Genomic DNA, 57,671 nt, shown 5'->3' on the forward strand with positions numbered 1-57,671 from the left:
GGAGATATTTTAACTCCACTATTCTCTCCACTGAATAAATCCTCTACAGTACCCTGAATATTTGTATCACTGTTTTTTTCTAATGTTACTTTACTTGTATCTACTATAGGATTGGTAGATACTATACTCTCTAGGCTTTTTGCATCTTCACTTTGACCTAAATTTTTCTGAATATAATCTAGGTCAGCAATATCTACCTTTCCATCTCTATTTAAATCATATTCACTTTTATTTGAATCTATATTTTTTAATACATCCTCATAATCACTCTTATCCACTTTTCCATCATTATTTACATCCCCCATCAAGAATAGTTCATAGTTTAAAGGTTGATTTTTATCATCTACACTTGCTCTATTGCTTAATAAAACTCTTTGTGAATAACTTGATATATCAATATTTTTAATTTCTTTACTCTTAAATCCACTTCCAGAGACTTCTACATTGTATTTTCCAACAGGTAAATTATTAAATACAATATTATAATATGATATATTTTCATCTTTATTTTTTATTTCACTTCTACTTGCAGATAGTTTTTTTATAGTATATTCTATGTTATCTGCTCCAATATTTAATGTTCCTGAATCTTTTTCTCCAAGCTTTATTATTCCGCTATTATTACTATCATCTTTTAGTTCCAATTGTGTATTAGTTATACTTTCTGATTCATTATTTTTTATTGGAAGTGAAAAATTTAAATCTACTTCAAGATTCCCCTTTAACTTCTCTGTAACTGATTTTTCAACTGCCCTTAACTTCCCCTCTAATATAGGTTCTGCAAAAACGTTTAGTGGTGCACTACACATTGATACTGCTAGCACACAAGATATTGCTTTTTTCATGAAACAACAATCCTCCCTCAATAAATTTCTAATCTCTCATGAATTTAAATACTATAGTTTCAGACAATAAAAAAAGACACTCAAAGAGAATCTTAATTATAAAATAAAAAGACTTTACTCTTTTTAGCAACTGGCTGATATGGCTTTAAAAGCTTTAACCCCTATAGTTTTGCGTCATTAGGTTTCCCTAATTTTGCCATTTAATTTTCACTACTTTCTTACCCATTTTATACTATATTTAAACTTTTTGATACAATTTTTTTCACTAAATTTTAAAAAAATAACATTTATACTATTGTATTAATATAAATGTTATTTTCCATTATAATTTTATTATTTATATATTATTTTCTCACAGCTATCATTTTGTGTGTAGTTACATTTTGTAAGATACCTAAATTATAACAAATATTTATTCTTTATATCTTCCATAAAACTCATGTGTTGCGTATATAGTCTTATCTCCCGTTATGGCTATTCCAAATCCCATTATTTCATATCCTTTATGTAGCATATTGGTACCTTCTTCAGGATTTGTCTTCCACTCATTAAAAATAAAATTTCCTATATCATCTGCATCTCTATTTGTGTAAACAGGTTTATCTGGAATTTTATATTTAATTATATTTTCACCCTGAACTGCAACATACCCAGGCTTAATCGCGCTCCAGTCTAAGTACTTTAAAAAAGTAGAATATGAATTTTTCCCATTTATTGTATGAGATAAAGTCTTCTTATTTGCCATTAAATTAGACCAGTCATTTGCTAGTCCCTCTAATCTACTTGCTACAGATAACTCTTTTACTCCATTCTCTTTTCTGTATTGTTTTGTAAGAGCATATACTTTTCCCTTTATTCTGTCCTTAAACGCTCTATCATTTGGATTATAGTATAATCCTTGTTGATTTGGAGAAGCTTGATTTATACACTGTTTGATTATATTCTGATTTATTCCTCCAAGTACTGTAAGTTTGTCTGCTCCACTTAAAATACTTTTATTGCTACCATTTTCCACTAAGACTACAGGAGCATTTTTTGCTATTGTAGAAGCGGCTAATGCATCTGTTAATTGTAGACCCTTGCTTAAGTAAAACTCTTTACTGTTTTTATAAAACTCTTGTATAACTCTCTTATTGGTGTCAAATCTATCTGTTCCACCTAACCTAACGGAATTTGTACTTTTGACCAATTCATCACTTATTATTTCACTAGTACCAAGTGCATAACTCTTTAATCCTGTAGTATCAAATCCTACACTATTTCCATCTGTAAGTATTATAGGAACTCCATCTCTTGCCGCTACTGATGATGCACTTATCGCATCTGCTTCTCCTGTAATTCCATTAGCTATAATTACTTTATCAATAGGCTTGATTTCTTTGATTTTCTCAGCTATTTTTACGCTCGTATCAAATCTATTCTCACCAAATATTCTTTGTACAGCCTTCTTTTTAGAAAGTAATTGATTTTCAATATTTTTACTTATTGTCGATTCTGAACCTATTATATATACAGTGTTTGCTTTGTTCAGTCTTTCCATAGTAGTACTTGGAATTTGATTTTGTTTTGTCATTAAAATAGGCGCATTTAAGGCTCCAGCTAAACCACTTGCACTAAGACCATCTGCCAAGCTATTATCTGAATTAATTAGTATTGCTGTATTATAGCTTTGTTTATCCGCTATTTTTGCCGCTGTTTCATACCTATCATTACCTTTTATTTGTTCAACTGATGTCAACGCATTTACTATAGGAGTATTTACCATTACTAAAGATAGTGTAAGTCCTATAGCTAATATCTTTCTACTATTCTTCATATTATTATTTACCCCCAATATATTTTTCATATTTTTTTATCAATACTTTTATCTATTCTCAATAAAAAGTTACAGTTTTGTTACCATATTTTATATATAATACCATAGTTATCCATATAACTCAAACACTATAATTAAAGTTTTTATTCTCCATAAATTCAAAACATTATAACTTATTTTATTTAATTAAGTAATAAATTCAAAATAATATATGTTAATAAGGTGTTTAATCATTATAAACAATATCATTTATAATAATTTTTTTATAATATTATAATCAAAAAATAAGAAAATAAGGTACCTCAAATCAATTCTAAATGAGATACCTTATTTTTATTATTTTTATTTCATTATTTGTATATATTTTATATTGTAGACATCATATCTTATCTAAGCATCTTGTATAATTTTATATTATAGACATTATATCTTATCTAAACACCTTGTATAATTTTATATTATCTAAACAAGCTTATAACATCAAATCTTATATATTATTGGTTCTTAGTAAATAAGTTTATTTTTTCAGCTATTTTTTCAATAGCATTTTTAGCTATTCCTTCACCTATTTGTACTAACTTAGTAGCATTTTTAAGTCTTAACTCAACTACTTCTTCTTGTGACTTAGAAAGTTCTTCTGTAGTTAATACTATTGGTGCTTTTGAACTAGCTGCAAGTGGTGCTGCTGTAAGTGCATCAACTAATTGTCCGTTTCCACCTACATAACCATCCTTTGCAACATATGCTTTAGTTGCTCCTGCATAGTACTTGTTGATTACTTTAGCATTAGTATCTTTTCTGTTTTCTCCTGCTAATCTTTCAACTTTGTTGTTTAAATCTATTTCAACTAATTTATCTTCAACTTCTTTTGATACAGAATTCTCTCCACCAACGATTTCTAATTCTTTTCCTTTTAATAATTTTTCAGCACTTGCATCTAATTCGTTACCTGTAACTATTATTGGAGCTCCAAATTGAGCAGCTCTAGCAGATATACTCATAGCATCTGCTTCTCCATTTCCACCTACTACAAATGCAGTTTTAAATGTATCTTTTAATTGTTTTGCTATTTCTAAAGAAGTTTCAAATCTATCATCTCCAGAAACTCTCTCAACTTTACTTACACCCAATTTAGAAAGTTTTTCTTCTGTTTCTTTTGATATTTTAGATTCTCCACCTACTATATATATTTTCTTAGAAGATAAGTTACTTCCAAGCACTCTTAATATCTCAGCTTCTATTTCTGATGGTAATGAATCTTTTTTAGATAATAGTATTGGTGCATTTTTTTGAGATGCAAGTGGTGCTGATGCTAATCCATCAACTATAGCATCTTCTCCAACTAAAATTATTGAATCTGCTTCTCCATCTTTAAATCTTTCCTTACTAACTTCTACTGCTGTTGTAAATCTTGAATCTCCAGATAAAACTTCTACTTTTAATTCTTTTCCATCTTTTACATCAGTTAGCACTTTGTGTAAATCTCTAACTAATTTATGGTTTTTACTTGATACACTTATTGTTTCTGGCTTTTCATTTGTCTTACTTAAAATCATGTCAAAGCTTGATTTTTCTGGCTTATCTTTATCATCACTATCTTCTTGTTCTTGAGTAAGTATTGCTTCATTATCAAATGTTAAAGTATATCCATTTTTAACTTTATTAACTATTTCTCTACCTAATGTAGTTAATCTAACTCCATCAAATAAATCTTCTGCTGATATGTCTTGTAAATCTGCATTTTTAACTGTTATTGTATGTAATTCTTTTGATTCTATATCGCTATAACTCTTTTCATAGCCTTCAAAAGTACCTTCTTCTGATGTTACTGCCTTTGCAAAGTCTAAATGTTGGTCTCCTACATTTACTGTGATTGTATTTTTTGAATCTTTTGCTCTTTTTACTTCAACTGTGCTAGTAGATTTTATAGTTGCTGTTAGCTTGCTATCAGAATCTTCTGCTAAAGTTGCATTAAAAGCATTAACTGCATCTACTATTTCTTGAGCTGTTTTGTAGTTTTCAATTTTATAGTCAACTACTTTTCCACCTATAGTTTGATGACCTTTATCTTGTATAGTAACTTTTAAACTTTGTCCTTCTACTAATGAGTTTATCTTGTTTTGTAATTGAGTTGCATTAGTTAAGTTTACATTATCTACTTTTATATCGTAAACTCTATCATTTACATTTGCTCCTGCTTTTGTCTCTTCAAACTTAATTTCTAATGCTTTTCTAACCTCTTCGATTAGTTTAGTAGAATCTTTTGCACTTACTGTGTAATTTTTATCAACATTTTCTGACACAGTGTTGTCTGCGAATATTGGTGCTGCTACACTCATAACTGTAGCTCCTGCCATTACTATTGCCATACTTCTCTTTTTGTTACTTAACATATTTATGTCCTCCGAATATTTTTTTAATTTTTTATATTCGTATTTCCCACATATAAATAATATTATATATAATATTATTTATCAATACATTTTATAAGTTTACATAATTTACTAATACATATATTAGAAATATAAGAATAAAAAGTTAGATTTTGAATACATAAAAAATTAAATACTAACAAGTCAAACCTTATTTTATATAAATATATTAAGCATTTTATATGGAGACAAAAAAATAAAAAAGGATACCCCATCATGATAAAAGAACCATTTTGAGATACCCTCTTACAAACAACTAAATCAATACTTTTCTATCTTTCACACTCTTGATTTGCAACTGTACAAGAAGTCTTACAAGCTGATTGACAAGAAGTTTGACACTCTCCACATCCACCTTTTGCAGCACTTTGCTTTAAAGTAGCTTGAGATAAAGTTTTTACATGTTTATTTTCCATTTTCAACGCCTCCATTTCTAATTGTTTCCTATTGATTATATCACAAAACCAGCTTAATATAAACTCTATTTAAAGTTGACACCCAATACGCCTCCAATACCTCCTGCTGCTGATATAAGCAATAACTTATAAATCATTCCTACTTCAAATACGAAGCTCTCTTGTGCTAAAAACACAGTCAAAAAAATACACACTATGTACAAAAGTCCAACTAAAAGCCCATACATAAGTCCCTTTTCTTGCATGTGTTTTGAAGTGTAAAAACCACCTATAGCTGCAGAAATAGTAGTTATAAATGATGCAACCATAGTTATATTATCTCCACCAATATCTGTAAATGTCAAAAATAAGTTATACACTAATAAAACAGCCAAAGTTATTATATATGCATATCCCAAACCTTTAAAAATATAATTAGATTTTCCCATAAAAAAAACCTCCTCTCAAATTAATATATATTCGAGAAAAGGCTTTTAAATTACTATTTTACTGTTCTTCTATTTCTTCTTTTCTAGATTGAACTGTACCTATAGCCCATTTTTCAAATGGAACTTTAGTTCTATTTGGTCCTAATTCTAATATTACAACATCATCTTCAACTTTAGCTACATTAGCTACTATTCCACCTATTGTAATGACTTTGTCTCCTACACCTAGGCTACTTCTCATTTCTTTTAATTGTTTGTCTTTTTTCTTTTGAGGTCTAATCATTAGGAAATAAAAGATTGCTATTACTACTATCCATAGACCTACACTCATCATTATTTGTTGCTGTGGCATTAATTTTTCACTCCTTTGTAAATTATACTCTTTTGTAAATCATAATAAATGTTTATATAACAATTTACTTTCTTTAGCTTTGAGTACTATTGAATATTATATATTAAAATGATTATAATTAATAGTGCAAAACCTATATTTCATACCCATATTTTGCAAAAAATTCATTTCTAAAATCAAGTAATCTATCTTCCATTATCGCTTGTCTTATTTGTTTCATTAAATTTAGTAAAAAGTGAAGATTATGAGTAGTTATCAATCTTGCACCCAATATTTCATTTGCTTTTACAAGATGTCTTATATAAGCTCTTGAATAATTTTTGCAAGCGTAACAGTCACATTCAGGGTCAAGTGGAGTAAAGTCTTCAGCATAAGTTGCATTTCTAACCACTACTTTACCTTGACTAGTCATTGCAGTTCCATTTCTAGCTATACGAGTAGGTAAAACGCAGTCAAACATATCTACTCCTCTTATAACACCTTCTACCAAATCATCTGGACTACCAACTCCCATTAAGTATCTTGGTTTGTCCTTTGGCATAAATGGAGTTGTGTGTTCTAGTACATTGTACATAAGTGGTTTTGGTTCTCCAACACTAAGTCCACCAATTGCATATCCAGGTAAATCAATACTTGTTATTTCTTTTGCTGATTGCTCTCTTAAATCTTTATACATTCCACCTTGTATTATACCAAATAAAGCTTGCTTGTCTGTATTATTATGGGCATCTTTACATCTTTTTAACCATCTTGTTGTTCTTTCTAATGAATTCTTTACATACTCTCTATCTGCTGGGTATGGTGTACATTCATCAAATGCCATCATTATGTCTGAGCCTAACGCATTTTGTATTTCCATAGCTTTTTCTGGAGTTAAAAAATGTTTTGAACCATCTAGATGTGACCTAAATTCTACGCCTTCTTCTTTTATCTTTCTTAAAGGCCCTAAGCTAAATACTTGAAATCCTCCACTATCTGTAAGTATTGGCTTATCCCAGTTCATAAACTTATGAAGTCCACCAGCTTTTTTTATAAGTTCATGTCCTGGTCTCATATATAGATGATAAGTGTTGCTAAGTATTATTTGTGAACCAATCTCTTTTAATTCTTCTGGTGTCATAGATTTTACTGTTGCTTGAGTCCCAACAGGCATAAATATTGGTGTTTCTATAATTCCATGTGGTGTGTGTAATCTTCCAAGCCTTGCACCACTTTGTTTACAAGTTTTTATCAGTTCGTATCTTACTGCGTACATAAATTTCTCCTTAATAATTTTTATTTCTAGTTATTCCATAATATATATTTTTACTAATCTAAATATCTAATATATTTTCTAAATAGATTTATCTTTATCTTCTTTGCTTTGTTGTTCTTTGATTGCTTCTTCATCATGGATACTCGTTATATTAAGAGCACTCTTGTCTTTTGTTACTAAAAACTTTTTTATAGCAAATAGTCCTGCAATAGCTATAACTCCAATTAAAACATCTATCATCCCTTCATTTTTAGGAAGTAATAACATTTTTCTGGCTATAGCATATAGTAGTGCCTCAATAAATGCTCCTGGTATGTGAAGTGATAGCATTACTACAAGCTCAACACCTATTACTAAAAGTAATATTTGTGCTAAGAAATCATTAAGCTGACTGTATTGTACTGGATTTTGAAAATCAACTATATATGCTCCCCACATAAGTCTTAATACATCTATTGTACCTAAAAATACTGCTATCAGAACTACTACTGCTAATACACGTTCAAATATAAAAGCAATCTTTAATATAGGGTTATTCTTTTTTTGTTTTTGTAAACTATGCATCTATTACCTCCCTACTTTATAATCATAGCATCTCCAAAACTGAAGAATCTATATCTTTCTTTTACTGCTTCATTATATGCATTTAATACATTATCTTTTCCACAAATAGCACTTACTAACATGATTAAGGTAGACTCTGGTAGATGGAAATTAGTTATAAGTCTATCCAAAACCTTAAATTTATAACTTGGATATATAAATATGTCTGTCCAACCACTAGTTTCTTTCATCTTGCCATTTTCATCACAAGCTGATTCTATAGTCCTACAACTAGTAGTTCCAACACATACTACATTGTTCCCACTTTCTTTTGCTCTGTTTATTTTGTCAGCTGCCTCTTGACTGACCATATAATATTCTGAATGCATCTTATGATTTAAAACATCATCTACTTTTACTGGTCTAAAAGTACCTAAACCAACGTGTAAAGTTATAAATGCTATATCTACACCTTTTTCTTTTATTTCATTTAATAATTCTTCTGTAAAGTGTAGACCTGCTGTAGGTGCCGCTGCTGAGCCATTATGTTTTGAATAAACAGTTTGGTATCTTTCTTTTTCCTCTAATCTAGCAGTTATATATGGAGGAAGTGGCATATTTCCAAGCTCATCTAAAATCTCCTCGAAAATTCCATCATAATGAAACTTTATAATTCTTGAACCTTCATCTGATAAATCTACAACTTCTCCAATCAATTTTCCATTTCCAAAGGAAAACTTAGTTCCTACTTTTGCTCTTTTACCTGGTTTTACTAAAGCTTGCCAAGTATCTTCTTCTGTTCTTTTTAATAATAAAAATTCAATTTTTCCACCAGTCTCAAGTTTTTCCCCTATTAATCTAGCAGGTATAACTCTAGTGTTATTTAAAACTAAACAGTCTCCTGGATTTAAATATTCTATTATGTCTCTAAATACTTTATGCTCAATTTCTCCTGTTTCTTTATCTAATACCATCAATCTTGAACTAGCTCTGTCTTCTATAGGAACTTGAGCTATAAGTTCCTGTGGTAAATCAAATTTAAAATCACTTGTTTTCAATGTCAAACTTCCTCTCTTAAAATTTCTCTAGCTACAATAATATCAAAAAAACAACTTATTTTCTACAATATTACCAGAATATATCAATAAATCCCTCTTTTTAACATACAGTATATCCACAATATATAGATATTTTTCCACGATATGCACGTCTTATCCACAATATATAGATAAAGTACACACATTTTTCCTTGTATTTATCCACAGTATCTACAGATATAATTACCATTTTGTGGATATGTTTGAATTTTTACCCATTTTAGAAATATTTTAATTTAATGATTATTTGTTTAATTAATACCTCTTTTTGTATTTTTATCTATCACTAGGATAAGGTATTTTTAAATGTTCATAGGCTAGGGGCATGGCTACTCTACCTCTAGGTCCTCTATTTATAAACCCTAGTTGAAGCAAATATGGCTCATACACATCTTCTATTGTATTTCTATCTTCACCAATTGAAGCTGCTAATGTATCAAGACCTACCGGGCCACCCCTAAATTTTTCTATTATAGTCATAAGAAGCTTTTCATCCACAAAATCAAGACCTAAATTATCAACTCCCAAAAGTTCAAGAGCATCCTTTGCAACTTCATCAGTTATCCTTCCATCAGCTCTAACCTGTGCAAAATCTCTAACTCTTTTTAGTAATCTATTTGCTATTCTTGGAGTCCCTCTTGAACGTTTTGCAAGCTCTAAAGCTCCTTGAGATTGTATTTCTGCATCTAAAATATTTGATGACCTAAGCACTATTTTTGAAAGTTCATCAACTGTATAATAATCTAATTTACAAATAACACCAAATCTATCTCTAAGTGGATTTGTAAGCATACCAGCTCTTGTAGTAGCTCCAATAAGTGTAAACTTAGGAAGGTCAAGCCTTATACTTCTTGCAGATGGTCCTTTTCCAATTATTATATCTAAACAAAAATCTTCCATTGCTGGATACAAGACTTCTTCAACACTCCTATTGATTCTATGTATCTCATCTATAAATAAAACATCATTTTCATTCAAATTTGTAAGTATAGCTGCTAAGTCCCCTGCTCTTTCTATTGCGGGTCCTGATGTAATCCTCAAATTTACTCCCATCTCATTAGCTATTATACTCGCTAGCGTAGTTTTTCCAAGCCCTGGTGGTCCATATAAAAGTACATGGTCTAACTGCTCATTTCTTGATTTTGCTGCCTCTATAAATATACTAAGTTGCTCTTTGGATTTTTCTTGACCTAAATAATCTTCTAGTGTCTTTGGTCTTAAACTATTTTCTATATCTATATCTTCCATCTTCATGGTAGATGTTATTATCCTATTTTCATCTTCAAAATCTTGCATCTATACCCCTCCTTCCATAATTTTGGAAATCTACTTTATTTTAAATATTATTTTACATTTACAAATTAAATGCTACTTCATAGATTTACTCATTATATATGTAAGTGCTTTTTTTATAATGTCTTCTGTATTCATACCATCTTTTTTACATTTTTGAACTGCCTCTTTTGATTCTGCTAAGGTATATCCCAAAGCTACAAGTGCATCTATAGATTCATCTTGAGATATTAAAGTAGGTTTTTGTGATAATAATGTTGGTTCAAATTCTATATTATTTTTATCCACTTTATCCTTAAGTTCTAAAACAATTCTCTCTGCTGTCTTTTTACCAACGCCTGGAGCCTTAGATAGTTTCCCAACATCTTCGCTCAAAATATAAGCTCCTAGTTGTGATGGTGATGCAAATGATAGTATTGAAAGCCCCACCTTAGGTCCTATTTTTGACACAGATGTAAGCAATTCAAACATCTTTAATTCTTCCCTACTTGCAAAACCACAAAGACTCATATCATCTTCTCTTACTATTAGTTTAGTATATATTTTTGCAGTATTTCCTATTTGCAAATTCATTATTGTATTGGATGACACATTTATCTTATATCCTATATCATTGTTTTCAACAACTATACTGTCTATATATATCTCTTCTACTGTACCTTTTATATAACTATACATACTTCCCACCTATATTCTTTAGAGTTTTTTCAAGTTTATTTGAATGAGCATGGCAAATAGCCACAGCTAGAGCATCTGCAACATCATCTGGTTTTGGAACTTTTTTTAAACTTAAAAATGAGGTTACCATCTGTTGAACTTGTGCTTTATCTGCTCTACCATATCCAACTACACCTTGTTTTACTTGAAGTGGAGTGTATTCATATACTGGTTTACCATTATGTGCACAAGCAAGCATAGTAACTCCTCTAGCCTGTGCTACTGTTATAGCAGTTTTTACATTCTTGTTAAAGAATAGTTCTTCCATTCCAACTTCATCTATATTGTAATTCTTTACTATTGTATCAATTCCTTTATATACGAGTTCTAACCTCTTAGAGATATCCATATGCGCAGGTGTTGTTACTGCTCCATAATCTATTACTTTAAATTTACTATTTTTATATTCAATTATACCATATCCAACTATGGCTATACCTGGGTCAATCCCCAATATCATCATTTTAAAAAATTCCTCCTAAAAATAAAAGAAATACCAAAATGTATTTCTCATAAAAACTTATGTTCTAAATCATTATACCATAAATAATATTAACAAATCATAAAATGGTTTATGTTAAATATAAAATCAAATAAAAAAGTTATATCAAAGCAAACTTCTCACTTCAATATAACTTTTATATTTAGTACAAATAAATTATTGTATTTTAATAGGCATTAAATATAGTTTGAATCTTAATATTAACTTGCAAAATCTTCTAATCTTGAATAAGCATCTTCCTCTGTATCCATAACTACACCTTTTTTAAGTTCATCTTGAACAGTCTTAGGAAGTGAATCTACTCTTATTTTTGTTTTTTCTACTAATGTTTTATTTCCACTATCATCGTATTTATACAATGCTATATTTCCATTATCATTTTCAATTGTATATTTACCTTTTATAGTAGTGTTCATTGCTTGTACATCTTTATTATCACTGTTTTTAGATTCTACCAATATGATTTCATTTTTATCCATACTCTTTATTTTTTTAGTTGGATATTCTTGTTTAAAATATGATACTATTTCTGATTTTGTCTTATCTAATAATGACTCTGGAACTACTCCAGCCATTGTAAGTACTCTCTTATAGTTAGTTTCGTTTTCGCCTTCGCCTTGAAGCCAAACTTCGCAGTTTTTATTTAATCCAAAAGCTTCTTTTGATTCTTCACTCATATTCGCACTAGTACTTACAACTTTACCAGTTTGAACTCCATTGTTTTTTAATTTTGTTCCTATATAAACTCCGCTACTTAATACAAAAACTCCTACTAGTACTAATGCAGATATTTTCCAAGGAAATAATTCTTTTTTCTTCTTTTCAAACATTGATTACGCCTCCTTTTTCTATTATTTTCTCCAAGCTGTAAGTTTTTATACAATTTAGGTAAATTTTAGAAGAAAATATATCTGTATTTCAAATTAGTCTAAAAATAGATATTTTCTAAAAGGAAGTTTTCTCTTAAATGTTATATTCTTGCAATTATATGGACATAATTTATAATAAATAATAGTTTAGGAGGTAATAACTTTGGAAAGAATCAATTGTAATGTAACTAACTGCTCACATAATAACAGCCATATATGTTATGCAGATAAAATTTTTATAAATGGTGAACAAGCTCATAATGATAGACATACTTGCTGTAGTTCGTTTTTAGATGAGTCTATTTATAGTAATCTATCTAACAATGTTAACAATAGAAACTGTGAAGAATTAGTTTGTAGTGTCAAGACTTGTAAGTACAATAAAGATGGTAGCTTATGTAATCTTGATAATATATTAGTCGCTCCTGAAACTGATAGAGTAAATCTTTACACTGAAACATGTTGTTCTAGTTTTAAATGTAAATAAGTAAAATATAAATAATATAAAGGTGTCAAAGTTAATCAAAGCAATATACTGTAGAGTATCTACAGGTATTAGTTCGATTATACTTGACACCCTTATTTATTTTAAATAAAATCTCATTGCTATGGTTTTGCATATAATATTATAATTGTAATTAAATTTGATAAATTTCTATAAATTGGTATAATCAATATGTAAATTAAGTTTAAGGTAATATAGTTAATTATGAAAGAAAATATCAGATATATAGTATTATATAATGTTATATTAACTAGAAATGAGGTGCTTATGAGTACATTTTATATTCAATTTCTTTATTTTGTAATTTATAGCTTTATAGGATGGTGTTGTGAGACTACATATTGTTCTGTTTTGCAAAAACAATTTGTAAATAGAGGTTTTTTAAATGGACCCTTTTGTCCTATATATGGATTTGGGGCACTAGCAATAGTAGCTACACTGACTCCTTTTGTTCATAATATTCCCTTATTATTTGTATTTAGTATAATTATAACCAGCATAATGGAGTATTTTACAAGTTTTGTATTAGAAAAACTATTTAATATGAAGTGGTGGGATTATTCCAATCACAAGTTCAACATTCACGGAAGAGTTTGCTTAGAAAATTCACTTATGTTTGGTGTATTATCATTAATTGTAATGCTGATAATACATCCTATTGTAGTTGATTTCATAGATTATATTCCTAAGAATATACTATTTATTCTTGGTATATCTATAGAAATTTATTTTGTTTTAGATTTAATAATTACAGTACACACAATTTTACAATTAAATGGCAAATTAAAACAAATCCATCTTATAATTAAGGAATTAAAAGATAAAAAAGAATACTACAAAGTTATCACACAAGAAACTATTGAAAGTAAGCTTGAATCTTTAGTTGAAAATAGACTTGAGACTTTAGAAGATAGATTTGAGATATTAAAAGAAAGAGAAAATTATCGTTATGCTAAAAACAGAATTGAAGAACTTAAAAACAAACTTAATACTCTACTATCTAGCCACAAATTGCTTCATAGACGTATTATTAAAGCGTTCCCTAATATAAGCTCTAATAAGCATAAAGATATTTTAAATAAAATCAAAGAAGATATTAAATCAATCAAAAAAAATAAATAATCTAAATTATATGCCATATTGTAATATAAATATTTATAAATACAAATAAGAGGCTGTCTCAAAATAGAGATAAGCCTCTTTTTCATTGTTGAAATGATGAAATAAAAGATTTTCTTCTAACCCATTAATACTTCAACAGCTTCTCTAAGTGTGCTAACTTCTCCAACATTGCCAGGGAAAATTATATATGGCATATTAGGAAATTTACTTTCTTCTCCTGTCATCCATACTGGTATACCAGGTTTTATTTGACCCATTACAGTAGCTTTTTTTACTTTTAGTGCCTTAGTTCCAACATCACTAGATGTAATTCCACCTTTTGCTATAATAAAATTTGGTCTTACATTAAGCATACCAACTATACTAGTCACAGCATCTGAAATTTCTACAGAAACAATAAGTTGTTTATCTTTATCATTCGTATCTAAATCAAAACGCTCACGTCTAGTATACACAGCAACAGTTTTTCCATTAGTTATTTTCTCTTCTACAACTTGTATAACTCTTTTTACTTCATTTTTCAATCCATCTTCCTGCAAAACTAAATGTTGATTAAACTCTATAAATTCTATAGGATGCTTACAATTTTTAAGTTCTTCTAGTTGCTGAGTAGTTTTATTTACATGTGAACCAACAAGTATAATACCTCCATTAGTATTATCTTTTGATACTAATTCCTCTTTAGTAAGTAATTCCTTATCACTTACCCCACCAAGTACCTTTGTTATAGCAGCAGCACTTCTAAATATAAATTCTTTACCACTATTTACTGCACGTATAAACGCAATTGTAAATACCTTTACATCTACATAATCTATTGCATTTACAATGATTTTATTGAAGTTCTTAGCCATTTTAAGCTTTTCTGTTATACTATCAATATTTAGACTTCTAAGTTCCTCTAATGAAACGTATATCATATCACTAGATTTATATTCTCCATTTGTTTTTTCTTCACACCATTCTCCTATATCAGAAGATTTATAACCAAAGGATTTATCTTTTGCAAATTCAGTCATTCCCGCTGGTACAAGCATCTCTCCTTCTTTTACATAATGTACATTGTCTATGGTAAATCTTCCACCTTCTTTGAAAAATGGCATTATTATTTCACCATCAAATAGTTTCCCTGATAATTTTTCCACCTCATTTTTCAACAGATTAGTTTCAAGAGGATAATGTCCCCTCATTGTTGAATCACTTCGGCTTATAATAATAAAATCTTGATTAACTTTTTGAGAAATATCCACAATATTTTTTGAAATTTCCTTATGCACTTCTGTTGTTTGAGCAACTGTAAATCCCCTTGAGTTAGTAAGTATAAAAAACATACTATTTTCTTCATCAAAGCCTTGTTCTATGCTACTCTCATCCCAATCAGTATATACAGAAACATCATGAACTGTTTGTACTCCAGTTGGGTCATCATCTAATACAATAATCTTTCTATTTAAATTTTTAAGTTCATTTACAAGTAATTTATTTAATTTATCTTCATCTACGGTCTTAAAAGTATCAAGTATATCTATGTTAATTGAATTGACTTCTCTCACTAAAAATCCCCCTTTATGTAATTTATTATAGTATGCTTATGTTTAGTATTTATATTTTTTATAAACCTGGAAGTGGTACAATACCGTTTATAACACTAAGTAATAAAACCATTATAAATGCTGTAACACCAGCAATGGTACCTCCTATTGTCCATGAATTTAAAGTATCCTTAACTGACAAGCCACTAAATCTTGAAAGTACCCAGAATCCCGAATCGTTTGGAAGAGAGAAACCAACACCACCAGCACATATAGCAAGCCCTACTAAAACTGGTGACATACCAGTTGCTAAAATAGTAGGCCCTAAAATTGATGATGTAGTCACTAGTGCTACAGTAGCAGAACCTTGAGAAATTCTAAGCAATGCACTTAATAAGAATCCAAGTACCACAACTGATATACTAAGTCCAGACATAGTGTCAACTAAGAAGTTTCCTATTCCACTAGCATTTATAACACTACCAAATGCTCCTCCTGAGCCTGTTATTAATAATATCAATCCTGCTGAATCAGCAGCTTCAATAACAACATCTCCCATAGGCTTACTTATGTACCTCTTCAAAAATACTATTGCTACCAATATTCCAAGCAATATTGCTATATTCTTATCTCCTATAAATGCAAGTATTCCACTCATTTTAGAACCTTTTTCTAAAAACATACTAAATACGTTTGATACAAGTATAAGAAGTATTGGAAATAATAAAGAAAACATAGAAACTCCAAAACCTGGCACTTTATCAGAGTTATCATTTTCAAGTTCAATACTCTCTTTTCCTTGTTCTAAATTTTTTTCTTTATTATTTTCGTCAATTGCATAAGCCGGATACTTTTCAAAACGTTTTCCATAAATCCATCCTCCTAAAAGAGCTGCTGGAAATGCAACAATTATGGAATAAAGTATAAAACTGCCTACATTTGCATTTACATTTGCTGCAACAGCTAAAGGCCCTGGTGTTGGTATTACAAGTGCATGACCTACTATTGTACCAACTCCTAATGCACACACAAAAACCATAAGAGATTTCTTGGTTACTCTTGAAACATATTTAATTATAGGCATCATTATAACAAATGCTGCATCCATAAACACTGGAATTGAAATTAAAAATCCTGCTGTAGTTATAGCTAATGCACTATTTTTTTCTCCAGTTCTAGCCAGCAATCCCTTTGCAATAGATTCTGTTGCTCTTGATTCTGAAAGTATATTTCCAAATATTATTCCAAGCCCAATTACAATACCAATACTACCTAATGTACTTCCAAATCCAGCTGATATTGTAGTTGAAATTTCATTTATAGGCATCTTAACCATAAAGCCTGTAATTATAGATGTTATAAGCAATGCCAAAAATGGATTTACTTTAAACTTAATAATCGACACAAGCAAAATTCCTATAGATATAATAAATGCTATCAAAAGTCCATATCCTGTAATCATAATCTTTTCCCCTTTATAATTTACTTTATTATCTCTTAACCTTATTTTTTCTTTTATTATGATACTGTAACTCTATTGTCTTTGTATAATATAATCTAAATCTAATTTTAATAATACATACCTACTATCTCATCAATATATTTGCCATTAGTTATTGTGTTTTTTTATTTCAATACCTGCTAATTTTTCAAAATATTGAGCTATTCCACCATGGTCATCTTCTAAATGTCCATGTACTTTTAATGTTTGCATAATTTCTAATAGCTGACTTGTCATAGGTAGCGGCACATCCAAATTGTGTGCTGTCTTCATTACATTTTTTATATCTTTTAGATTGATAGATATTTTTCCACCTGGTTTAAAATCACGATTCATAATCATTGGTATTTTTGCATCCAATATTGTGCTGCCAGCTAGACCTCCCCTTATTGCTTTGTACACTTTTTCTGGGTCTGCTCCTGCTTTGGCTGCAAGTACAAATGCTTCAGATACTGCTGCTATTGTAAGATTAACTATTACTTGATTTGTAAGTTTTGTAACACTTCCACTGCCATTATCTCCAATTAAAATAGATGAACTTCCCATTATATTAAAAAATGGCTCTACTTTTTTATATACTTCTTCTTTACCACCAGCCATAAAAGCAAGTGTTCCATCAATTGCTTTTGGTTCACCTCCACTTACTGGTGAATCTATAAATTCTAAGTTCATTTGCTTTAATTTTTCTGCACATGACATAGATTCTGTAGGAGTAACTGAACTCATATCTACAATTATACTGCCCTCTTTTAAAGTGTTTGTTAAACCATCAGCTCCAAATAATATATCTTGAACAATGGCTCCATTTGGAAGTATTGTAAATACAATTTCACACTCTTCACCTATTTCTGAAAGACTTGCATATTTTGCACCATATGATACAAGCTCATCTACAGCAGATTTATTAATATCATATACTAAAAGATTGCATCCACCTTTTATTAAATTCTTAGCCATTGGTTTTCCCATTATTCCTAATCCAATAAATCCTAACTTCATTATATACCCCTCCATATTTTCACATTTTTGAAAACGTTTTTTATGATTTAAAGTATACTACACACCAGTATACCGGTCAATATAAAATATGAAAGTATTTATTTTAACAATAAAACATTCTTTTTAGCCTTCTATAATAGAATTCAACTCTTATTACCATATTTAATACACACTATTTATGTTAAATAATACACACTATTTCCATATTATATTTAATCATACTTTATATTAATTATTTTTCTTTATATTAATTATTTTTATCAATAATTAAGTATCATTCAACTAAACATTTATTTATATAGTCCAATATATAATTTAAATTTCAAAGGATTGACCTTAATTTTACTATGTTGTATTCTTAACATTATATAAGTTTTTGTATTTTCACATTGTTTAGGGGGTATAAAATATGGCTACATTTAAAAGATTACAAGAACAAGCATATGACTATTTAAAAGAATTAATACTATCTGGTGAAATAATAGAAAATGAAATATATTCTGAAACAAAGCTTGCGAGTGAAATAGGTATCTCAAGAACACCTATAAGAGATGCTCTTCAAAGACTCAGCCAAGATGGTTTTATAGATATAATTCCAAGTAAGGGTTTTAAAATTCATCAAATCACAGCTAATGAAATTGTAGAGATATTTCAAATACGCTCTGCAATAGAAGGGTTTTGCACTTTTTTAATTACGAGTCAATACAAAGAACCTAGAGCAATTGAAACTATAGATAAATTAAAGTATCTTTTAGATAAACAAAAAGACATTGTATCAAGTGATAAGAATTTAAATACATTTGCAGAATACGATACTTTATTTCACACAACAATCGTTTCATATGCTCAAAATACTGAATTTGATAAGATGTTCAACAGCTATATGTACAGAATAAAAAAATTAGCTCTTGATTCACTATCTCATGAGGGAAGACTAGAAACAACATTAAAAGAACATACAGATATTTTTAATAATATATCTAACGGATGTACTGAAGATATTTATAAAACAACACTTATACATATGGAAACTCCTAAATACATCAATTTAGAAGATTTTTGTAATAATAAATTATTTTAATAATCTATTTATATTTACTAAAATTTTATTTATCTTAAATCAATTTCTTATTTATAAAAAATACTCTATAATTATAGTGTAACTACTATTATTTTAAGGAGTGATTTTTTTGAACAAAGATACTGTAACTAATGAAACTATCGACAAGGATTATGCTATTGAAGAAGTTCGTATGGCCTGTAAACACTTTGGTGATTTATATTTTTATTTTACCAAAGTATTAGTTGAGGAATTTGGAAATGAAAAAACTGCTGAAATATTGAAAAAAGTTTTGTTTGAAAGATCAGAAGAAAGAGCTATTGCTATGAGAGAAAGAGCCAATGAAAATGGAGATGAATTGATTGCTGACAATATTGTTAGTATAACTGATGTCCCATTTTTAGGTTGGGTTCCTGAATTTGAAGAGTTACACTGTCCTTATGGAGCTTCCTGGCTTTCACGCTTTGAAGAAAATCCTTGGTTTAAGGAATTTGCATCCCTTTATTGTGATGTTACTGATACCACTGTTGCTGAAGTATTTACAGGGGATACATCACATAAAATAACAAAAAATATTCTATGGGGAGATAAAATTTGTGAGAGAATATATTTTCATGATGATAATATATCTCAAGGTAAATATACTTATGGAACCAGAAACTGCAAGTAAATAATTTAATTTTTCTATATTTTTATACTATATTTTGTACTTTTTCATATAAATATTATAACTAGTCTTTTATTTTACTTTTGTTTAACTTAAAGATAATTTACTTTTAACTTCTATGAATTATTATATAAGTAATAAAAAATTTATCTTTATAAAATTATAGTCTTTAGGCTTATAATTTACATAATATTTATGCTCTTTATAAAACTTTTTAGAAGCTTCTATTGTTATACTATAAAACTATCTTGAGAAAGGCTGATTAAATGTTTAATAAAATATATGAAAAAAAAGAATTTATAGTTTTTCAAGTTAAAAACGGTTATGTAGTTTATAATACTAGAAAGAATTTTGAAGAAGGTCATACACATTTAAAACATTTTGAAGCAGCAAAAACAGCTATTGACTTAGCTATAAACAAAAAAATTCCTCGAAGTAAAGACGGATATTATCTAACTAGTTTAATTCGCATAAGTGACGATTGTTATTACATCAATAAGTTAAGTGAGTTATTATATGTCAGAGAACAAAAAGGTAAAAAAGAAAAATACTGCAATTCTAGTTATCAGATATAACAAGATTAGTTGTCAAATATAAATATTTTAAGCTTAAAGCTAAAGAGTATCAGTAAGTTTATAAAAAAATAAATTTGCTGATACTCTTTTTAATTATAACATTAGTAATTTAAGTTATAGCTATTATATAAACACATATTTTTTTATTCAGATTCTGTATCTGCAAATTGGCTATTATAAAGCTTCTCATAAAATCCGCCTTTTTCCATTAATTCATCGTGATTACCTTGCTCTATAATACTTCCATTATTCATAACCAAAATCAAGTCAGCATTACGAATTGTAGAAAGTCTATGTGCTATAACAAAACTAGTTCTACCATTCATAAGATTTCTCATTGCCTTTTGAAGCATCAATTCTAACCTAGTATCAACAGAGCTAGTAGCCTCATCTAATATCAATATCGAAGGGTCTGATATAAAGGCTCTAGCTATAGTTAAAAGTTGTTTTTCTCCAAGCGATATATTAGATGCTTCTTCATTTAAAAACATATTATATCCATCTGGAAGTGTAGTTATAAAGTGATGTACATTTGCTACTTTTGCTGCTTGTATAATTTCTTCCTTAGTAGCTCCAAATCTACCATATTCTATATTTTCAAAAATAGTACCATTAAATAGCCATGTATCTTGAAGTACCATTCCAAACATTGAACGTAAATCTTCACGTCTCATATCTCTAATATCTACTCCATCAACTTTAATAGCTCCTCCCTTTACATCATAAAATCTCATCAATAAGTTTATTAATGTTGTTTTACCTGCTCCAGTAGGGCCAACAATAGCTACCATTTGACCACTTTTTATTTCTACATTTAAATCTTCTATTAAGGTTTCACTTTCTCCATAGCCAAAATTTACATGTTCAAATGTGACATTTCCTTGTACATTTTCTATCTTAATTGGATTTTCAACATCAGGAATTTCCTCTTCTTCATCCAAAATTTCAAATACACGCTCTATTGCTGCAAAAGAAGATTGTATTACAGTTGATAATTGTGTCATCTGTGAAAGAGGCTGATTTATTTGCCATATGTAACGTACAAATGCTTGTAAATTTCCAACTGTTATCCCTCCACTCACTGCATATATAGAGCCAACTACTGCTACTGATGCAATTCCAAAATAAGTTACTAATGAAACCATTGGATTCATCATACTTGATATAAACTGTGCCTTAAATCCATTTTCACAAAGTTCTTGATTTACTTTTTTAAATTCTTCTATAGAGTCTTCTTCTTTTCCATATAATTTTATTTCATTAAATCCAGTATACATCTCTTGTACTTTTCCATTTAATTTTCCAAGAGCATTTTGTTGTAATGAAAATCTATTTTGTGATTTTTTTACTATGAACTTAGATACAAAATAACTAATTGGAATTATAAAAAGAGCTATAAATGCCATATATACATTAATTGTAAACATCATGGAAATTGCCAAAATTATTACTAAAATTGAGTTGATAATTTGCATAAAACTCTGCTGTAAAGCATTTGATATTGTATCTACATCATTTGATATACGGCTTAGTACATCTCCAAAACTATTGCTGTCAAAGTAACTAATAGGCAATTTTCTTATCTTATTTTCTACTTCATTTCTTAAGTCTCTCATTGTATTTTGAATAGCATTTGTAAGTAAAAAACTTGAAGCATACGTAAAAATTGCATTAGCAACATATATACAAGCTAAGAGTACCAAAATTTTTACTACATAGTTAAAATTCACAGATGCTCCTGGTATTCCTTTTGCTATACGAATTACATCTTTAGTTAATTGTGTTATTATTAATCCCTCTGTTTTAGGAGCAATTGCATTCATAGTAGCTGCTAAAATTATACATATAATAGCTATAATAAATGAAAATTTATATTGCTTTACAAATGGAAGAAGTCTACCAATTGTTTTTTTAAAACCTTTAGACTTTTTCATTATTCCAATTCCTCCTTTTTCAACTGAGATGTTGCAATTTCATAGTATATTTCACAATTTTTCAATAATTCTTTATGAGTTCCCATTCCAACAACTTTTCCTTCATTTAGTACTATAATTTTATCAGCATCAATAATTGAGCTAATTCTCTGTGCAACAATCAATACGATTGCATTTTTTGTTTCTTTTTTTAGCTTAGAACGAAGTATTGCATCAGTCTTAAAATCTAACGCAGAAAAGCTATCATCAAATATATATATTTCAGGCTTTCTTATAATAGCTCTGGCAATAGAAAGTCTTTGCTTTTGACCTCCAGATACATTAGATCCACCTTCACTAATTAATTCATCAAATTTTCTAGGTTTTTTTGATATAAACTCATATGCCTGTGCAACTTTGGCTGAATGTTCTAATTCTGATGTTCCTGCTTTATTTTTACCAAATCTAATATTATTTGCTATACTACCAGTAAAAAGCAATGCTTTCTGAGGTATAAATCCTATCTTTTTTCTTAAAGCCTTTAAGTCATATTCCCTTATATCTACTCCATTTATCTTAATGCTACCTTCTGTTACATCATAAAATCTAGGTATCAAGTTAATTAGAGTACTCTTTCCACTACCAGTACTACCTATAAAGGCAACTGTTTCACCTGTTTTTGCAGTAAACGAAATATCTTTAAGCACAGAGGCCTCTCCATCTGGATAAGTAAATGTTACATTGTCAAATTCTATAAGTCCTTTATTTTCAGTATCTTTTACTCCATTTTTAGGATTTTTTATAAGTGGCTCTTCTTCTAAAATTTCTTTTATTCTATTTGCTGAAACTTCTGCTCTTGGATACATGATAAATACCATTGAAAAAAGCATAATTGAAAACATAGCATGGAAAAGATATTCCAAAAATGCAACCAATTGTCCAACTTGAATTTCTCCAATATTTATTTTCTCACTGGAAATCCAAAACACAGCTAAAACAGCTATATTTAATAGTAAAAAGAATGCGGGTTGAGTAATTGACATAAGTTTAAACAATTTTTTAGAAACATTAGCATAATATGTATTTGTTTCTTCAAATCTTTTTGTCTCATAGTCATTATTCCCAAATGCTCTGATTACCCTTATTCCAGTTAAATTTTCTCTTGATATAAGGTTTAGTTTATCCAGTCCTTTTTGTTGTTTGGATGATATTGATTGAGAAACTTTTGCTATTATTGCTACTCCAATAATTATAAAAGGCACTGATATAGCTAATACCAAGGAAAGCTCTACACTTGTTCTAATTGTCATGATTATACTTATAATAAACATGACTGGAGTTAATAAAGCTGTTCTAAGAAGTATATTTACAAATTGTTGAATTTGAAATGCATCATTTGTAGTTCTTGTAATCATTGAAGAAATACCAAATTTATTGTATTCAGTGTGTGAAAACTCTTGAGATTTTTTAAATATATCATTTCTTATATCTCTAGTTACTCCTGTTGATATTTTTGCAGAACAATAACCCAATAATACACTACCTACAACTCCTATAATAGAAATAACAACTATTACTATTCCCATTTGTTTTATGTAAGTTGTGTTTTGATTTGCAATACCATTATCAATTATTTTAGCTATTATTGTTGGTATACCTAATTCAACTAATGCAAAACTAAATATAGCCAGTATATTTAATGCTATTAATAACTTATAATTTTTTAAATAATTTAAAATTAATTTCATATTCTACTCCTTTCTTAATTTTTGAGACAGTGTAATTATTATGCAGTAATACTTGCTTTTATAAAAAAAGGAGAAAAGAGTTAGTGCACTCTCTTCTCCAGCATATTCTTTTTAATACACCCTCCGATAAGTCGCTTATATGTTACCATATTTGACAAGTAATGTCAATTCATATATAATTTAAGTTTTTAAATACTTTATTTTATAAAATGATAACAAGCCAGCACATACTTTATACTTGTTTTTTACTATATTCTAATTTTACAAGTTGTTCTAAATTACTAACTTTTTTAAGATTTAAGTTTGTTCTTTGTATTCCAGTTTTAAATAATGGAATTCCTCTACCTAATATTGTTGGCAATACATATACAAAATAATCATCAATTAGATTATCTTTTATAAATAATTCTACTATTTCACTTCCTCCTATTATCCAGATATCTTTTCCTTCTTTTTCTGCTCTAATTTGTTCAATTAGTTTTTTAGGTTCCAAATTTGTATACTTTACATTTTCAGTAACTCCACTAGTAGTCTTTGAATACACATAACATTCTTTCCCTTCATAAAACCATTCATTTGGGCTTAGTTCATTTATTATTTGTGTATATGTTGAATTTCCCATAATAACTGTACCAATTGTATCGTAAAAAGTATTATAGTCTTCTTGTTGAGAATCTGAAGCTACTTCATCTAAAAAAGCTACTCTACCATCTTCTTCTGCTATATAACCATCTAAACTCATTGCAATATAAAGTACTACTTTTCTCATATTTATTACCTCCAAAATTTATAATATAAGTTTTTTATGCTAAAATAAAATTTTCACTCACTTAAAATACCCTATTAAATAAAACTCAAACAGTTTTAAGTAAAACCACAAAAATAAAACATTATTATATCTACGGTTTAATAATTACATAATTTTACAGATAATAAATATATTGAAAATTCTAATTAATCTAAATAAATATTGCTCTAAATTCATACTGGTTCTATAATATAATTAGAAGATATTTATATTATAGAACTAATCTTATCATAATATTTATTAATATCATGAAATCAAGACCTGTGATTGATTTTACTTTTATTGAAAGGTGGTAAACAACATGAAAATTTCAAAAATTGCTACACCAAGCTTTTTACTAGATTTAGACCAGTTAGAAGAAAATATAAATACAATACAACAAATTTGTACAAAGAACAACAAACAGCTCTGGCCTATGCTTAAAACGCATAAAAGCACATATATTGCAAAACTTCAAAAAGATGCAGGTGCTGCTGGATTTCTTGTTGGAACTCTTGATGAAGCTGAAGCTTTGATAAATGCTGGCTTTAAAGATATTATGTTGGCTTACCCTTACATGGGAGATGCAAATATAAACAGGGTAGTAACTATGGCTTCAAAAATAAATTTAATATGTGCTACAGATAATATAGAATGTGCAAAAGCTTACAGTAAGGCTTTTTCTCTAGCTAAAATTGAATGTAAACTACTTCTTATTGTAGATTGCGGATTACACCGTTTTGGTGTTGAACCAGAAAAAGTAGTCGAACTTGCTACTGAAATTTCAAAACTAGAAAGTATAAAGATTGTTGGAATAAGCTCACATCCAGGTCAAGTATATGGTTGTAGTTCTCCAGAAGGTGTGCCAGATGTTTGTATTCAAGAAGATTCTACTATGGAGAAAGCATCTAAATTATTAACTGATAATGGCTTTAATATAGATATTGTAGCTTCTGGAAGCACTCCAACAGTTGAAACTGAGGCTGCTTCTAAAACTATCACTGCTGTAAGACCTGGAAACTATGTATATTATGATGCTATACAAATAGGTCTAGGGTGTGCTACTGAAAAGATGTGTGCTCTTACTGTTGTATGTACTGTAATCTCAAAAAATAGTAATGGCTATTATTTAGTTGATTGCGGAAGTAAATGTCTTGGATTAGATAAAGGTGCACATGGAAATAGTAGTATTGTTGGATATGGTAGAGTTTGTGAGCATCCAGAACTTACTATTGATTCACTTTCAGAAGAAGTTGGTAAAATTAAAGTGAATGGAGAAACTGATATAAAAATAGGTGATAGAATAAGAATTATACCTAACCACTCTTGTTCTACTGCAAACTTAACAAGTAATTTACTAGGCTTTAGAGGAGATACAATAGAAAAAGTCATTGAAGTAGATATACGTGAGAATTCAAAACATATTGTACTTTAAAAATAAAGCCCTAATAAATTTATATTGATATTAACAAAAAAATATATTTAGTTTATTGTTGATTTAAAGGTATTAAAACAAAACATAGAAAGTTTAAAAACATAAAAACTCTAAAAAACATAGAAAATCTAAAAGAAGTTTACCACTATACTAGTAAACTTCTTTTTTAATTAACATATCTTTTTTTTAATTAGTGCATCATCACGATATTATTATGTTAGTTTTATTTAATTTTTACATTACTCCCATAAAAGTAAGTAAGACTCTAACTATTAACATTCCTACAACTGCATCAAATATAGGAACTGCTAATAGTAACATTCTATACTTAGTACTAGTATTAGCTACAAGGACTATTCTAGCATAATGACCAACTAGAGTACCCATTAGCATACATGGCATAATCAAGATAGTTGCTTGTGATGCTGTAATTATACCTTGTGCAAATAAATTTGCGGCTGTAGCTGCTCCTGCTGCCTTAGCAAAGAAAGCCGATATTAAAACTACGACTGATTCTCCAGGTAGTCCAAAAATCCCCATTACTGGACCAAAAACATTTCCTAAAATATCAACTAGACCCGTTAATTGTAGAAATTGTACTATTACATACCCCATTATCATGGCTGGCAATATTTGTTCAATACCTATGTAAAAACCTTTTTTTGCGCCTCCCATAAATGTCTCAACAGCCGTTTTTTTTGGTTTACTATTTACAATTGTGCTTCCAGTATTTTGTTGACTCATATTACGCAGCCTCCTTATTTTTATTCTTTTTATTTTTTATATTTATAATTAGTCTAACTAGATTTGCTCCAAGTACCTTACAGAATATTTCTATAAGTATTATTGGACCTAATGCCAATAATGCTATTGGTAAAAGCGGAGCTTGAGTGTTTATTGTATTTAATATAACTGCTGAACCAGCATATTGATAAGCTACAAATATAGTTCTTTCATCATCTGTTATTTCTCCATTTTCACATAATTCTTTTGTCATTATTGAAGCTACATCTGAACTAGTAAATGAAGATACAAATGCTATACCAGCTATTCCAGGTATCCCAAGTAAAGGTTTAAGCAATGGATTAAATATTTTTGATGCAGCTTTCATCCCTCCCATAGATTCAACTACATCAATAAGCCCTACAGCAAAACACACAGTTGGTATTAAAGTAAGTGCAAATAAAAAACCATCCTTTGCACCAGTTCCACCTTTTCCCATAAAGTCTACACCATCTGATATAGTACCAAATGAGCCAGTTAAATTAGCAAAGTCTAAAGCTTTTAGAAATCCTTGACTATCTTTAAAAATACCAGAAAATAGTATTATCAATACAAATAAAGACATATATCCTTTCCATGTTACCTTATTCTCTCCAGCTGTTGTATCCATATAAAATCCCCCTTTTATATATCAAGTTTATCTAAATTTAAAACAATTGTAGAAATCAATTTTACCCTTTCAAACATAGAATCTACTAATGCGTATTCTCTTGATGTATGATTCCATTCTCCCTTTACTCCAAAAGAACATATCGTAGGAACGTTTGCAATAGTTAAATAACTAGCATCTGAACTTCCTCCAAGTCTCTTAGCATTTATTTCACCAAACCCATTTTCTTTTGATACTGTATTTACAAATTTATGAAACTTCATAACATCATCTGTAGTTTCAAATGGCATCATCTCACTTACAAAGTCAACATGTGTAGAAGTTCCTTCTATGTAAGTATCTTCACATATTTCTTGAATTCTTTTTTTAACGTTTTCCATTTCTTCTACTTTTTCAAATCTAAGGTCTACTTCTATACTACAATCTTCTGGAATAGAATTTGATACTCTTCCTCCTTTAATTATACTTACACTTGCTGTAGTTCCAACTTCAAGATTAGTCAATTTTTGTATTTGTAATATCTTATTAGCCATTTCTTCTATTGCATTTCTTCCACCTTCAAAATCATTTCCTGCATGTGTTTCTACACCTTTTACATGTATATTACACCCGATTCTTCCTTTTCTACCTACACATAAGCTATTATCTACCAAACCAGTTTCCATATTAAATGCACATAGACCACCTTTTGCTTCTTTTAATATAATGTCTCCTCCGTTTGAATCCTTATGTCCTATCTCCTCATCTCCTGAAAAGACTATTTTTATTGGTCTATCTTTGTATCCTATCTTATTTAAAGCTTTGATAACGTATAAAGAAATTACTATTCCACCTTTCATATCTAACACACCTGGACCATATGCTTTTCCTTCCATTATTTTAAATGGATTTTCTCCAAATGTACCTATTTCAAAGACAGTATCCATATGCCCTGAAAAAATTATTTGTTTCTTATTTCTCTTAGAACCAAGTGTACCTACTAATGTACTGCCATTATTTCCAACATCTATTAAATCACAATCTAATCCTTCTTTTTCAAACTCACATTTTAATCTCTCAGCTACTTTATTTACACTCTCTTTACAGTTTGTATAGCTTTCAATATTAACAATCTCTTTCCACAATGAAATTATTTCTTCTCTATTCTCGTCAACAAATTTAGAAATTTCATTTAAATATGTACTCATAATAATCTCCTTTATTTTTGAATAAAATATATTTTTTCCTAAAAGCTAAGTTTATACTTTAGGAAATTTTAAAAGACTAGTCCTTAATTACAAAATAACACAATTATTTTCATCAGTCAACATTTTTTCAGTATATTTTTTATTTTCTGATTTTTCTTTTAATTATTACTTTGTAAAATAAATTGACGCTTTTTATCTACTATTATAAAATGAGGTTATAAATTGATAATTAGTTACAATACTTTCGAAATTTTAAAGGAGGTTTTATGAAATATAAGATTGGCTTTTTAACAACATCTTATTTTATGGCAGATAACTTTAAACAAGCTCTCGAAGAATTAAAAGATATTTGCGAAATTACATACATTGAACTAAAAGGCGAAAACCCTTTCAGTAATTTGCCAAATATATATAATGAACAAGTAGATAATTTTGATGGATTTGTTTGTAGTGGTATAATTCCATATAGTGAAATTATAATAAATATAGAGGATATAAAAGTCCCATTAAGTTTCTTAAAGCTTGATGAAAGAGATTTTTATAAATACTTATTTAAACTATTAAATAGTAAAAGAGAGATTGATTTTACAAAATCATTTATGGATTTTTTAAGAGAAGATAATAACTATTATGACATCTATTCATTGATAGATTCTAAAAACTGTCCATATACAATTAAAGATTTCAATATTCCTCAACCTGTATATGACTTTAAAAAATTAAATGATAAATTATTGGAGATACACTTAGATTTATTAAAAGATAATAAGATTAACCTTTCTATTACTAGAAATTATATAATTAATTGTGAATTAAATAGACTTGGATATGACTGTATTTACATGGTGCCATCTACTGAATCAATCTTAAACACATTTAAATCTGTAATAAACGAAATAACATTAAAAAAATTAGATAAAAATAAATCTGCAACTTGTATAGTCACAATAAATAGCTCAGAGTATATAAATGATGACCTAATATTTAAAAATGATGAGATACAAAATCAAATATACAACACTATCTTAAATTCTTTATCAACAAATGGATTCTATGGAGTTCAAGTCAAAAAAAATGACATGAAAATAGAAATACATACTACTAAAGAAATGCTAAATAATATGACTAAGGACTATACAGAATTTTTTATTTCAGAAGACTTAAAAGAAATTAAGTATAGCTTAAATATTGGTTGGGGAATTGGCAACACAAATATTCATGCAGAGCAGAACGCTCGTCAGGCAAATAGTAAATCAGCTTCTCTAGGTGGAAATTGCACATTTATAGTAAATGACACTAATAATATAATAGGACCTTTATATTCAAATAAAAATTCTAATGACCTTGAAGAAAGTTCAATAGCCAATAAAGTTGCTTCTTTCATTCCTTTATCTAATGTAAATGTATCTAAAATTATGAGTATGATTAATGATAGAAATTCAAATAATGTATCAGCGGAAATATTATCAGACTATATGAATATAACTCTTAGGAGTGCAAATAGAATCTTAAGTATCTTATATAAGGCTGGTATTGCAACTATTGTAAACACAAAGCTGGATAATCAAAGAGGTAGACCAAAGAAAATATACAAAGTTGATTTCTTATCTTTTTTAGATAATATGTAGAGATTGAAGTCTAAATTATTAGCTTTTTTAATAAAAATAACATTTTTCCACTAATTCTCAATAAGCAAAGTTTTTAAATCTGAATATGCAAAATGCCAGAATCCTCATAAACACTATGTTTTTATCAATTCTGGCATTCTTTTTTATTCCGCTATCAGAATTTAAACCAATGATGCTAAAGTAAGCTTTTGCTTTTGCCTTACTTCATCAGCATGAAAAATGTATCTCGAACGTACCTAAAATTCTTTATAGAAAGTAAGTTCATTCCTTACTCATTTTTTGAGAGTTGTTTGTTTTTTTGGTATATTTTATTCCATCCTATTAGTAATAAAATAATAAATACACAGGTATCTATAAAAAGAATAACTGTAACGTTCTTGACAATATTGTAGACAAAAAATATTGAGAATACTTCTACGGATAAAGCTACAAAACATAAAAAGTTCGTCAAATAATCTGCAATAGTGTCACTATAGAAAGCTCGTATTTGTAACCATCTACATATAAATGGGCGTAAAATAAATCTCAACACAACACAAATAATTGGATAGGCATAAATAAATTTTTTATCTACACTGTTGGCTACACCATTATTCCATTGCACAGGAATTTGAGCTGACAGTTTTGGAAATGCTATGATTGCAATTAGCAAACAAGCAATGGTAATAATTCTCCATGTAACATTTCCTCCCCATATATATAAGAAACTTACAGAGTCCAGTTTTTTCTTCAACTTCCTTAATTGTCATTTTTAAACACCACCTTTCGATTTATTGAATTACCTAATATCTTTCTTTTTTATTACTCTAAGTCTTCTTTAATGTTTTATTTCATTATTTGATTCGCCAATATTCCATTATCAATAATACCACACTTTGTAACAATCGCCTCCTTGTGTGCATCTAAAACTTCTTGATTATTATATAAAATACAGTATAAACATGGTTTACAGTCAAGTATTTTTATCATTTTTTTGATTCTATTAAAAAAAGCATCGCAAATAAATGCCATGCCTTTCTATTAATTTAGTCTTTTCATGTCTTTCTCAGTCCAAAAGTCAAATTAGCCTGTCTTATAGTAAAATTGATAAAAGATATAACAGGTGATATAAGATTTTCTATCATATTAAATAATTAATTGCCCACTTCTCACAATCCCAAATTTTATTAACTATATCATTATAAAATTCTGGCTCATGGCATACTAAAATTATACTGCCTTCATATGATATTAAAGCTTTTTTTAGTTCTTCCTTTGCTTCAGAATCTAAGTGGTTTGTTGGCTCATCTAGTATTAATATATTACTAGGATTATTTATAAGTTTACATAACCTTACTTTAGCTTGTTCTCCACCACTTAATATAGAAAGCTTACTTTCTATATGTTGATTAGTCAACCCACATCTTGATAGCATTTTTCTTATTTCATATCTTGTGTATGTTGGAAATTCATACCACACCTCATCAATAAGTTTTTTATCACTTATTTCTTTAACTTCCTGTTCAAAATATCCAACATTTTGTTCTTCTCCTACTTCAATACTTCCACTTATTGGTTTATTTATTCCAATCAAGCTTTTTAATAAGGTTGATTTTCCTATACCATTTGCACCTATTAAAGCTATCTTTTCTCCTCTTTCCATAATTAAATTTATAGGTTTACTTAGTGCTGTTTCATATCCTATAACTAATTTCTTAGCTTCAAATATCATCTTCCCAGATTTTTTGGATATTTTAAAGTCAAAGTGAGGTCTTACTTTTTCTGTTGATATACTTATTCTTTCTATTTTATCTAATTTTTTCTGTCTTGATTTTGCCATCTTACTGGTTGATGCTCTAACTTTATTTTTTGCAATATATTCTTCTAACTTTGATATTTCTCCAATCTGTTTTTCTTGAGCTATTCTTAAATTTCTCTTGTTTTCTTCATACATCTTTTGGAAATTTTCATAATTGCCAATATATCTTGTCAATGTCATATTTTCAAGATGACACACCACATTTACAACACTATTCAAAAACTCCAAATCATGTGATATCAATATGAATGCATTTTCATAATTTTGAAGATATTTTCTTAACCATTCTATATGTTCTTCATCCAAATAGTTTGTAGGTTCATCTAAAAGCAATACATCTGGTTCATCTAACAATAGTTTACCTAATAGTACCTTTGTCCTTTGACCTCCGCTCAATTCTGAAACATCTCTATCAAGTCCAATATGTCTAAACCCAAGACCTAAGGCAATTGAATCTATCTTTGAATCAATATTATAAAATTCATTGTTATTTAAAAAGTCTTGTATATTTGCAACTTTTTCAAGAGACTTATTTATCTCATGTTCATTCATTTCTCCCATTTTACTGTATATACTATCCATTTCACTTTCCATATCAAAAAGTTCCTTAAAAGATTCTCTTAAAATATCTTTTATTGTATTACCTTTTTCTAGTTTAGTATGTTGATCCATATATCCAACTCTTACTTTGCTACTCCATTGTATATCACCACTATCTGGAATCAGTTGACTTGTTATTATATTCATAAATGTAGACTTTCCCTCGCCATTTTTTCCAACAAGACCTACATGTTCCCCTCTTAACAGTCTAAAAGATATGTCTTTAAATAATGTTCTATCCCCAAATCCATAACTTATATTATTTACATTTAAAATACTCATTGTTCTATTCCTCTTCTTAAAATTTAGAAATTCCTCAATGAAATCATATCATTTAAATAGAGTATACCTCAAGTTCATAAACAAATCTGTATTAATTTTGTACGAAAAAAGAGACTTTGTTAAAAAGCCTCTTCTTAATCTTTTGTTATATAAATCTATCTTTAGAACATTAATATTCTATTTTCAATCACTTTTTTCTTCTCTTATTATTCGTCTTATACTATGCTCTGTTAAATAATAGTCCTTTGTAAGTTCTTTAACAGAAATACCTTTATTATACTTATCAAATATTTCTTTATTTCTTTTTTTCAAGATATTTCTTGAACCACTATTTTCACCCCAAGCTTTTTTATTTTCAGACTTTCGTGGTATATATAAATAACTACCATCTGTATATTCTTGAATTAATTCAAGTATCTCTTCTGGCAATATATTTTGTGCTTTTTCATACTTCATAGTACTCTGCTCCCATCTACATTTTAAATTGTAAATAAAAGCAAAGACTGCACAAAAACAATTTAGCCTAAATATTATCTTGATTTATTAGGCTCTAAACAAAGTTTTATTGCAATTGCATTTTGCAGTCTTTGCTTAGAGCCAACTGAAATTATAATATCGTTACTCTCTTTCATATTACAAACTCCCTTTCTATCTAATTTAAACTATTACATATTACTAGCTTTAGCTATTATATCTTTTGAAAATCTAACAGCTTCAGATATCTCTTGCTCATCTGGATGACTTTGAGACTCTTCATGACCTTTTAATTGCTCACGAATATGTTCATTTTCAGGATGAAGTTTTATCATTTCTTCATATTTCACCTTTAAACCTTCTGCAATCTTTCCTTGGCATATAAATGACCCAACTATTTCATTATCCTTTGAAAAGACATCTTTCACTTTGTCCATGATGTTAATTCCATAATTTCCCTTTGTACTTGCTCCCATTGTTCCAAATAAAGCTAGCTTTTTGTTATGAATATTTTCAAAGACTAGTTTTGAATTTTTATCACAAATTCCTTTATCCACCCAATATCCTAAGAATATTATATCATATTTTTCATAGTCAACATTATTATCAATTACTTCACTGATATTTTTAATTTCTTTTTCGCCTTGAATTGCATCATATATAGATTGAGCAATTTTTTTAGTATTTCCAGTTAAACTTGAATATAAAATTAAACTTTTCATGATATATCCTCCTATATATTAAGTATTTATCTAAAATTTCTTAATACCATTAAATTTTTAATCACTATAAGATTTTATTAATCTAATATACAACCAAATTGAGAATGTGTCTGCAATGCATCTGCACATTTTTTATTGCAGTAGCAACACTTCTTAATATCATCTACTCTTCCTTCTCTTACTTTCTGCAACCAATCACTGTCTGCCAATAGTTGTCTCGACATAGCAACCATATCTACTCTGTTATTTGATATAACATTTTCTATGAAGTCTGGACTAGATAGCTTACCAACACCACAAACTGGAAGGGTTGTGTGTGTTTTAACTTCATCAGCTAAATACAAAAAGCATCCTTCATCTTTAAAATAAGGATGATTATTGACTGGTATGGTGTCTTCTAGTTTGGAATGATTTGCTAATGTTACATGAAAGCTATTTACACCAAGTGATTCAAATTTTTTTACAAAATGCTCTACTTCAGAAAATAAAACTCCTGCATTACCATAATGAGGATTTTCTTGTCTAACTGCAAGCTTATAATCTATTGGAATATCCTTCATGTCATTACGAATACTACTAATTATTTCACTTGCAAATCTACTTCTATTATCATAGCTTCCACCATATTCATCAGTTCTATTATTGTATATACTGGATGAAAAGCTTCCTATAAGTCTATCTCCATGAATTTGAATCATATCAAATCCTGCTTTTTTTGCATTTAATGTTGTTACCCTAAACATCTCTATAATATTTTTTATTTCCTCTTTTGGCATATTTGTTACATAATCATTTACTCCATCATCCATAATTTTTTTTATTTCATCATGTGAAGTAATTCCCAATTTCATGGTATTTCTGATTAAATTCATGTCATAATCTGAACAAAATATTTGTGCTGAAACTTTCGCCCCTGAATCATGTATTGCATCTACAATTTTTTTGTACTCTCTAATTCCATCTTCATTTGATAAGCTTAGAGCCATTTTATGAAAACTAGGTCTAACAGATACATCTCCTATCGTAATCAAAGCTACACCTGATTTAGCAATTTTACAAAACTTGTCAATTCGTTCTTCCAAATTAAGACCCATACTTGTAGGTGCAAAAGATACTCTATTTTTTAATTCTAAATTTCCAATTTTAATTGACTTTAATAAGTTGCAATACATCCTATTCTTCCTCCACTGTTGCCTTTATATCTTTTACTGTATGTAATTTTTTTACTAGGTCTTTGTATTCTTCATCCAAAAACTCTTTTTTTATATTACTATCCCACTTTGAAAATATGTTTTTTATATCTCCTAGTACTTCTTCACCCTTATCTGTTACTCTCAATTGAAAAGCTCTACTATCATTAGGATTTTGAATCTTTTCTATGTAACCATCTTGTTCTAATCTAGATATAGTTCTTGTAGTATGAGCTTTATCCACCTCGAATTCTGTAGAGACATCATTCAAAGAACAATTCCTATTCTTGTTGATATAAATTAAATAAAAATATAAACCATTCGTAAGCTTATATGGCTTTAGACATTTTTCACAATAAAGTTTAAAGTTCCTTTGAAGATAACAAATAATATACGACAAACTCTCATGCTGTAACTTTTTAAAATCCATTTTTAATTTCCCCTCTATAATTCTAATACAATATATTTGACTATATCAACTATATTATATTAAATCCTTGATACAGTCAAGAATATTTTGCCTTATAACTGTATAATTTTATACTCCCTTATAAAATTATCATAAAATATAATTGTGGTTTAGTTAGAATTTGTAATTTTTTATATACATCATACATAAATATATTTTATATAAAAATTTATATTTTCAAACAAGAAATTTTTCGAAAATTGTCTAAATTCAGTAAAAATATGGTAATATATACATAAGCAATATAAATCTATAAAAGGGAGTGTTACATATGATATCTAATAAAATGCAAACTTTAGTTGCAAACAGCTCTGTTATAAGAGCCATGTTTGAAGAGGGAAAAAAACTCTCCGATATGTACGGAGAAGAAAATGTTTTTGATTTTAGTATAGGAAATCCAAGTGTTGAGCCTCCAGAAACTATTAAAGCAGTTATAAGTGATATTTTAAATGAAGAATCTCCAAATCTAGTTCATGGATATATGAACAACTCAGGATACGAAGATGTAAGAGATGCTATTGCCAAGCACATAAATAAGAAAAATGGATTAAACCTTACAAGAGATAACTTAATTATGACTTGTGGTGCTGCTGGTGGTCTAAATATTATTTTAAAAACTCTTTTAAATCCTGATGATGAAGTTATTGCTTTTGCACCATATTTTGGTGAGTATAAAAATTATACAGAAAACTATGATGGAAAGTTAATAGAAGTCCCTACAAATATAGAAACTTTTGAACCAGATTTAGATGCTCTAAAAAATGCTATTACCCCAAAGACAAGAGCTCTAATAATAAACACTCCAAACAATCCTACTGGTGTTATTTATTCTGAAGAATTGCTAAAAAATCTTGGAGAGTTACTAGACACAAAACAAAAAGAATTTAATACAAATATATATTTAATTTCTGATGAACCATATAGAGAAATAATTTATGATGGTGCTAAAGTTCCTTGTATATTAAAATACTATAAAAATTCATTTATAGGATACTCTTATAGTAAATCATTGTCTCTACCTGGTGAACGTATAGGATATATTGTGGCTAATGGCGAAATGGATGATTTTGATGATGTTATGTCTTCATTAAATGTTGCAAATAGAATACTTGGATTTGTAAATGCTCCTTCTCTTTTTCAAAGAGTTATTGCAAGAAGCTTAGATGCAGAAGTTGATGTAAATATTTACAAGAAGAACTTTGACCTTTTATATAATAGCTTAATAGAAATGGGATTTTCTTGTGTTAAACCTAGTGGTACATTCTATTTATTCCCAAAAGCTCCAATTGAAGATGATAAAAAATTCTGTGCTGATGCTAAACAATTTAATTTACTATTAGTTCCAGGCTCTTCTTTTGGTTGCCCAGGACACTTTAGAGTATCATATTGTGTATCTTATGATAAGGTTAAGAGTTCCCTACCAGCATTTGAAAAATTAGCTAAATTGTACAATTTAAAATAATTAAATAAATATAATTACAAATAATTAGCTACCTTAGTGTAGAATTTTATATTCTATATTAAGGTAGCTTATAATTTTATATCTTATGTTTATATACCATTTTATACCAATGTACTTGAATATTGTAGTTTATAGTACTAATATAAATTACAAGGAGGTGTTTGATTTGAAAAAAGGTTATGTTTATATAATACTAACTACCCTATTTTTTAGTTCAATGGAAATTAGTCTAAAAACAGTTACAAATGACTTTAATCCCTTACAAATAACTTTATCAAGATTTTTTGTTGGTGGCTTAGTCTTACTACCTTTTGCTATAAAAAGATTAAAATCCCTTAGTATTTCTATTACAAAATCAGATTTAAAATACTTTGCTTTTCTAGGCTTTATGTGTGTTGTAGTAAGTATGTCATTGTACCAGTTAGCTGTACTAAACACAAAAGCATCTGTAGTTGCTGTTTTATTTAGTTGTAATCCAGTATTTGTAATGCTTCTAGCTTATTTAATTCTAAAGGAAAAAATCTATAGGCATAATATAATTTCACTTATATTAGAAGTACTTGGAATTATAGTTATTATAAATCCACTGCATACAAGATTAACTTTTAGTGGTATATTCTTAACACTATCTTCTGCCATTATTTTTTCAATGTACACTGTTTTTGGTAAAAGAAAAACCTTAAAATTTGGTGGAATAGTTGTGACTTGTTTCAGTTTTATATTAGGTAGTTTAGAAATGCTTGTATTAGTTCTATTTACTAAGATTAATTTTATATCAAATATGTTAAATAAAAATGGGCTCCATGTATTTGCAAATATACCTATTTTTAGTGGTTATACCTTACACAACATACCTACTATGATTTACGTATTTGTATTTGTTACAGGTGTTGGTTATGCACTTTATTTTATGGCAATGGAAGCTACATCTACTAGCCTTACATCTTTAGTATTTTTCTTTAAGCCTGTAATATCTCCAATACTGGCATTACTAATTCTTAAAGAATTTATTCCTATTAATATGATTATAGGAATTCTATTGATAGTGATTGGTTCAATAGTTTCTATTATACCTACAATAATGGCTCAAGCTCATAATAAACATATTGAGTCATTATATAAAAGTCAGCAATAAATCATCACATAAAAAATATACATAAGATTAAATTGATTAGTTTTACACACAATATAAAAGGTTGTGTCTCAAAATGAACTTTTTAGTTCATGAGGCACTCTTTTTGTATGAAATCAAATATATTTTTATCATTTCAACAATGAAAAAGAGGCTTATCTCTATTTTGAGACAGCCCCTTAATGTTTTTATATAAATTTTTTATTTTGCTAAGTTTTGTAAAAAGCTATAAGTTTGTGGACAAGCTGCTTTTAATTTACTATTTGTGTCTTGATTCAAGTAGTAATATGCGAATGCTTCAGCAAAGAATTCTTCTGGATATACACCTAAATAATTTACATTTCCTAAAGAACGTCCTTCTTTAGCAAATATTTGTTTAAATTGTGCTGATTTAGAAATATCATTCAATGCAAGATGGTCTACTGCATGTGCTGTTTCATGTAATTCTAAGTTTATTGCATCATGACCTTTACCTTTGTTACTAAATCCTATTCTAAGAGCTACTGTACTTCCACCTAAACCAGGAACATCATCCCAAGTTTTACCAGTATTTTCCCATCCCTTAGGAACTACACCTTTTAAATAAGCATATTCTTTTTCATCTGTTAATTTTCCACTCAATAATTTTATTTTTAAGTTATCTTGTTTTAATACATTTAGATATTTTCCATCTATATTTGCAAGTCTATTTATCATAGCATTAGCTTCATTTTTATCGTAATTTCCACTTGGAAGAACCACTATTTGACTAAGTGTTTCTTTATTGTTTTGTAAAGTTGCACTATCTGCATGTGCACTTACTGGAACTGAACTTATTAAGAATATTGATATTATAGCGATTAATAATTTTTTACTTGTTTTCATATTATTCCCTCCTTTGAGTTAGGCCGGGAGTAATAAATTTCAAAATAAAAAAGATACCCAAGAGTATCTTTGTATATACAAAAAGAAATTTTTACTCTTTTCGGCAACTGGCTGGCATAGTTTACTTAAACTTTAGCCCCTATAGCTTTGCGTGACTAGGTTTCCCTAGTTTTGCCTCATTTAATTTTATATTTATATTATATCTTATATCCTTCTCTTTGTCTATAGTTTTCTGGATTTTTTTCTAAAAAACGATTATTTTTTTACATAATACTCCAAAAAAAAATATCTTCTAACAATATTCTCACTTAAGAATATTGTTTTAGAAGATATTTTTTAATATTACTTATATTTTTATAATGTTAGGGTCTAATTGATGTTTTTCTTTCTTCTCAATATAATAAGTCCTACAATAGCTCCTAACCCCAAAAGTATTTCTACAGTAATTGTAGTACTATCCCCTGTCTTTGGTGGCACTGGTGGATTTACTACAGTATTATCTTTTACTGTATTATTCTTTTCCTGTGGCACTGGTGGGTTTACTACCTCTGGTATTGGAACAATTTGTTTAACAGGCTTTTCTATTGCATCTTCTGATGGTGGTATTGGTGGATTTACCACATTTTCTGATGGTGGTACTGGTGGATTTATTGTTGCTTCCTCTGTATCAGATGGTCTTGATGGTTTACTTGGCTTATCTGTACTTGGTGGCACTGGTGGATTTACTGTTGGTTCATCTGTATCTGGTGGTGCTGGTGGATTTACTGGAATATTTTCTTGTTTTACATTTTCTATATTTCCAATATCCACAATTTTACCAATATTTTTTCTATCAATTTCCACCTTTATTTTATCCTTTAATTTTTCATATCCACTTGGAGCCATGGTCTCCACTAAATAATATATTCCTGGATTTTTGACACTAGATTCAATTATACCATCTTCATTACTAACTAAATCCTTAACTACTACTATTCCAAATGTATTTTCCAAATTAAACTTTGCACCTTCAAGAGCACTTTTATCTGAATTGTCTACCTTTTTAGCTTCAAAAGCATACCCTTGTTTAGTAGTTTCTACTCCAGGAGGACTTGAACCATTAATCTGAGCTACATTTTGTATAGTCTCTCCTACTTTTACATCTGTAAAATCTGCATCAAATGTAACCCAACCTTGTACAGGTTCACCTTCTTTTATCTGCTTAAATTCATATTTATTTACTAATCTTATAGTATTTTTCCCATCTCCAGCTTCTTTTTTAAGTTCAAGATTATCAGAGTATTTTATATTAGATATTTTTAATGCTGGATTTACTTCATCTAAAATATTTACTTGCCCTGCATCATAAACACCATAAGTTGACATGTTTATTTTATACTTAACTATTTGGTTATCATTGCCATCTAATACCTTTTTATCAACCTCTTTTTTGGCACTTATTAATCCAGAGTTCTTCTTAAAACTTATCTCGTCTCTTTTATCTACTTGACTATTATTTGCATCAAGAACAGCTCTATTTGTATAACTATCTTCAATACTAATAACTTTTAATGTATATGCTATAAAAAACTTTGATTCAACTTCTTCTTCACTAAGATTAATTGTAAATCCAGTTATAACTTTTTCTACTTGCCCACTTTCATTTCTTTTTTCTTCTGTTTTATATGAAATATTATTTGCAATTTTTTCTTTACTCCAAGGAGTCCAGCCACCATTCATTGGAACTTCTACAACTCTAAAATCATGCCCAGCTTCTCCAGCAGTAGTTAATCTCATACCTTCTGGTATATTGTCTGTTATAACCACATTACTTATTGGTGATTTGTCACCATTTATTGAAATTTGATAGTTGATTACTTGACCTACTTGAGTAATATTTGTTGCTCCTGAATGTCCCTTAGTCAAAAGATAATCATTTCCCCTATCAAATACACTTACAGTAGCATCATCTTCTTGCAATTTCTTACCAGCAGATTCTAATCTAGCTATATTCTTATATTTATTACCATGTTTCGCATTTTCATCACTAATTCTAGCCTTATACTTAACAGTATACGCTTTATCTATATCTCCAAAATTAACTGAAATAGAATTTTCACCTTGTTCAATATTAAAATCACTTACTTCTTTTCCATTGCTTGCCACTACACTTACAGAATCTTTTATTAATGTCATTCCTTCAGGAAGCTCATCATATAAAGTAATGTCTTTTAATTCTTCCTCTTTTTCATTTACTTGTATACTATAATTTACATCTTTATTTTTAACTGGCATAAATACAGTAGTTGACTCTCTTCCTTCAACAAGCTTTTTAAGTGTTCCTTTAGCTTCTTCAATGTCTTCTTTATCGCTAGGCTTTATTTCTATATCTACATCTCCACTTCCACTTTCTATCTTTCCAGTAGTTTCAATATGAATTTTTGCACTTGTCTCTTCATCAACTTTATTCACATATGCTTCTAATCCAATTTTTCCTTGCATTACACTTTGACCATTGGGTAATTCTCTAAATGTAAGTGTATACTCTCCATTACTATCTGTTTTATCAAAACATTCACTTGTATAATCTAAATTAACTTTGTTAAACACATCTGGAACCTTAAAAGTTATTGAGTCACCTGCTTGTATCCCTTTTGATGTTGGAGTATAAGTTAATTTAAATGTAATTTTTTTCATTGACTCTGTTTCTATTGTATTATTATTAATTTTTACAACAAATCCATACTCTTCATTAAGTTCTTCTTCTAAAGTTTTAAGTAAATTTTCATCCTCTATTGGAGTTTGCTGTGGCTTCTTATTTTCTTCTTGTTTATCTCCTTCTGGAGTCTGTTCTGGTTTTTTATCTTCTTCTTGTTTATCTCCTTCTGGAGTTTGTTCTGGCTTTTTATTTTCTTCTTGTTTATCTCCTTCTGGAGTCTGTTCTGGTTTTTTATCTTCTTCTTGTTTGTCTCCTTCTGGAGCTTGTTCTGGATTCTTATTTTCTTCTTGTTTATCTCCTTCTGGAGTCTGTTCTGGTTTCTTATTTTCTTCTTGTTTGTCTCCTCCTGGAGTCTGTTCTGGCTTCTTATTTTCTTCTTGTTTTCCATCTCCAGTTGGTGAATTATTTGAATTACTTTGGATAGACCCACTTCCTTCTAATTCTGACGCATAAGATACAGCTGGATATATTGTAGTAACTATCATACTTAAAATCATAATTAAACTGATTAATAATGCCTTCTTATTTCCTTTCCTCATATAGATTGCTCCCCTCTAATCTATTCGCACTTTTGTAAAGTTCTATAAATACATAATATAATTTAATTTCTTTTATCAAAAAACTATACAAAAAAAGCTATGAAATAAATAAAATTTATATTCATAGCCGGTTGCACCACTGACTCTATATATCCATAAGGTGCCCAGTAATAGGATATACTTCAACGTCTCTATAATTTTTTTATAAAAATAATTAAAAATTATTATATTCAAATTAAATACAGTTATATATCTATTATATTATGTCTATATTTTATTGTCTATATTTTTTACATTTTTTCCCTTTATTTTTTAATCATCATTAAATGAAATCTTTATCTACAACAATAACACAATTATATTCAGGATTCATCTCCTTAACTAGTTTTGTTATATCTTCTTTTAAATCTTCTTCTGACATACCTTTGGAGAATTCAGAAGGATTAACTACTATATCAAAGACTAAATTCTTCTTACTTCCTTTTCCAACTATCCTAAAGTCATGCATAGATTTTATAAGGCTGTTTTTCTTAAGTATTTCTTCAAGTTCTCTTTTTGCTGATATAACCTCTTCATCATCAAGACATATAGGGTCCATATGAATTACCAAATATATATCCAACTTTTCAGATATTTCTCTCTCAGCAGTATCTATAATTTCATGAATTTCCATTATATCGATATTCGACGGAATTTCTGCATGTATAGATGCAATACATCTTCCAACTCCATAATTATGGATTATTAAATCATGTGTACCTATTATATGTTCATAAGATAATAATAATTCTAAAATAGATTTGACCATTTCTTCATCTGGAGCTTCTCCAAGAAGAGGATTTATAGTATCTTTTACAAGAGAAAAGCCTGCATAAAGAATTACTAATGATACTACAATACCTACATATCCATCTATAGGCAAATCAGTAAATCTCGCCAAGATAAAAGATATAACTACACAGCTTGATGTAAATACATCTCCCAAAGCATCTAATGACACTGCTTTTAATGCTGATGAATTAATTTTATTTCCCATAAATTTATTAAAACGGCTCAACCATATTTTAACCATTATAGATGCAATTAAAAGTATAAGTGGCACTAATTCAAACTTTATAGGAACTGGATTTGTTATTCTTTCTATAGACGATTTCACAAATTGAAGTCCAACCAACATAACCATAAATGCTACTATCAATGCTGATAGATATTCTATTCTACCATGTCCAAAAGGATGTTCTTTGTCAGCTGGTTTACTTGCTAGTTTAAACCCTATCATAGTTATTGCTGAAGATGCCATATCTGAAAGATTATTAAATGCATCTGCCATTATAGCTATACTTGATGTAAGCATACCTATAGAGACCTTTACTATAAATAAAACTAAATTAGATATTATACCTACTATTCCTGCCACATAACCATACTTATTTCTAACAACTTTATCTTGAACATTCTCACTATCTTTGATAAATGTTTTGACTAGGATTTTTGAAAACATGAAACTTACCTCCCTGTCTTTTATTTTGTTAATAAACTCGAAACTTTATATCTTTACTTATGATAACACAATTTAGATATAAAATTCTTTAAACTTGCTCTATATCAGTAAAATATTCTTAAATTTCTTTTCTTATAGTTAATATGAAGTAGTTTTATATATCTGACTAAAATTAATAGGTTTAATAAAATTGGCCCTAGATATTTTATACTTTTATCTAGAACCAATATTATTATTTTATACCAACTATTTTATTTAACATAATTGAACCAGTTTCTGGACTTTCAAATTCAATTGTAACATTTTTTATATTAGATAAATTTATATTTTTAAACTTGTCAAGTGGTATTACTGTATCACTTATTGGAGTATATCTTGACCAAAATTCCATAAACTTCCCTTCTACATATTCATCTTTTATAACTTCTCCTTCAAAATACTTCATAGCAGATACTTTATCATTTTCTACAATGATACTACTTTCTTTTCCCTTAGAATCAACTAAGCTAAGTTTGAAAGAAACTACATTATCTTTATTATTTAATTTACTAGGAGAGTTTAATGCCCATCTAAACTTTAGTGCAGAATAAGCTCCTAAGTTATTATTATTTAAAGGTAGTTCTATTTTTCCACTTTCAGATTTCCAATCAACTTGTAACAAGTCTAAATTTTCATTCACTCCAGTATTGATAAATATTTTTGCAGTATCTTTGTTCAGTCTCTCTGATTCAACTAATTCTTTTGTATCAACATTACTTGAATTTATATTTTTAAATGTCTTTTTATTAAATAATTCTACAGATTCACTATATTTAACTTTATTTAAAGTTTGATATCCATACATTTTATAAGGCAATGCTTTTTTATTGAAGATAGGTGATTCACTACTATCAAACCCAAAAATAGATTTCATATAGTCAACTACATAATTAGAGAAAAAATCTCTATGTTCTTCTTCTCCTAATTTCTCAGGATAAGTTCCATTAGTAGTCTGTGGCTTAGAAAACTCTTTTTCTCCTAAAACTGAGTTGTATGCATTATGATTTCCGCCCACTAGATAAGTTAGTCCCAATGGGCTTTTTCTATTTTTATCTAAAGATATATCATAAAAAATATCATCTCCACTATGAACAACATCTCCATCATACTCTGAAACTATTATTGCTGTTGGTATATCAGGAAATTTTTCTATCGGACTATTATATGCTGGTGTAAGTGATATAATTCCTTTTATCCCTTTAAATCCTTTTTGCATTTGGTCTTCTGCTATTTTAATTACCCCTGAACCTGCTACAGAGTGTCCTATAAGACCAATATTATTTAAATCAACTTTATCTTTAAGATATAATCCAAATCCATTTTTCTTACCTTCGTTTACGTCTTTAAAAGTTTGTATATATGTTTGAGCTAAATGAGTTATTCTTTCATTTTCCACTGGTTCTCCATACTTAAAAGTATAATTCACTGAGGTATCAATAGATACTCCTATGATACCATTTCTTGCTAAATCCTCAGTAAGATATTTAAATCCATCTTCAAAGTCATTTTCTCCGTCTCCATGTTGTCCATGAAAGATTAATACTACAGGTGCTTTTTCTTTTATATTTTCAGGTACTGATATTATTCCTTCCATATTAAATGGTATAGATTTACCTCTTATAACCATTTCTGATGTTCCTAAATTAAATTTATTAGTCTCAACCTTATTATTACTATTTTTTGTGGAGTTTATTTTATATGATATTTTTTCATTCGACACTACATCTGAATTAGATTTATTTGTACAACCCACAAGAAAAGCACTTACCACTATTATGGATAAAATTATACTGACCCACTTTTTAAACTTCATAAATATTTTCCTTTCTATATATCCCTTTAGATACAATTTTAAAATTTTTATTAATTGTATTTATTACTTAACATTCACTTCTTAATCTTTCTGTTATTATAATCTATATCCACTTCTTACTCATATAAATATAAAATAATATCATAAACAAATTCTCTATTATATTTTTCATAATACTAGTTATTTATATACATCTTAATTGACAACTTTTATTTATTAAGTAGCACAGAAATATATTATTTCTAAGCAAACCAACACATTTATAGCATATTTTTATATTAATTTATATCTAAGTAAAATAAAGAATTCTTTATTAACAACATTTCTAAATAAATAAAAAATACTCTATTTTCTACATATCAAAATTAATTCACATAACTTTTGCTTAAATATCTACTTAAAGCATAAAAAAAATGACTTTTATATATCCTCATGGTAGAATAAAACAAATAAGTCAATAAATTAAAAATTGGAGAAAAATTATGCTAGGAATATATTTCAGTGGAACAGGTAATTCAAAATATTGTATAGAAAAATTTTTGCAGGAATATGATATGACATCAAAAGCATTTTCTATTGAAGATAAGCAATTATTACATCAAATTAGTTATCATAAAGATATTGTATTTAGCTATCCTACACAATACAGTAACATACCTAAAATATTAAAAGACTTTATAATCAATCATCAAAATTTATGGAAAGACAAGCGAGTTTTTATTATTACAACAATGGGACTATTCAGTGGAGATGGAGCAGGTATCTTAGCTCGTTTGCTTAAAAAATATGGTGCAGTCATTATTGGAGGTTTACATTTAAAAATGCCTGATAGCATTGCTGACGAAAAGGTACTAAAAAAGACTTTAGAAGGCAATAGAAAACTCATAACAAATGCAGAGCAAAAAATAAAGCATGCTGTAAAAAAATTGCAAGACGGAATGCCAACACAAGATGGAATAGGAATTTTTTATCATATAGCAGGTTTATTTGGACAAAGGCTATATTTTATTAATAAAACAAAATACTATTCAGACAAATTAAAAATAAATGCTGACAAATGTATTGGCTGTGGAAAATGTGTAAATCTATGTTGCTTGAAAAATATTGTCTTGAAAAATGGTACTGCTATACCAGGAAATCAGTGTACTATGTGTTATCGCTGTATTAATAATTGCCCAAAACAGGCAATTACCTTATTGGGTAAACGCGTAATTGAACAAAGTAAAATTGAGAAATATCTATAATACAAATTTCATTAGAATTTCATTAAGATGACTAGTTAATTTAATTGATTGAAAAAAGACAGCTGACTATTTATCAACTGTCTTTTAAATTAATACTCAATTATATAAAATCTATGTGATATACTGATTGCTTTTAAAACACCATCCTTAACATACATCAAGATTAGTTTAAATCATTTATTTTTACATTTCCTTTGGGCAAGTATAACGTGCCATTCCCTTGCTATGTTCACCATATTCAATAGCTTCTTTTGGACATCGACATATACAGGCCATGCAATGAGTACAATGATTTCCCCAGTTTGGCTTTCCATCATTAAGATGTATATTTTCAAGTGGACATACATTTTCACATTTCTTACAAGAAACACAAGCATCTGTAACATAAAATTTTTTAGAATGAACAAATATTGGATAAAATATATTATTGACAAAGCCACTACTGAATTTAGCCTTAAATGTTGCTTTAGATTCTGGGAATGCTATATCAGTTCTAATACATTGTATCGTAGATGATATTTTCTGATCAGCTTGTTCAATCGTTACTAAAGCTTCTTCTTTACTTGGGGTACTGAAAAGCGCAATATAGTTTTCTGGCATGATTACAGAAACACATCCCCTGTAATTCATCCCTTTTTCTTCACATAATTTATTCAAATAGGTACCTGCATTTCCAATATCAGCCCCACAGGTCATTACAAAATAAATATTCTTGTTTCCACCCAGTTCTGTTTTCATTAACCATTCATGCACAATGCGTGGAATACGCCATGCATAAGTTGGTACAACGATAACCCATGGTCTATCAGATATTAAATCAGAATAATCCCTAGTTCGAATTTTTTCAAATATATTCAATACCTCATCTTGAAGCTCTTTACTTATTTTTTTTGCCACATATTCACTGTTACCAGTACCAGAAAAATATATAATCATAATTTTAGCAACCCCTTTATAAAATTCATATTTTAAAACTATCGCATATTTTTAACTTACTTAAATATTCAGATATACTTTTTATTTATATTTTTACCCTTCTAGTTCTCTTCAATATGCATAATCCCTGCATGGTTTTTCCTTATTTCGTTAATGTTCTTTAACCATTATATCAGACAAAATAAATATTGCGACATTGGTAAAGAAACTCTTTACCATCAAAATATTATATATTATTATTTCATATCAAATACTTCGCAAATTATGTCTATCAGCTCATATATTCAAGGCTCTTGACATCATACTAGGACTCATTTAATGGCAGTAAATTAGTAGCAATAATAATCTTTAAATCTTATGAGTATGTTGCTAAATACCATATTTTAATAGTTAATCACATTTTTTAAGTATAATAATAATGTATCATACAAAAAAGCGATAAATAGTATTTTGAAATCACTTCCACAAAAACAAATAAAACCGCAAAAGCGTAATTTCAATACGATTTTGCGGAATTTTAGAAGTTAATTTTTATCATTAAGATTCACTTTTTTACCATTTTTTATTGTTCTAAGAAATAATTTTACAAGTTCATTTGACAATAGAATAGTCGATGCAAATAATATTATCTTTATCCACATATCAAACTCTAGTGACACTGAATTGAAGAAACTTTGAAATACTTGGGTAAATATTATTTGAATAACACCTGTCACAACTATTACTTGTAATGCTAATTTATTTTTAAATAGATTTGGTATTGTACTGTTTAATCCAAATTCTCTACAATTTAATGCATTAAAAAGAGCACTGAATGCAAATAAGGAAAATATAACAGTACCTTGTTCTTCTGGAGTTGCTCCCAATATGTTGAAAGCTGATTGTGTAAATACAATTGTAATCATAAGGATAGCATTTATAATAATATTTACAGACATAGACCTAGCTATTATTCCAGAATGTCTATTTATTGGTTTTCTTTTCAATACATAATCTCTAACAGGCTCTAATCCTAATGCTAACGCTGGAGGACCATCCATTATTATGTTTACCCATAATAATTGTATTGTGGTAAAAGGCATGTCTTTACCAGTAAGTTGAGATATTATAGCAATTATAAATGCTACTATATTTACAGTAAGCTGGAACTGTATAAACCTTTGAAAGTTTTCATATATACCTCTTCCCCATTTTATTCCCTCTACTATTGTACTGAAACTGTCATCAGTCAATATTATATCAGCTGCATTTTTAGAAACTTCTGTTCCAGAAATACCCATTGCAATTCCCACATCTGCTTGACTAAGTGCAGGAGCATCATTTATACCATCACCTGTCACAGCTACAACTTCTCCACTCTTTTGAAGTGCTGAAACTATTCTCATTTTTGTATCTGGCTTGCTTCTTGCAACGATTGATATTCCCTTGATTTCTTTTCTTAATTCTTCATCTGTAAGCACATCTATATAAGTAGCTTCGACAGCTTTTTTTCCATCATTTAATAGCCCTAACTCATCTCCAATAGCAGTAGCTGTATTGATGTTATCCCCTGTAAGCATTTTTACATCTACCCCAGCACTAAAAGCTTTATCAATAGAATCTTTAACACCTTCTCTTAATGGGTCTACTATTCCTACAAATCCGCTAAAAATTAAATTTTCTTCTTTTTCATAGCCTCTTGGATTTCCTATTAAATTCAATTCTCCTTCTGATGTTATTGCTACCTCTGTGCGAGATTTAGTCATTTTTTTGTAGGCAAACCCTAAGGTTCTCATAGATTTAATCTGTAACTTTCTAATTTCATCTAAAATACTTTTTTCTATTCTTGGAGTTATTGGAACAATATTTTTACCTTGCTGTACATAAGAACATTTCTTCAGTAATACTTCTGGAGCTCCTTTTGAGAGCAATATATCTGAGTCATCTTGACGAATTAATGTCGACATTTTCTTTTCTTCTGAGCTAAATGGTATTTGTGAGATTAAATAAGTTTGCTTTCTCATTTCAGTATAATCTTTATCATTATGGTATAAAAGTAATGCACACTCTGTTGCACTTCCTATATATTTAAATGAATTTTCTTCTTTTTCTATATCTGCTGTTGAGTTTACTATACAATTTTCTTCAAAATAGCTATTACTCTTATATTCTCCACCACTTACATATTTACCATCAATATAAGCTACTTCTACCATCATTTTATTTTGTGTCAAAGTGCCAGTCTTATCAGAACATATTACAGAAACAGAACCTATAGTTTCACAGGCTTCTTTCTTTGTTACTAATGCATTTATCTTTGCCATCTTTTGCATTGTTATGGCTAAAGTAATATTTATCATAGTTGGCAAACCTTCTGGTACTGTTGCAACTATTAAAGCAATACAAACCATATATGCATTTTTAGCAGGCTCTAATGATTGTAAAAAAGATAAAATACTGCTTGTATCTAAAATTAGCAGACCTCTTCTTTGCATTTGTATAATCATAAACATACATAATAATGTAGCTATTACACCTGATATACCTGCTATTTTAGCTCCTAACTTACCTAATTTAATTTGTAACGGAGTTTGCTGTTCTTCATTTGATAAATTTTGTGCTATCTTGCCCATCTCCGTCTTATCACCAATACAAGTAACAACCATTATTCCTCTACCATATGCTACAAGAGTTCCTCCAAATACCATATTTATTTGCTTTGCAGGTATTGTATCTTGTTCAATTATTTCTGTTTTAGAATAAACTACTTCCATATCTAATATGGCATCAGCATTTTTAGCTACATCATCAGACTCTCCTGTAAGCATATCTTCTCTAAGCTTTAAATTTATAGACTGTATAAGTCTCCCATCTGCTGGTATCATATCTCCAGTCTCTATATACACAATATCTCCAGGAACTAAATTGTCTTTTGATATTTTAATTATCTTACCATTTCTAAGTGCTTTTACTTCTATGTTTTCTGTTAATTTTGATAAGGCATGAGCTGCCTTTTTGGATTTTCCTTCGGTTATTATACCTATGGAAATCCCAATAAAAATAGCCCCTAAAATCCCTAATGCATCATGAAGTTCTCCTACAAAAGAACTTATTACTGCTGCCCCCAGAAGAATTAATATCATTGGCTCTGTTAGACTTTCTCCCAACTCGTCCCAAAATGTTCGTCCTTCTTTTATCGTAAATTCATTTAATCCATATCTAAGTTTCCTTTCTTCTACCTCATTATCAGCAAGTCCAACTTCTGGATTTGTCTTTAAGTATTTTAAGACTTCTTTGGTAGGTTTATTATAATACCTCATAACTTTATCCCCCTTGTTAATTATATATAGAGAATTATATGCTTATGATAGCTTGTATATTACTTTTCAAAAAAAATAAGGTGTTGATTAATCAACACCTTATAGTGGTTATATATTATTAGGTTTTATGTTATAGGCTTTATAGGTTGTAGGCTACATAAATTGATATGCTTAATCTTCAAAATATCCTTCTGGATACAATGGGAATTTAGCTATAAGTTCCTGAGCTTCTACTTTACATTCATCTAATACTTCTTTGTTATCAATGTTTTCTGATACCTTATTCATTATACCTGCTATTTGTACAACTTCTTTTTCTTTGAGACCTCTTTGAGATATTGATGTAAGACCGATACGAACACCACTAGTTACAAATGGTGATTGTGGGTCATCAGGTATAACATTTTTGTTAACTGTTATTCCTACATATTCAAGAGCCTTTTCAAATTGCTTTCCTGTCAAATTTTTACTTCTTAAATCAACCATTACTATATGATTATCAGTTCCACCACTTACTATACTAAATCCATGAGAAATAAGTTCAGCTGCCAAAGTTTTAGCATTCAATACTACTTGCTCCATTATCTTACGAAACTTATCTGTCCCTAGATACAATAGTGAAAATGTTTTCGCTGCAACTGTGTTAAGATGTATAGAACCTAACGTACCTGGGAAAACACCTTTATCAAGCTTCTTTGCATGTTCAGCTTTACAAAGTACAATACCACTTCTTGGTCCACAGAAAGTTTTTGTTGTAGATGAAGAAACAAAATCTGCATAAGGTACAGGACTAGGTATTACTTTTGCCGCCACCAAACCTGCAACATGAGCCATATCTACCATAAAATAAGCTCCTACTTCTTTTGCAACATTTGAGATTCTTTCATAATCTATCAACCTTGGATATGAGCTTGCTCCTGCAATTATAAGTTTTGGTTTACACTCTTTTGCCTTCGCTTCAAGAGCATCATAATCTATACGACCAGTATTTGAATCTACCCCATAAAATTCATATTTATAAATATCATGTAAGAAGTTTACTGTACTACCATGTGTTAAGTGTCCTCCTTGGTCAAGACGCATACTTAAAACAGTATCATTTGGTTTTAATATTGCTGAATATACACAATAATTAGCTGTAGAACCTGAGTAAGGCTGTACATTTACATGTTCTGCTCCAAATATTTCTTTTGCACGTTTTATTGCTAGATTTTCAAGTTTATCTGCTTCTTCAGAGCCTGCTTGGAAACGTGCGCCTGGATAACCTTCTTCTGTTTTATTTGTAAATACACATCCACTTAATTCAAGTACTTCTGTTGGTGCTGTACTTTCAGAAGCTATCATTTCGATATTATGCTCTTGTCTAACCAACTCATCAGCTACAATTTTATATAACTCTGGGTCTGAAATTTTTGTTGTTTTTAACATAATAATCCTCCTCTTAATTAAAGAATATATTTTTTTAGTTTAATCTTTATTAATAAATTTATTATAAAGGTCTATAAAATGTAAGATATTCCTCCACCAGGTCCTAATGGTATGCCAATACCCATGAATAGTAATAATATTATTATTTCTATTAATGTAAATACTACTGAGTATGGAATCATATTCGATATGACAGTACCTATACCTATATCCTTATCATACTTTCTAGCAAAAGCTAATATTACTGGGAAATATGGGAAAAGTGGACTTATTGGATTTGTTGAAGCATCTCCAATACGATAAGCTATTTGAGTTAATGCTGGATTGAAATCTAGTAGCATAAACATTGGAACAAATATAGGTGCTAAAATCGCCCATTTTGCAGAAGCACTTCCTACAAATAAATTGATAAATCCAGATAACAATATAAATCCTATTATCAATCCATAGCTAGGTATCCCCGATTCTGCCAGTAATTTTGCTCCTGTTATTGATAAAATTGTTCCTAAGTTACTAAGATTAAATAAATTAATAAACTGAGATGCTATAAATGCTAGGACTATATATCCACCCATATCACTCATACTACTACCCATCATAGATACTAATTCTTTGTCGCTTTTTATCTTCTTACTTACTTTTCCATACACTAATCCTGGAGTTAAAAATATGATAGTGATTATAGGAACTATGCCTTTCATTAAAGGTGCATTACTAGATAGTATAGAACCAGTCTCTGGATCTTTCATAAATGCATTTTCACCTATACATAAGGCAACTATCATTACTACTACAACTAACAATGATAATAAAGCGTACTTTATACCCTTATTTTCAAGTTCACTCAATTTCTGTATATCCTTATCATTTGTTGAATCATTATATTTTGAAAAACGAGGAGCTATAAATTTTTCAGTTACAAATGCTCCTGCAAAAGTTAAAACTATCGCTGATATAAAAGCAAAATAAAGGTTCATTGCTGGATTACCTTGGTAAGATGGGTCCATCATTTGAGCTGCTGGTATTGTAAACCCAGCTAACAATACATCTGTAGTACTAAGCATAACATTTGCTGCAAATCCCCCTGCAACACCTGCAAAAGCTGCAAACATACCTACAAGAGGATGTCTTCCAATTCCTAAAAACACAAGTGCTGCAAGTGGTGGTAATATTATAAATCCTACATCTGCTGCTGTATGCGATAACATACCTGCAAATACAATTGCTACAGTTACAAGTTTTTGCGGAACTTTACTTATTCCCTTTTTCATTAACACTTCCATAAATCCAGATTTCTCAGCAACACCTGCTCCAAGCATTGTAACCAATACTAATCCTAATGGAGCAAATGACTGGAAGTTTGTAACTATACTACCTAAATATGATTGAATCTGCTCTTTCTCTAGTAGATTTACTACCTTTACAACTTCTTTTGTAGAAGGATGTATTTCTTCTACTCCTAAATTAGATATAACTGCTGACAATATTAAAACAATTATGCATAGTAATAAAAATATGGTTACTGGGTCTGGAAGTTTATTTCCTGCTCTCTCTACAACATTTAATGCTCTCATCAATAATCCACTATCTTTGTTTTTTTCCTGTGAATTAATTTTCCTCAAACTAATCACCCCCATAAACTTTATCTCCAGAAATGCTCTATCTTAAATTTTATTTTTTTAATTTATCCATATAATTTATAACAGACTGACATAGTACATTTGTACCTACTAATATAGAATTTTTATCAGCTTTAAATTTAGGATTATGCCACTGATACATACAATCTTGTTCTTTGTTGCCTACTCCTAACCAGTAAAAAAATCCTGGTGCTTTTTCCATAAATATAGAAAAATCTTCTCCTCCTGTAGAAGGTATTGGATCAACTATAGCATCTTCTGAATACAAATCACACACAGACTTACAAGCTATTGTATACATTTCTTTACTGTTTATAACGGCTGGTAGATCAAATAAATAATCTAGCTTTGCAGTTGCTTGATATCCACGAGCTATCTCACAAACTATATTTTCCAAATTTTCAGATATTTTCTTTCGTACTTCATTACTAAAGCTTCTACATGTCCCTGTCATATCTACCTTTTCTGAAATTACATTATTTGCAGTTCCTCCATTTATAGTACCTATTGATATAACAGCTGGTTCTAATGGACTTATGTTTCTGCTTACTATGGTTTGAATACCCATTATAATTGCACTTGATGCTACTATAGGATCTATTGTTCTATTTGGTATACCTCCATGACCTCCAAAACCATTTACTTCTATCCTAATAGTATCTACTGCTGCCATTAATCCACCTAACTTAACTCCCACTTTTCCACAAGGTATATCTGGGTGATTATGAAGACCAAATATAGCATCAACTTTTGGATTTTCCATTACTCCTCGTTCAACTAGCATCTTCGCACCTTTATTGACTTCTTCTGCTGGTTGAAATATAAACTTTACATTTCCATGGAGACTATCTTTAATGTGAGACAATACATATGCACATCCTACAAGGCAAGATGTATGTATATCATGTCCACATGCATGCATTATACCATCATATTTTGATTTGTATTCAATATCTACCTCTTCATATATTGGTAAAGCATCAATATCGCCTCTTAATGCTACTGTAGGACCATCGTACTTTCCTTTTAATAATCCTACTACTCCTGTCTCCATTCCCAGGTCTAATATCTCTATCCCTAAACTTACTAATAAATTTTTTATAGCTTTTGTAGTCCTAAATTCTTTAAAACTTAATTCGGGGTGCATATGAATATCTGTAAAAAAATCTAAAATATCTTCTTTATACTTTTCTGAGATTAAAATAAGTTCATGCATACTAACACCTCTCCAAAATTTTATTTTTTGATTTTTTGCTAATTTAACTACAAATTATATAAGTTACTAATATTTATAAAGATAGTTTTTATAAATTTAATTTTGTTTATATATATATTTTACTATATTATTTTAATTAAATATATTATCATATTTTGCAATTTATTTAACTATTTTGACTTTTTAAATTCAGATTATATAAAAAGTTTCTTTAACTAGAAAATATTAATAAGTGGCTCTATTCCTGACTTTGTGTTGATTTCTGTCTACATGTAATTGCTTTATATACCATACAAACTAAAATTAAAAGTCCCATATAACCTGTATATGGATATAAAATATTTACTAGTTTACCAAATGGTAAAAATCCACCTATACAAGCTAAAATAGCTATTACTGTTGTTACCAATTTAAATTTAGGATGCTCATCTTCAACAATTCTATTAGTTACAGACCATAAAAGTGGAACAGCTGTTGTATAAATACCTAATATAAGTGCAACTGAGAAACATACACCTATAATAGGAGCTATATTATCCGCTAAATAAAGTGATGGTATTTCTTTCATGTACAAGTTTCCTATATCTGAAATCATAGCCAAATACATAACTATACCAGCAGTCATAAATACAACTCCACCTAATAAACCTCCCCAGAAAGCATCCTTTTTACTTTCAATAGAAGCTCCCATTCCTGTTAAAAAGACAATCATTACAATAATATTTAATGTATTATATATTACACCTGAAATGATTGGACTTTCTGATGCTTTTGTAACTTCAATATTTTTCATAGCTTCTCCAACCATAGATAAACCATCAAAATGCTTAAATAAGCTTATTAATCCAACAGCAATTGTAAATACTGCTATCACTGGTCCAATACGACCAAGTATACTTACTAATTTTTCTAGACCCATAGATACTGTAATCAAGGTAGCAACAGCCATCAACACTCTTCCAAAATAAGGATTTATACCATAATATTCAGTTAAAGTTGAGCCTGCACCAGAAATCATTACTATAAGAATCCCAAATAAAAATATTGGACTAAACCATTCGTAAAATTTTCCTAAAATCTTCCCACAATAAAAAGTGTAAATTCTTGTTGGTTCTTTGAGTTTTAATTCTCTACCTCTAGTTATAACTTCAGCACCAAGAAATGAAAATAACACCATTGATATTAACGCCCCAATCAGCCCCATATACCCTTGTGAGGCAAAAAATTGGAGTATTTCTTGACCAGTAGCAAATCCAGAACCAATTGCTGTTGCTAAATAAGCACCCGCAATACAGATAATATTTTTCACATTGACTTTGTCTGACATATTAAATTACCTCCATTATAAAGTTACCTTCTTTAACAAATATAAATTCAAAGTAAATTAAATGAAAATTCTGTCTTTTAAGAATAGTATTTGACTTACTTTTTTTATTTTTATATCTTTTTATTTTTATTTATATATATTTTTTTATATAAATAGGTACAGCTTTTATAAGGTTTAATATTATTAAATATATTTAAAGCGCTTTAATTTTTATTATAATTAAAGTATACTTACTCAGACATATTCAAACAATTATCTATATTGACTTTTTATTTATCAATTTCGATTTTTAGTATTCAATTTATAAACTTTTGGAGTTACTCCTTTTTCTATCTTAAAGTTTTTATAGAAGTTATTCAGACTATTATATCCAACTATCTC

Annotated in this window: 49 protein-coding genes and 3 riboswitches (2 of these 52 running past the window's edge); of the genes, 10 read left to right on the forward strand and 39 right to left on the reverse strand. The window is 28.8% G+C overall.

Features of this window, described 5'->3' with window-relative positions; genetic code table 11:
* The 13 genes from KGF48_RS02355 to KGF48_RS02415 form a co-directional block, all read right to left on the reverse strand.
* Positions 1-845 carry the beginning of a M60 family metallopeptidase gene (locus tag KGF48_RS02355; RefSeq protein WP_227867714.1) on the reverse strand. 5,110 nt of this gene lie to the left of the window's left edge, so only the first 845 of its 5,955 coding nucleotides appear in the window; its start codon is at positions 843-845; its stop codon lies off the left edge, out of view.
* 122 nt (positions 846-967) lie between these two features.
* Positions 968-1,053: riboswitch (cyclic di-GMP riboswitch) on the reverse strand.
* Between the two features lie 204 nt (positions 1,054-1,257).
* Entirely contained in the window at positions 1,258-2,661 is a 1,404-nt protein-coding gene (locus KGF48_RS02360) for a cell wall-binding protein Cwp9 (RefSeq protein WP_227867715.1), read from the reverse strand.
* Positions 2,662-3,155: 494 nt separating this feature from the next.
* Positions 3,156-5,054, reverse strand: coding sequence for a cell wall-binding protein Cwp8 (locus KGF48_RS02365; protein WP_227867716.1), 1,899 nt, complete (start codon positions 5,052-5,054; stop codon positions 3,156-3,158).
* A 311-nt stretch (positions 5,055-5,365) separates the two neighbouring features.
* On the reverse strand, positions 5,366-5,509 hold the full coding sequence (gene scfA / locus KGF48_RS02370; protein ID WP_009891067.1) for a six-cysteine ranthipeptide SCIFF: 144 nt from the start codon (positions 5,507-5,509) through the stop codon (positions 5,366-5,368).
* A gap of 65 nt (positions 5,510-5,574) precedes the next feature.
* A complete protein-coding gene (locus tag KGF48_RS02375) occupies positions 5,575-5,937 on the reverse strand; it encodes a TIGR04086 family membrane protein (protein WP_227827576.1) in 363 nt (120 codons plus the stop codon).
* Between the two features lie 58 nt (positions 5,938-5,995).
* Positions 5,996-6,289: a preprotein translocase subunit YajC gene (yajC, locus tag KGF48_RS02380; protein ID WP_227827577.1), complete on the reverse strand. Its 294-nt coding sequence runs from the start codon at positions 6,287-6,289 to the stop codon at positions 5,996-5,998.
* 133 nt (positions 6,290-6,422) lie between these two features.
* Positions 6,423-7,544 (reverse strand): tRNA guanosine(34) transglycosylase Tgt, encoded by a 1,122-nt coding sequence (gene tgt, locus KGF48_RS02385; protein ID WP_227867717.1) that lies wholly within the window; start codon positions 7,542-7,544, stop codon positions 6,423-6,425.
* A 78-nt stretch (positions 7,545-7,622) separates the two neighbouring features.
* Positions 7,623-8,108: a phosphate-starvation-inducible PsiE family protein gene (locus tag KGF48_RS02390; RefSeq protein ID WP_227482100.1), complete on the reverse strand. Its 486-nt coding sequence runs from the start codon at positions 8,106-8,108 to the stop codon at positions 7,623-7,625.
* An 11-nt stretch (positions 8,109-8,119) separates the two neighbouring features.
* Positions 8,120-9,145 carry a tRNA preQ1(34) S-adenosylmethionine ribosyltransferase-isomerase QueA gene (queA, locus tag KGF48_RS02395; RefSeq protein WP_227840829.1) on the reverse strand — a complete coding sequence of 342 codons (1,026 nt, stop codon included), beginning with the start codon at positions 9,143-9,145 and terminating at the stop codon, positions 8,120-8,122.
* Between the two features lie 315 nt (positions 9,146-9,460).
* A complete protein-coding gene (gene ruvB, locus KGF48_RS02400) occupies positions 9,461-10,480 on the reverse strand; it encodes a Holliday junction branch migration DNA helicase RuvB (protein ID WP_227827580.1) in 1,020 nt (339 codons plus the stop codon).
* A 72-nt stretch (positions 10,481-10,552) separates the two neighbouring features.
* Positions 10,553-11,155, reverse strand: a complete 603-nt coding sequence (gene ruvA / locus KGF48_RS02405) for a Holliday junction branch migration protein RuvA (protein ID WP_227840827.1) — start codon at positions 11,153-11,155, stop codon at positions 10,553-10,555.
* Positions 11,148-11,657, reverse strand: coding sequence for a crossover junction endodeoxyribonuclease RuvC (gene ruvC, locus KGF48_RS02410; RefSeq protein ID WP_227840826.1), 510 nt, complete (start codon positions 11,655-11,657; stop codon positions 11,148-11,150). Before ruvC ends, ruvA begins: the two co-directional genes overlap by 8 nt.
* A 239-nt stretch (positions 11,658-11,896) precedes the next feature.
* Positions 11,897-12,526 carry a hypothetical protein gene (locus KGF48_RS02415; RefSeq protein ID WP_227840825.1) on the reverse strand — a complete coding sequence of 210 codons (630 nt, stop codon included), beginning with the start codon at positions 12,524-12,526 and terminating at the stop codon, positions 11,897-11,899.
* Positions 12,527-12,728: 202 nt separating this feature from the next.
* Between KGF48_RS02415 and KGF48_RS02420 the strand changes: the two genes are divergently transcribed.
* Both KGF48_RS02420 and KGF48_RS02425 read left to right on the forward strand, forming a co-directional pair.
* Complete coding sequence (locus KGF48_RS02420) at positions 12,729-13,052, forward strand: DUF1540 domain-containing protein (RefSeq protein ID WP_227827584.1); 324 nt, start codon at positions 12,729-12,731, stop codon at positions 13,050-13,052.
* Positions 13,053-13,337: 285 nt separating this feature from the next.
* Entirely contained in the window at positions 13,338-14,192 is an 855-nt protein-coding gene (locus tag KGF48_RS02425) for a putative ABC transporter permease (RefSeq protein WP_227840824.1), read from the forward strand.
* Between the two features lie 116 nt (positions 14,193-14,308).
* On the opposite strand, the gene KGF48_RS02430 is transcribed toward KGF48_RS02425, so the two are convergent.
* The 3 genes from KGF48_RS02430 to garR all read right to left on the reverse strand — a co-directional run bounded on the left by KGF48_RS02430 (position 14,309) and on the right by garR (position 18,224).
* Positions 14,309-15,745, reverse strand: a complete 1,437-nt coding sequence (locus tag KGF48_RS02430) for a four-carbon acid sugar kinase family protein (RefSeq protein ID WP_227840823.1) — start codon at positions 15,743-15,745, stop codon at positions 14,309-14,311.
* Between the two features lie 58 nt (positions 15,746-15,803).
* Positions 15,804-17,186, reverse strand: coding sequence for a gluconate:H+ symporter (locus KGF48_RS02435; RefSeq protein WP_227840822.1), 1,383 nt, complete (start codon positions 17,184-17,186; stop codon positions 15,804-15,806).
* A gap of 147 nt (positions 17,187-17,333) precedes the next feature.
* A complete protein-coding gene (gene garR / locus KGF48_RS02440) occupies positions 17,334-18,224 on the reverse strand; it encodes a 2-hydroxy-3-oxopropionate reductase (RefSeq protein WP_227840821.1) in 891 nt (296 codons plus the stop codon).
* A 409-nt stretch (positions 18,225-18,633) separates the two neighbouring features.
* On the opposite strand from garR, the gene KGF48_RS02445 reads away from it, so the two are divergent.
* From KGF48_RS02445 to KGF48_RS02455, 3 genes are all read left to right on the forward strand, one after another.
* Complete coding sequence (locus tag KGF48_RS02445) at positions 18,634-19,305, forward strand: GntR family transcriptional regulator (protein ID WP_227840820.1); 672 nt, start codon at positions 18,634-18,636, stop codon at positions 19,303-19,305.
* A 100-nt stretch (positions 19,306-19,405) separates the two neighbouring features.
* Positions 19,406-19,954 (forward strand): hypothetical protein, encoded by a 549-nt coding sequence (locus KGF48_RS02450; protein ID WP_227840819.1) that lies wholly within the window; start codon positions 19,406-19,408, stop codon positions 19,952-19,954.
* A 263-nt stretch (positions 19,955-20,217) separates the two neighbouring features.
* Positions 20,218-20,526, forward strand: coding sequence for a hypothetical protein (locus KGF48_RS02455; RefSeq protein ID WP_227827591.1), 309 nt, complete (start codon positions 20,218-20,220; stop codon positions 20,524-20,526).
* Between the two features lie 143 nt (positions 20,527-20,669).
* Here the strand turns inward: KGF48_RS02455 and KGF48_RS02460 are convergent, their stop codons facing one another.
* The 3 genes from KGF48_RS02460 to KGF48_RS02470 form a co-directional block, all read right to left on the reverse strand.
* Entirely contained in the window at positions 20,670-22,460 is a 1,791-nt protein-coding gene (locus KGF48_RS02460; RefSeq protein WP_227840440.1) for an ABC transporter ATP-binding protein, read from the reverse strand.
* Entirely contained in the window at positions 22,460-24,187 is a 1,728-nt protein-coding gene (locus KGF48_RS02465) for an ABC transporter ATP-binding protein (protein ID WP_227867718.1), read from the reverse strand. The genes KGF48_RS02460 and KGF48_RS02465 overlap by 1 nt, the downstream gene beginning before the upstream one ends.
* A 232-nt stretch (positions 24,188-24,419) precedes the next feature.
* Positions 24,420-24,956 (reverse strand): dihydrofolate reductase family protein, encoded by a 537-nt coding sequence (locus tag KGF48_RS02470; RefSeq protein WP_227840442.1) that lies wholly within the window; start codon positions 24,954-24,956, stop codon positions 24,420-24,422.
* Between the two features lie 340 nt (positions 24,957-25,296).
* Here KGF48_RS02470 and KGF48_RS02475 point away from each other — a divergent pair, with 340 nt between their 5' ends.
* Positions 25,297-26,409 carry an alanine racemase gene (locus KGF48_RS02475; protein WP_227840443.1) on the forward strand — a complete coding sequence of 371 codons (1,113 nt, stop codon included), beginning with the start codon at positions 25,297-25,299 and terminating at the stop codon, positions 26,407-26,409.
* A 234-nt stretch (positions 26,410-26,643) separates the two neighbouring features.
* Here KGF48_RS02475 and KGF48_RS02480 read toward each other — a convergent pair whose 3' ends face one another.
* From KGF48_RS02480 to KGF48_RS02490, 3 genes are read right to left on the reverse strand one after another with little or no spacing between them, the layout of a single operon-like run.
* Complete coding sequence (locus tag KGF48_RS02480) at positions 26,644-27,153, reverse strand: YjiG family protein (RefSeq protein ID WP_227840444.1); 510 nt, start codon at positions 27,151-27,153, stop codon at positions 26,644-26,646.
* A gap of 1 nt (position 27,154) precedes the next feature.
* Positions 27,155-27,802 carry a nucleoside recognition domain-containing protein gene (locus KGF48_RS02485; protein ID WP_227840445.1) on the reverse strand — a complete coding sequence of 216 codons (648 nt, stop codon included), beginning with the start codon at positions 27,800-27,802 and terminating at the stop codon, positions 27,155-27,157.
* Between the two features lie 14 nt (positions 27,803-27,816).
* Positions 27,817-28,989 carry a M20 family metallopeptidase gene (locus KGF48_RS02490; protein WP_227840446.1) on the reverse strand — a complete coding sequence of 391 codons (1,173 nt, stop codon included), beginning with the start codon at positions 28,987-28,989 and terminating at the stop codon, positions 27,817-27,819.
* Between the two features lie 266 nt (positions 28,990-29,255).
* Here KGF48_RS02490 and KGF48_RS02495 point away from each other — a divergent pair, with 266 nt between their 5' ends.
* Positions 29,256-30,617, forward strand: coding sequence for a hypothetical protein (locus KGF48_RS02495; protein WP_227840447.1), 1,362 nt, complete (start codon positions 29,256-29,258; stop codon positions 30,615-30,617).
* A gap of 268 nt (positions 30,618-30,885) precedes the next feature.
* On the opposite strand, the gene KGF48_RS02500 is transcribed toward KGF48_RS02495, so the two are convergent.
* The 6 genes from KGF48_RS02500 to bilQ all read right to left on the reverse strand — a co-directional run bounded on the left by KGF48_RS02500 (position 30,886) and on the right by bilQ (position 36,113).
* A complete protein-coding gene (locus KGF48_RS02500; protein ID WP_227840448.1) occupies positions 30,886-31,350 on the reverse strand; it encodes a DUF1648 domain-containing protein in 465 nt (154 codons plus the stop codon).
* A gap of 387 nt (positions 31,351-31,737) precedes the next feature.
* Entirely contained in the window at positions 31,738-33,297 is a 1,560-nt protein-coding gene (locus tag KGF48_RS02505; RefSeq protein WP_227840449.1) for an ABC-F family ATP-binding cassette domain-containing protein, read from the reverse strand.
* 183 nt (positions 33,298-33,480) lie between these two features.
* Positions 33,481-33,753 carry a CD3324 family protein gene (locus KGF48_RS02510; RefSeq protein ID WP_227840450.1) on the reverse strand — a complete coding sequence of 91 codons (273 nt, stop codon included), beginning with the start codon at positions 33,751-33,753 and terminating at the stop codon, positions 33,481-33,483.
* Between the two features lie 209 nt (positions 33,754-33,962).
* Complete coding sequence (gene bilS, locus KGF48_RS02515; RefSeq protein WP_227840451.1) at positions 33,963-34,493, reverse strand: flavodoxin family protein BilS; 531 nt, start codon at positions 34,491-34,493, stop codon at positions 33,963-33,965.
* A 77-nt stretch (positions 34,494-34,570) separates the two neighbouring features.
* Positions 34,571-35,665, reverse strand: a complete 1,095-nt coding sequence (gene bilR, locus KGF48_RS02520) for a bilirubin reductase (protein ID WP_227840452.1) — start codon at positions 35,663-35,665, stop codon at positions 34,571-34,573.
* A 1-nt stretch (position 35,666) separates the two neighbouring features.
* Positions 35,667-36,113, reverse strand: a complete 447-nt coding sequence (gene bilQ, locus KGF48_RS02525) for a bilirubin utilization transcriptional regulator BilQ (protein ID WP_227840453.1) — start codon at positions 36,111-36,113, stop codon at positions 35,667-35,669.
* Positions 36,114-36,423: 310 nt separating this feature from the next.
* Here bilQ and KGF48_RS02530 point away from each other — a divergent pair, with 310 nt between their 5' ends.
* Positions 36,424-37,614 (forward strand): pyridoxal phosphate-dependent aminotransferase, encoded by a 1,191-nt coding sequence (locus tag KGF48_RS02530; protein ID WP_227840454.1) that lies wholly within the window; start codon positions 36,424-36,426, stop codon positions 37,612-37,614.
* A gap of 166 nt (positions 37,615-37,780) precedes the next feature.
* Positions 37,781-38,749 carry a DMT family transporter gene (locus tag KGF48_RS02535; protein WP_227840455.1) on the forward strand — a complete coding sequence of 323 codons (969 nt, stop codon included), beginning with the start codon at positions 37,781-37,783 and terminating at the stop codon, positions 38,747-38,749.
* A 198-nt stretch (positions 38,750-38,947) separates the two neighbouring features.
* On the opposite strand, the gene KGF48_RS02540 is transcribed toward KGF48_RS02535, so the two are convergent.
* From KGF48_RS02540 to KGF48_RS02555, 4 genes are all read right to left on the reverse strand, one after another.
* Positions 38,948-39,610, reverse strand: a complete 663-nt coding sequence (locus KGF48_RS02540) for an anthrax toxin lethal factor-related metalloendopeptidase (protein WP_227840456.1) — start codon at positions 39,608-39,610, stop codon at positions 38,948-38,950.
* Between the two features lie 99 nt (positions 39,611-39,709).
* A riboswitch (cyclic di-GMP riboswitch) is annotated at positions 39,710-39,796 on the reverse strand.
* Positions 39,797-39,979: 183 nt separating this feature from the next.
* Complete coding sequence (locus tag KGF48_RS02545; RefSeq protein ID WP_227867719.1) at positions 39,980-42,847, reverse strand: SrtB-anchored collagen-binding adhesin; 2,868 nt, start codon at positions 42,845-42,847, stop codon at positions 39,980-39,982.
* 116 nt (positions 42,848-42,963) lie between these two features.
* A riboswitch (cyclic di-GMP riboswitch) is annotated at positions 42,964-43,049 on the reverse strand.
* Positions 43,050-43,169: 120 nt separating this feature from the next.
* Positions 43,170-44,348: a cation diffusion facilitator family transporter gene (locus KGF48_RS02550; protein WP_227840458.1), complete on the reverse strand. Its 1,179-nt coding sequence runs from the start codon at positions 44,346-44,348 to the stop codon at positions 43,170-43,172.
* 232 nt (positions 44,349-44,580) lie between these two features.
* The gene (locus KGF48_RS02555; RefSeq protein WP_227840459.1) at positions 44,581-46,200 is read right to left on the reverse strand and encodes a hypothetical protein; all 1,620 of its coding nucleotides are present in this window, start codon (positions 46,198-46,200) and stop codon (positions 44,581-44,583) included.
* A 482-nt stretch (positions 46,201-46,682) separates the two neighbouring features.
* On the opposite strand from KGF48_RS02555, the gene KGF48_RS02560 reads away from it, so the two are divergent.
* Positions 46,683-47,444 carry an EFR1 family ferrodoxin gene (locus KGF48_RS02560; RefSeq protein WP_227839563.1) on the forward strand — a complete coding sequence of 254 codons (762 nt, stop codon included), beginning with the start codon at positions 46,683-46,685 and terminating at the stop codon, positions 47,442-47,444.
* A 183-nt stretch (positions 47,445-47,627) separates the two neighbouring features.
* Here KGF48_RS02560 and KGF48_RS02565 read toward each other — a convergent pair whose 3' ends face one another.
* From KGF48_RS02565 to KGF48_RS02595, 7 genes are all read right to left on the reverse strand, one after another.
* Positions 47,628-48,380, reverse strand: coding sequence for an EFR1 family ferrodoxin (locus KGF48_RS02565; protein WP_227867720.1), 753 nt, complete (start codon positions 48,378-48,380; stop codon positions 47,628-47,630).
* Positions 48,381-48,904: 524 nt separating this feature from the next.
* On the reverse strand, positions 48,905-51,679 hold the full coding sequence (locus KGF48_RS02570) for a calcium-translocating P-type ATPase, PMCA-type (RefSeq protein ID WP_227839565.1): 2,775 nt from the start codon (positions 51,677-51,679) through the stop codon (positions 48,905-48,907).
* 171 nt (positions 51,680-51,850) lie between these two features.
* Positions 51,851-53,107, reverse strand: a complete 1,257-nt coding sequence (gene glyA / locus KGF48_RS02575; RefSeq protein WP_227867721.1) for a serine hydroxymethyltransferase — start codon at positions 53,105-53,107, stop codon at positions 51,851-51,853.
* A gap of 71 nt (positions 53,108-53,178) precedes the next feature.
* Entirely contained in the window at positions 53,179-54,681 is a 1,503-nt protein-coding gene (locus tag KGF48_RS02580) for an AbgT family transporter (RefSeq protein WP_227839592.1), read from the reverse strand.
* A 97-nt stretch (positions 54,682-54,778) separates the two neighbouring features.
* Positions 54,779-55,963 (reverse strand): M20 family metallopeptidase, encoded by a 1,185-nt coding sequence (locus tag KGF48_RS02585; protein WP_227839567.1) that lies wholly within the window; start codon positions 55,961-55,963, stop codon positions 54,779-54,781.
* Between the two features lie 238 nt (positions 55,964-56,201).
* Positions 56,202-57,290, reverse strand: a complete 1,089-nt coding sequence (locus KGF48_RS02590; protein WP_227827617.1) for a hypothetical protein — start codon at positions 57,288-57,290, stop codon at positions 56,202-56,204.
* Between the two features lie 276 nt (positions 57,291-57,566).
* A protein-coding gene (locus tag KGF48_RS02595) for a response regulator (RefSeq protein WP_227839568.1) crosses the window boundary here: on the reverse strand, positions 57,567-57,671 show its final stretch. It continues 600 nt past the right edge of the window; 105 of the gene's 705 nt are visible here — the last part of the coding sequence; its start codon lies off the right edge, out of view; its stop codon occupies positions 57,567-57,569.

The organism is Clostridioides sp. ZZV15-6388, assembly GCF_020657755.1.
Classification (GTDB): Bacteria; Bacillota; Clostridia; order Peptostreptococcales; family Peptostreptococcaceae; genus Clostridioides.

Excerpts from the sequence above, each read along its gene's own strand:
- ruvB (WP_227827580.1), bottom strand. The coding sequence starts at position 10,480 with ATGCAAGATTTTGAAGATGAAAATAGGATAATAACATCTACCATGAAG.
- yajC (WP_227827577.1), bottom strand. The coding sequence starts at position 6,289 with ATGCCACAGCAACAAATAATGATGAGTGTAGGTCTATGGATAGTAGTA.
- KGF48_RS02425 (WP_227840824.1), top strand. The coding sequence starts at position 13,338 with ATGAGTACATTTTATATTCAATTTCTTTATTTTGTAATTTATAGCTTT.
- KGF48_RS02540 (WP_227840456.1), bottom strand. The coding sequence starts at position 39,610 with ATGAAAACAAGTAAAAAATTATTAATCGCTATAATATCAATATTCTTA.
- scfA (WP_009891067.1), bottom strand. The coding sequence starts at position 5,509 with ATGGAAAATAAACATGTAAAAACTTTATCTCAAGCTACTTTAAAGCAA.
- KGF48_RS02360 (WP_227867715.1), bottom strand. The coding sequence starts at position 2,661 with ATGAAGAATAGTAGAAAGATATTAGCTATAGGACTTACACTATCTTTA.
- KGF48_RS02560 (WP_227839563.1), top strand. The coding sequence starts at position 46,683 with ATGCTAGGAATATATTTCAGTGGAACAGGTAATTCAAAATATTGTATA.
- bilS (WP_227840451.1), bottom strand. The coding sequence starts at position 34,493 with ATGAAAAGTTTAATTTTATATTCAAGTTTAACTGGAAATACTAAAAAA.
- KGF48_RS02435 (WP_227840822.1), bottom strand. The coding sequence starts at position 17,186 with ATGATTACAGGATATGGACTTTTGATAGCATTTATTATATCTATAGGA.
- KGF48_RS02460 (WP_227840440.1), bottom strand. The coding sequence starts at position 22,460 with ATGAAAAAGTCTAAAGGTTTTAAAAAAACAATTGGTAGACTTCTTCCA.
- KGF48_RS02375 (WP_227827576.1), bottom strand. The coding sequence starts at position 5,937 with ATGGGAAAATCTAATTATATTTTTAAAGGTTTGGGATATGCATATATA.
- ruvA (WP_227840827.1), bottom strand. The coding sequence starts at position 11,155 with ATGTATAGTTATATAAAAGGTACAGTAGAAGAGATATATATAGACAGT.
- ruvC (WP_227840826.1), bottom strand. The coding sequence starts at position 11,657 with ATGATGATATTGGGGATTGACCCAGGTATAGCCATAGTTGGATATGGT.
- KGF48_RS02445 (WP_227840820.1), top strand. The coding sequence starts at position 18,634 with ATGGCTACATTTAAAAGATTACAAGAACAAGCATATGACTATTTAAAA.
- KGF48_RS02390 (WP_227482100.1), bottom strand. The coding sequence starts at position 8,108 with ATGCATAGTTTACAAAAACAAAAAAAGAATAACCCTATATTAAAGATT.
- KGF48_RS02415 (WP_227840825.1), bottom strand. The coding sequence starts at position 12,526 with ATGTTTGAAAAGAAGAAAAAAGAATTATTTCCTTGGAAAATATCTGCA.
- KGF48_RS02580 (WP_227839592.1), bottom strand. The coding sequence starts at position 54,681 with ATGAGAGCATTAAATGTTGTAGAGAGAGCAGGAAATAAACTTCCAGAC.
- KGF48_RS02490 (WP_227840446.1), bottom strand. The coding sequence starts at position 28,989 with ATGAGTACATATTTAAATGAAATTTCTAAATTTGTTGACGAGAATAGA.
- bilQ (WP_227840453.1), bottom strand. The coding sequence starts at position 36,113 with ATGGATTTTAAAAAGTTACAGCATGAGAGTTTGTCGTATATTATTTGT.
- tgt (WP_227867717.1), bottom strand. The coding sequence starts at position 7,544 with ATGTACGCAGTAAGATACGAACTGATAAAAACTTGTAAACAAAGTGGT.
- bilR (WP_227840452.1), bottom strand. The coding sequence starts at position 35,665 with ATGTATTGCAACTTATTAAAGTCAATTAAAATTGGAAATTTAGAATTA.
- KGF48_RS02585 (WP_227839567.1), bottom strand. The coding sequence starts at position 55,963 with ATGCATGAACTTATTTTAATCTCAGAAAAGTATAAAGAAGATATTTTA.
- glyA (WP_227867721.1), bottom strand. The coding sequence starts at position 53,107 with ATGTTAAAAACAACAAAAATTTCAGACCCAGAGTTATATAAAATTGTA.
- KGF48_RS02545 (WP_227867719.1), bottom strand. The coding sequence starts at position 42,847 with ATGAGGAAAGGAAATAAGAAGGCATTATTAATCAGTTTAATTATGATT.
- KGF48_RS02510 (WP_227840450.1), bottom strand. The coding sequence starts at position 33,753 with ATGAAGTATGAAAAAGCACAAAATATATTGCCAGAAGAGATACTTGAA.
- KGF48_RS02590 (WP_227827617.1), bottom strand. The coding sequence starts at position 57,290 with ATGTCAGACAAAGTCAATGTGAAAAATATTATCTGTATTGCGGGTGCT.
- KGF48_RS02555 (WP_227840459.1), bottom strand. The coding sequence starts at position 46,200 with ATGAAGTTTAAAAAGTGGGTCAGTATAATTTTATCCATAATAGTGGTA.
- KGF48_RS02505 (WP_227840449.1), bottom strand. The coding sequence starts at position 33,297 with ATGAGTATTTTAAATGTAAATAATATAAGTTATGGATTTGGGGATAGA.
- KGF48_RS02530 (WP_227840454.1), top strand. The coding sequence starts at position 36,424 with ATGATATCTAATAAAATGCAAACTTTAGTTGCAAACAGCTCTGTTATA.
- KGF48_RS02465 (WP_227867718.1), bottom strand. The coding sequence starts at position 24,187 with ATGAAATTAATTTTAAATTATTTAAAAAATTATAAGTTATTAATAGCA.
- KGF48_RS02480 (WP_227840444.1), bottom strand. The coding sequence starts at position 27,153 with ATGAGTCAACAAAATACTGGAAGCACAATTGTAAATAGTAAACCAAAA.
- KGF48_RS02475 (WP_227840443.1), top strand. The coding sequence starts at position 25,297 with ATGAAAATTTCAAAAATTGCTACACCAAGCTTTTTACTAGATTTAGAC.
- KGF48_RS02570 (WP_227839565.1), bottom strand. The coding sequence starts at position 51,679 with ATGAGGTATTATAATAAACCTACCAAAGAAGTCTTAAAATACTTAAAG.
- KGF48_RS02495 (WP_227840447.1), top strand. The coding sequence starts at position 29,256 with ATGAAATATAAGATTGGCTTTTTAACAACATCTTATTTTATGGCAGAT.
- KGF48_RS02565 (WP_227867720.1), bottom strand. The coding sequence starts at position 48,380 with ATGATTATATATTTTTCTGGTACTGGTAACAGTGAATATGTGGCAAAA.
- garR (WP_227840821.1), bottom strand. The coding sequence starts at position 18,224 with ATGAAGTTAGGATTTATTGGATTAGGAATAATGGGAAAACCAATGGCT.
- KGF48_RS02485 (WP_227840445.1), bottom strand. The coding sequence starts at position 27,802 with ATGGATACAACAGCTGGAGAGAATAAGGTAACATGGAAAGGATATATG.
- KGF48_RS02550 (WP_227840458.1), bottom strand. The coding sequence starts at position 44,348 with ATGTTTTCAAAAATCCTAGTCAAAACATTTATCAAAGATAGTGAGAAT.
- KGF48_RS02470 (WP_227840442.1), bottom strand. The coding sequence starts at position 24,956 with ATGAGAAAAGTAGTACTTTATATTGCAATGAGTTTAGATGGTTATATA.
- KGF48_RS02455 (WP_227827591.1), top strand. The coding sequence starts at position 20,218 with ATGTTTAATAAAATATATGAAAAAAAAGAATTTATAGTTTTTCAAGTT.
- KGF48_RS02365 (WP_227867716.1), bottom strand. The coding sequence starts at position 5,054 with ATGTTAAGTAACAAAAAGAGAAGTATGGCAATAGTAATGGCAGGAGCT.